The 57,671-nt window shown below is 70.3% G+C and carries 32 protein-coding genes and 1 pseudogene (1 of these 33 only partly in view); 14 read left to right on the plus strand and 19 right to left on the minus strand.

Annotated elements, in window-relative coordinates; translation table 11 throughout:
• Positions 1 to 294: 294 nt before the first annotated feature.
• Both BLU84_RS13930 and BLU84_RS13935 read left to right on the plus strand, forming a co-directional pair.
• Positions 295 to 591: a hypothetical protein gene (locus tag BLU84_RS13930; protein ID WP_074868118.1), complete on the plus strand. Its 297-nt coding sequence runs from the start codon at positions 295 to 297 to the stop codon at positions 589 to 591.
• A gap of 97 nt (positions 592 to 688) precedes the next feature.
• Positions 689 to 1,117 (plus strand): VOC family protein, encoded by a 429-nt coding sequence (locus tag BLU84_RS13935; protein WP_074868121.1) that lies wholly within the window; start codon positions 689 to 691, stop codon positions 1,115 to 1,117.
• A gap of 47 nt (positions 1,118 to 1,164) precedes the next feature.
• On the opposite strand, the pseudogene BLU84_RS13940 reads toward BLU84_RS13935, so the two are convergent.
• A pseudogene (locus BLU84_RS13940) lies at positions 1,165 to 1,725 on the minus strand (SDR family oxidoreductase); the annotation flags it as partial.
• Positions 1,726 to 1,921: 196 nt separating this feature from the next.
• Here BLU84_RS13940 and BLU84_RS13945 point away from each other — a divergent pair.
• Positions 1,922 to 4,105: a catalase gene (locus tag BLU84_RS13945; protein ID WP_083382575.1), complete on the plus strand. Its 2,184-nt coding sequence runs from the start codon at positions 1,922 to 1,924 to the stop codon at positions 4,103 to 4,105.
• A 76-nt stretch (positions 4,106 to 4,181) separates the two neighbouring features.
• On the plus strand, positions 4,182 to 4,451 hold the full coding sequence (locus BLU84_RS13950; RefSeq protein ID WP_139174999.1) for a DNA-formamidopyrimidine glycosylase family protein: 270 nt from the start codon (positions 4,182 to 4,184) through the stop codon (positions 4,449 to 4,451).
• A gap of 168 nt (positions 4,452 to 4,619) precedes the next feature.
• On the opposite strand, the gene BLU84_RS13955 is transcribed toward BLU84_RS13950, so the two are convergent.
• Positions 4,620 to 5,270: a DUF6766 family protein gene (locus BLU84_RS13955; RefSeq protein WP_074868123.1), complete on the minus strand. Its 651-nt coding sequence runs from the start codon at positions 5,268 to 5,270 to the stop codon at positions 4,620 to 4,622.
• Positions 5,271 to 5,430: 160 nt separating this feature from the next.
• Between BLU84_RS13955 and BLU84_RS13960 the strand changes: the two genes are divergently transcribed.
• The 3 genes from BLU84_RS13960 to BLU84_RS13970 all read left to right on the plus strand — a co-directional run bounded on the left by BLU84_RS13960 (position 5,431) and on the right by BLU84_RS13970 (position 6,952).
• Positions 5,431 to 6,048: a ferritin family protein gene (locus BLU84_RS13960; protein WP_074868125.1), complete on the plus strand. Its 618-nt coding sequence runs from the start codon at positions 5,431 to 5,433 to the stop codon at positions 6,046 to 6,048.
• A gap of 282 nt (positions 6,049 to 6,330) precedes the next feature.
• The gene (locus tag BLU84_RS13965; protein ID WP_139175000.1) at positions 6,331 to 6,708 is read left to right on the plus strand and encodes a hypothetical protein; all 378 of its coding nucleotides are present in this window, start codon (positions 6,331 to 6,333) and stop codon (positions 6,706 to 6,708) included.
• A gap of 82 nt (positions 6,709 to 6,790) precedes the next feature.
• The gene (locus BLU84_RS13970) at positions 6,791 to 6,952 is read left to right on the plus strand and encodes a DUF1328 domain-containing protein (protein ID WP_074868132.1); all 162 of its coding nucleotides are present in this window, start codon (positions 6,791 to 6,793) and stop codon (positions 6,950 to 6,952) included.
• Between the two features lie 91 nt (positions 6,953 to 7,043).
• Here BLU84_RS13970 and BLU84_RS13975 read toward each other — a convergent pair whose 3' ends face one another.
• The 3 genes from BLU84_RS13975 to ligD are packed head-to-tail and all read right to left on the minus strand — an operon-like array spanning position 7,044 to position 8,265.
• Positions 7,044 to 7,373, minus strand: a complete 330-nt coding sequence (locus tag BLU84_RS13975) for a hypothetical protein (protein WP_233431141.1) — start codon at positions 7,371 to 7,373, stop codon at positions 7,044 to 7,046.
• Between the two features lie 11 nt (positions 7,374 to 7,384).
• Positions 7,385 to 7,870 carry a pyridoxamine 5'-phosphate oxidase family protein gene (locus tag BLU84_RS13980; protein WP_074868135.1) on the minus strand — a complete coding sequence of 162 codons (486 nt, stop codon included), beginning with the start codon at positions 7,868 to 7,870 and terminating at the stop codon, positions 7,385 to 7,387.
• The gene (gene ligD, locus BLU84_RS28015) at positions 7,867 to 8,265 is read right to left on the minus strand and encodes a non-homologous end-joining DNA ligase LigD (protein WP_324610484.1); all 399 of its coding nucleotides are present in this window, start codon (positions 8,263 to 8,265) and stop codon (positions 7,867 to 7,869) included. Before ligD ends, BLU84_RS13980 begins: the two co-directional genes overlap by 4 nt.
• Before the next feature lie 211 nt (positions 8,266 to 8,476).
• On the opposite strand from ligD, the gene BLU84_RS13985 reads away from it, so the two are divergent.
• Entirely contained in the window at positions 8,477 to 10,468 is a 1,992-nt protein-coding gene (locus BLU84_RS13985) for a sulfatase-like hydrolase/transferase (protein ID WP_083382576.1), read from the plus strand.
• Between the two features lie 115 nt (positions 10,469 to 10,583).
• Here the strand turns inward: BLU84_RS13985 and BLU84_RS13990 are convergent, their stop codons facing one another.
• Positions 10,584 to 12,455, minus strand: a complete 1,872-nt coding sequence (locus BLU84_RS13990) for an ATP-binding cassette domain-containing protein (protein ID WP_074868139.1) — start codon at positions 12,453 to 12,455, stop codon at positions 10,584 to 10,586.
• Positions 12,456 to 12,628: 173 nt separating this feature from the next.
• Between BLU84_RS13990 and BLU84_RS13995 the strand changes: the two genes are divergently transcribed.
• From BLU84_RS13995 to BLU84_RS14020, 6 genes are all read left to right on the plus strand, one after another.
• The gene (locus BLU84_RS13995; RefSeq protein WP_170849171.1) at positions 12,629 to 13,420 is read left to right on the plus strand and encodes a class I SAM-dependent methyltransferase; all 792 of its coding nucleotides are present in this window, start codon (positions 12,629 to 12,631) and stop codon (positions 13,418 to 13,420) included.
• Positions 13,421 to 13,587: 167 nt separating this feature from the next.
• Positions 13,588 to 15,717: a hypothetical protein gene (locus tag BLU84_RS14000; protein ID WP_074868144.1), complete on the plus strand. Its 2,130-nt coding sequence runs from the start codon at positions 13,588 to 13,590 to the stop codon at positions 15,715 to 15,717.
• A 254-nt stretch (positions 15,718 to 15,971) separates the two neighbouring features.
• Entirely contained in the window at positions 15,972 to 18,002 is a 2,031-nt protein-coding gene (locus BLU84_RS14005) for a hypothetical protein (protein ID WP_074868146.1), read from the plus strand.
• Between the two features lie 93 nt (positions 18,003 to 18,095).
• On the plus strand, positions 18,096 to 20,075 hold the full coding sequence (locus BLU84_RS14010; protein ID WP_074868149.1) for a carbamoyltransferase family protein: 1,980 nt from the start codon (positions 18,096 to 18,098) through the stop codon (positions 20,073 to 20,075).
• A 46-nt stretch (positions 20,076 to 20,121) separates the two neighbouring features.
• Positions 20,122 to 21,048 carry a DUF6445 family protein gene (locus BLU84_RS14015; RefSeq protein ID WP_074868152.1) on the plus strand — a complete coding sequence of 309 codons (927 nt, stop codon included), beginning with the start codon at positions 20,122 to 20,124 and terminating at the stop codon, positions 21,046 to 21,048.
• Between the two features lie 55 nt (positions 21,049 to 21,103).
• On the plus strand, positions 21,104 to 22,459 hold the full coding sequence (locus BLU84_RS14020) for an amidohydrolase family protein (protein WP_074868154.1): 1,356 nt from the start codon (positions 21,104 to 21,106) through the stop codon (positions 22,457 to 22,459).
• A 270-nt stretch (positions 22,460 to 22,729) separates the two neighbouring features.
• On the opposite strand, the gene BLU84_RS14025 is transcribed toward BLU84_RS14020, so the two are convergent.
• From BLU84_RS14025 to BLU84_RS26550, 13 genes are all read right to left on the minus strand, one after another.
• Positions 22,730 to 23,224, minus strand: coding sequence for a DinB family protein (locus tag BLU84_RS14025; RefSeq protein WP_074868157.1), 495 nt, complete (start codon positions 23,222 to 23,224; stop codon positions 22,730 to 22,732).
• Positions 23,225 to 23,270: 46 nt separating this feature from the next.
• Positions 23,271 to 24,551 carry a cupin-like domain-containing protein gene (locus tag BLU84_RS14030; protein ID WP_074868160.1) on the minus strand — a complete coding sequence of 427 codons (1,281 nt, stop codon included), beginning with the start codon at positions 24,549 to 24,551 and terminating at the stop codon, positions 23,271 to 23,273.
• A gap of 70 nt (positions 24,552 to 24,621) precedes the next feature.
• A complete protein-coding gene (locus tag BLU84_RS14035; RefSeq protein ID WP_083382580.1) occupies positions 24,622 to 25,809 on the minus strand; it encodes an ABC transporter permease in 1,188 nt (395 codons plus the stop codon).
• Between the two features lie 11 nt (positions 25,810 to 25,820).
• Complete coding sequence (locus BLU84_RS14040; protein ID WP_074868167.1) at positions 25,821 to 26,969, minus strand: ABC transporter permease; 1,149 nt, start codon at positions 26,967 to 26,969, stop codon at positions 25,821 to 25,823.
• A gap of 72 nt (positions 26,970 to 27,041) precedes the next feature.
• Entirely contained in the window at positions 27,042 to 27,995 is a 954-nt protein-coding gene (locus tag BLU84_RS14045; protein WP_074868170.1) for an aldo/keto reductase, read from the minus strand.
• A gap of 9 nt (positions 27,996 to 28,004) precedes the next feature.
• Positions 28,005 to 28,691, minus strand: coding sequence for an ABC transporter ATP-binding protein (locus tag BLU84_RS14050; RefSeq protein WP_074868173.1), 687 nt, complete (start codon positions 28,689 to 28,691; stop codon positions 28,005 to 28,007).
• A gap of 10 nt (positions 28,692 to 28,701) precedes the next feature.
• Positions 28,702 to 29,655: a polysaccharide deacetylase family protein gene (locus BLU84_RS14055; protein WP_074868176.1), complete on the minus strand. Its 954-nt coding sequence runs from the start codon at positions 29,653 to 29,655 to the stop codon at positions 28,702 to 28,704.
• Between the two features lie 19 nt (positions 29,656 to 29,674).
• Positions 29,675 to 30,544, minus strand: a complete 870-nt coding sequence (gene fabD / locus BLU84_RS14060) for an ACP S-malonyltransferase (RefSeq protein ID WP_074868969.1) — start codon at positions 30,542 to 30,544, stop codon at positions 29,675 to 29,677.
• Between the two features lie 54 nt (positions 30,545 to 30,598).
• On the minus strand, positions 30,599 to 31,705 hold the full coding sequence (locus BLU84_RS14065; protein WP_074868180.1) for a glycosyltransferase: 1,107 nt from the start codon (positions 31,703 to 31,705) through the stop codon (positions 30,599 to 30,601).
• Between the two features lie 3 nt (positions 31,706 to 31,708).
• Positions 31,709 to 32,578: an alpha/beta fold hydrolase gene (locus BLU84_RS14070; protein ID WP_074868183.1), complete on the minus strand. Its 870-nt coding sequence runs from the start codon at positions 32,576 to 32,578 to the stop codon at positions 31,709 to 31,711.
• Positions 32,575 to 32,853, minus strand: coding sequence for an MbtH family protein (locus tag BLU84_RS14075; protein ID WP_074868186.1), 279 nt, complete (start codon positions 32,851 to 32,853; stop codon positions 32,575 to 32,577). The genes BLU84_RS14070 and BLU84_RS14075 overlap by 4 nt, the downstream gene beginning before the upstream one ends.
• Positions 32,854 to 33,001: 148 nt before the next feature.
• On the minus strand, positions 33,002 to 43,678 hold the full coding sequence (locus tag BLU84_RS14080; protein ID WP_074868189.1) for an SDR family NAD(P)-dependent oxidoreductase: 10,677 nt from the start codon (positions 43,676 to 43,678) through the stop codon (positions 33,002 to 33,004).
• Positions 43,675 to 57,671, minus strand: partial view of a non-ribosomal peptide synthetase gene (locus BLU84_RS26550; protein WP_074868192.1) — the 3' portion only. Its footprint extends 2,599 nt past the window's final position; 13,997 of the gene's 16,596 nt are visible here — the last part of the coding sequence; its start codon lies off the right edge, out of view — the gene reads right to left on this strand; the stop codon is at positions 43,675 to 43,677. The genes BLU84_RS14080 and BLU84_RS26550 overlap by 4 nt, the downstream gene beginning before the upstream one ends.

Genomic DNA, 57,671 nt, shown 5'->3' on the forward strand with positions numbered 1-57,671 from the left:
CCTCTGGACGGCGAACCCACCACAGGACGCCTCGATTCGGTCCAGCACGCAAATAGAACTGAACCCGATAGTCTAATTTCGCGATGCATTGCGGCTTCACGAAGTTCACGTTTCGCCAACGCAGACTCTCATACGTTCATCTTCCCCAGCCCTCCCTACTCCACTGGACGGAGGCTGCTAACGATGGGAATGCACGCATAGGAGACCGATCGCCACATTGCGCTGGTTGTCGACGCTGAGGCCGAAATCGCGCACTGGCGCTCGCGTTACCGCGACCTGCCTCACTGCCGGCAGATGCGGTGGGACGATGTCAAGCCTGCGCTTCAGCTCGGCATCGACGCTTGTCTTAAAGCGGGCGGGCGCGACATCGTCGAAATGCTGGACGAGTCGGAACTGCGTTATCGGCGCACGGGTAAGGACTCCCGTCTGGACTGGCTCCGCGCGCGCGAGGTCGTGGCGGCTGTCTGGGTTCGGATTTGGAACCAGAACAAGGCCAGCCGCGCGCCCTCGGCCGATGTCGCCGATCTGGCGCGGCCGACCATCGGTATGCGGTTACGTCGAGCTTGTGCACTGCCGGACTCGATGGTTTAGGCGAAAGCTGCAAAAAGCCCCGGGCATTGATCGGTCAGCAAGCGCATCGACGCCGCAAGACGTAAGCTAGAGCGCTCCATATCCAGCGGAGTTCGACATGGCAACGCAGACGATGCATCGTGGCCGCTTGATCGATCACCTGCAGTTGGTGGTGAAAGACCTGGAAGCCAGCCGCCGCTTTTACGGCGCGGTGCTCGAGGTGCTCGGGATACCTGTCGGCGGCAGCGGCGAGGATTACTTCTGGGCCGACGAGTTGTTCGTCTCCAACGCCGACAGCGCCGCGGCGCAGGGCGCCTTGACCGGGCGTCATCATCTGGCCTTCCAGGCGCGCGACCGCAGCGTGGTCGATGCGTTCTACCGCGCCGCGCTCGCCAATGGCGGACGCGACCACGGCGCGCCCGGCGAGCGCCGCTACCATCCGGGTTACTACGCCGCGTTCGTTCTCGACCCGGACGGCAACAACATCGAAGCGGTCTACCACGGCGAGGCCGAGCGCAGCGCGGCTTCCGTCGAGATTTCGTTCTAGCCGCGCAGACCCGCAGCTGCTCCAGGCGGGTATGCGCTTCGCCCGCCTCAGCCGCGGGGCCCGCCCATGACCGGCAGCACGATTCGATTGACGTAGGACGCCGTCACCGGCGATGCCAGGAATACGAAAGCCGGCGAGATCTCCTCGGGTTGCGCGGGCCGTCCCATGTCGCTGTCCTGGCCGAACTTGGCCACCTCCTCGGCAGACCGGTCGGCCGGATTCAGCGGCGTCCACACCGGTCCCGGCGCGACCGCGTTGACGCGGATGCCGCGCGGCAGCAACTGGCTGGCGAGGGACTTGGTGAAAGCATGGGTCGCGCCCTTGGTCGCCGAATAGTCCAACAGCTTCTTGTTGCCGAAGATGCCGGTTTCCGAACCGGTGTTGATGATGGACGCGCCAGACTGCAGATGCGGCAGCGCGGCGCGGGCCATGTGGAAGTAACCCGCCACGTTCGTCTGCAACGTCTCTTGCAGATGCGCATCGGACAGTTCTTCGAGGGTGTCGCTGTGCTCTTGGAACGCGGCGTTGTTGACCAGGACGTCGAGCCGGCCGAAGGCCTCGATCACCTGCGCGACCGCCTCTTCGCAGAAACGAGGATTGCGCACTTCGTTGCACGAACGTGAGTTTTCGCCTAAGCATCGCCGACGCGTCGTTAACCGACCACCCTGCACCGTCTCTAAAGACATCCGATCTCCGCCGCCCTACTCCGCGTCATGCCTGCGGAACGCGCTTACGCGCGCAGCGCGGCCGACGACGGGCCGCCGCTAGAGCCCGTTCATCGCCAGCCGCTACAGGATCGCTCCCATGGCCAGCAAATCCCGTTCCACGCCGCACAACCGCCGCGCCGCCCGCAAGACGGGCAAGCCCTCTAAGGCCGCGCCATCCGTGGCGGCGCCCGGTTCGGCGAATGCGCCGCCTCGCCGCCCGGCCGGGGGCAAACGCGCGGATTCGCGCGGCGGCGGCGATGAACTGCACCAGCACGTCGCAGGCGAACACCAAACCCTGACCAGCAATCAGGGCGTGCCGCTGTCGGACAACCAGAACTCGCTGCGCGCGAGCGAGCGCGGCCCGACTTTGCTGGAAGATTTCATTCTTCGCGAGAAGATCACCCACTTCGACCACGAGCGCATTCCCGAGCGCATCGTGCACGCGCGCGGCTCGGCCGCGCACGGTTATTTCGAGCTGACCCGTTCGCTGAAGAAGCACACCACCGCGCGGATCCTCACCGAAGTCGGCGAGCGCACGCCGGTGTTCGTGCGTTTTTCCACCGTGGCCGGCGGCGCCGGCTCGATCGACACACCGCGCGATGTGCGCGGGTTCGCGGTCAAGTTCTACACCCAGCAAGGCAATTGGGATCTGGTCGGCAACAACATCCCGGTGTTCTTCATCCAGGACGCGATGAAATTCCCCGACCTGGTGCACTCGGTCAAGATGGAGCCTGATCGCGGGTTTCCCCAGGCCGCCAGCGCCCACGACACGTTCTGGGACTTCATTTCGCTGACGCCCGAAGCGATGCACATGATCATGTGGGCGATGTCCGACCGCGCCATTCCGCGGTCGTTGCGCATGATCGAGGGCTTCGGCGTGCACAGCTTCCGCCTGCTGGACGCGAAGGGCCGCTCCACTTTCGTCAAGTTCCACTGGCGGCCCAGGCTTGGCCTGCAGTCCATGCTTTGGGACGAAGCGGTCAAGCTCGCCGGCGCCGATCCGGACTTCCACCGCCGCGACCTGTTCGAAGCGATCGAGCGCGGCGATTACCCGGAATGGGAGCTGGCGGTGCAGTTGTTCGACCAGCAACAGGCCGACGCGCTGCCGTTCGACCACCTGGACCCGACCAAGCTCATCCCCGAGGAAACCATCCCGCTGACCGTGATCGGCCGCATGGTGCTGGACCGCTGGCCCGACAATTTCTTCGCCGAAACCGAGCAGGTGGCGTTCTGCCCTTCGCATGTCGTGCCGGGCATCGATTTCTCCAACGATCCGCTGCTGCAGGGGCGGCTGTTCTCGTATCTGGATACCCAGCTCTCGCGCCTGGGCTCGCCCAACTTCCATCAACTGCCGATCAACGCGCCCAAGTGCCCGTTCGCGAACCTGCAGCGCGACGGCCATATGCAAATGGGCGTGCCCAAGGGCCGGGTGAACTACGAGCCCAGTTCGCTGGATCCGACCTCGCCGCGGGCGACGCCGGCGGGCTTTCGCAGCGCGGCGATCGCCGCCGACGACGGGGTCAAGGGGCGCGTGCGCGCTGCCAGTTTCGCCGATCATTACAGCCAGGCGCGGCTGTTCTTCCGCAGCCAGACCCCGCCCGAGCAGGCGCATCTGGCCTCGGCCCTGGTGTTCGAGCTGTCCAAGGTGCACACGCCGCACGTGCGCGAGGCCATCGTCGGACATCTGCGCCACGTCGATCCCGATCTGGCCCGGCGCGTGGCCGACGGGCTGGGCCTGCAACGGCTGCCGCCCGCGCCGCCGGCCGCGGTGGAACCGGTGGATCTGCCGCTGTCGCCGATGCTGCAATTGATCGGCAAGCGCAAGGACACCCTCGCCGGACGTTGCGTCGGTGCGCTGGTGGACGAAGGCTCGGATGCGGCGGCCATCGCGGCGTTGCGCGAGGCGGTGGAGGCGGCCGGCGCGCAGTTCAAGATCGTCGCGCCCAAGCTGTCCGGGGCCAAGCTCAGCAACGGCCGTTCGCTGCCGGCCGACGGACAGCTTGCGGGAACGCCGTCGCTCGTCTTCGACGCCGTGGCGGTGGTGCTGTCGGAGACGGCCGCGCGACGTCTGGCGAGCGAAGCGGCCGCGCTGGATTTCGTCCGCGACGCGTTCGGCCACCTCAAGGCGCTCGCGGTGGACGCGGGCGGACGTGCGCTGCTGCGCGCCGCGGGCATAGAGGCCGATGCCGGCGTGGTCGCCGCGCAGCGCGCGGCCGCCTTCGTCAAGCTGGCCAAGAACCGGCAGTGGGACCGCGAGCCGACGCTGCGGACCCTGGCCTGAGCCCGCGCGGTACGGGCAGGCTGCGCGGTCGGCATCATGAGTCTTGAACCAACGCCCGCGCACAAGTACTGCGCCTATGCCTGAAGGCCCCACGATCGTCATATTGAAAGAACAAGCCGCGGCGTTCGATGGGCGCGTGGTGGAGCGTGCGGCCGGCAACAGTACGCAGGACATCCAGCGGATGCGGGGCCGCAAGATCCTGGCGCTCCGCTCCTGGGGCAAGCATTTCCTGCTCGAGTTTTCCGGCTTCAGCCTGCGCGTGCATTTCATGCTGTACGGCAGTTGCCGCATCGACGAGCGGCGCGAGGCCGCGCCGCGCTTAAGCCTGCAGATGGCGCCAGGCTGAGTTTTCGCAAGCAGCTCGGTCGCTACGAACGGCGCGCGTTCTTCTGCCCGCTGTGCCAGCGGCTTTACCCGCCTGCGCAGGGCATCGCCGGCTAGCCGATTGCGGGCATGGTCGGGCAGCGACTTTGGGCGCGCACGACGAGGCGGCGCTGACCCCGTGCTTAGCCGCCTAAGCGCCGGTCTGCCGGTGCGGCGCGTGCACCGGTTTGGACTCGGGCGATTTGTCCTGGCGCAGGAAGATCGACAGCACCACGATCGCCAGCACCGCGAGGAATTCGCTCTGCCAGTTCTGCAACGACTCGAACCAGAAAGACGCGCTTTCCAGGTGCCCGACCAGACTTTCCTCAGCCCGCCCCTGGATCTGCCGCTGCTCGTTCTCGTGCCGCCAACTGCCGTAACCGTGCAGCGCGAACGAGGCCAGGAACAGGCCGATGAACGCCAGCGTCAACGAGTTCGCATAGAGCTTGCGCCATACCCCGCCCTTGCGAACCGGCCAGGGAGTGGGGCCCGGATCGATCTTGTCGGGCTCTTCTTCGAATCCGCGCGATTCGGCCGAACCCAGCTGCCGCAGCCACACCGTCAGCAAGACGTACATGCCCATCTGCAGAAACTCGCTTTCCCAGTTCTCGAACGTCGCGGAGATGAAATGCCCGCTGCTGAAGTAGGCCGTCAGATCCAGTGGCGGCCGCCCCGCACGCACGAGTTCTTGGTTCCAGCTCGCCTGCCCGGTCAGTACCTGCCCCAGCAGAAACACAACGAAGATCGCGGTCAGCACCAAGCTCAGTGCGTTGCGTTGCCAGAAAGACGGTTCGCGTCGCATGGGCGATGGGTTCCGGTCGGAGGATCGTTGCCGCAACCATCCGCCGGTCGCTGTTAGCGCGATGTTCACGCCAAAGTTCACCAGTACTGAATTCCATCGGCATTAGGTTGCACTACGCAAGCAACGCACCTTCGCCAGCAATCGCCCCGGAGAAATAACGATGGCCAGCAAGAAAAACGACCGTGCGCAGTTGAACGAGCTGCTCTACCAGGCCTTGGAAACCGAAAGCGGCGGAATCGAGATCTACCAGACGGCGCTGGAATGCGCGGTCAACGACGATTTGCGCGAGGAATGGCAAGGCTATCTCGACGAGACCCGCCGCCATCACCAGATACTGACGACGCTCCTGACCGAGATGGGGCTGGATCCGCAGGCGGGTTCGCCCGGACGCGAGGTAGTCGCGCACATCGGCGCGTCCCTGGTGAAAGCCATGCGCATGGCTCAGCAAGCCGGCGACCCCCAGGCCGCCGAACTGGTCGCGGCCGAGTGCGTCGTGCTGGCCGAGACCAAGGACCACCAGAACTGGGAACTGATCGGCCACGTCGCCAAAAACACCAGCGGCAAGCAGGCGCAAGTGCTGATGGACGCTTACGAACAGGTGGAAAAGGAAGAGGATCACCACCTTTATCACACCAAGGGTTGGGGCCGGGAACTGTGGATCGCCAGTCTCGGCTTCAAGGCGGTGCTGCCGCCGCCGGAAGAGATCAAGCACGTCGAAACCGCGATCGGCGCGTCGCGCGCCGAACAGGCGCGCGAGCAGATGTTGAAGAAGAACTGAGCGACGGCTGCTCCGGCCTCGCATCGCTTCGTTACCGCCGCCGCCCGGAAGCGTCGCTTCCGGGCGGTTCGCGTTTTCGCCGCTCGCAACGCACGCACGGCTGCCGCCTCGATGCGCCGCTAGCGTGAGCGATTTCCTACTTCTGCGCTGAACGGTTAAGCCGCATCGGCGAATAGAAATCTATCTTCCGCGAATGCCGTTTTATTCACGTTGCGGCGACCCTGCGCTGCTTACGGTCGGCGACCTGAGGGACATCCTCTTCAACGCTAAGGAACGCTCACGATGGGTATGCAAGCTTTCGAGACCACGCATGAAATCGCATTGGTAGTGGATGCCGATGCCGAACTGGCGCATTGGCGTTCCGGATTTCGGCAGTTGCCGCATTGCCGGTCGCTGCGATGGGACGAGGTCAAGCCGGCGCTCAAGCTGGGCATCGATGCCTGCCTCAAGGCCAATGGCCGCGACCTGACCGAAATGGTCGAAGAACTGGAAGCCCGTTACCGGCGCACCGGCAACGAATCGCGCCTGGACTGGCGCCAAGCACGCGACCTCGTCGCCATGGTGTGGGTCCGCATCTGGGAGCGAAGCCGGAACCCGACGATCGCGTCGATGGCGCCGATTGCCAGCGGCAGCGCGACCTTGGGACTGCGCGTGCGCTGATCTCGCGCCTGCGCCGATCGCGCCGTCAGGGGCGATCCCGCCGGTGCTCGCCGCCCCCCACCCTGTCCCTTGGAGAACTCTCATGCTGCATTACGCCGTGGTATTCCTGGTTATCGCGCTCATCGCCGGCGTGCTCGGCTTCACCGGCATCGCAGGAGCGGCCAGCCAGATCGCCTGGATCTTGTTCGTGGTGTTCTTGATCCTGGCGGTGATTTCGTTCTTCCGCGGGCGCCGCGTCGGCTGACCCCAGGCAGGACGACCGCGCTGCGGCGCCGACAGCCGGCGCCGCAGCGCATTGCGCTGCGCGCATCGCGAGCATCGCCGCCGGGCGGGTTTCAGCGCTCTTCGGCCTCGCCGGCATCCGCGGTCATTGCCGCGTACCAGGCTGCGTAAGGGCTGCGCCGAACCATGCGCCGGTTGTAGTCGGGCGCCCCGTCGGTCCACCACACCGGGCCACGTTCGCCCAGCGAGCGTTTGGCCAAGTCGACGCGCCGGCGCGCTTCGCGCAGGGCGTCGGCCCGCCCCGCCGCTGCGGCCACCGCGCGCCGCGCCGCCATCAGCTCGTTCACCGCCTGCGACTTCTGCGCTGCCGACAGATGCGGAGACGTCGCTCGCCACAGCCGGCCTTTCACCACGATGTAGCGTCCGTCCGGCGTCGTCAGCACGCGCGCACGTCTCAGCGCTTGAGATCCACTTCGCCGACCTTGTCGGCGTATTCGCGCTTGGGGTCCATGCCCAGCAATAGCTTCATCCCGGCAAGCAGGCTGTTCTCGTTCAACCACACTTCCGCGCTGCGCGCATCGAACCGCAGCAACGCCAGGTTCGGATCGTCCTTGCCGCCTTCGTACCAGGCCGCGATGAACGGGTTCCACAAGCGGTCTATCACCGCAGGGTCCATATCCAGCTGCAACTCGCCTTCGATGCTCGCAAACACAGAGTGATCCTTGGCCGCGAACGCGGCGACGGCGCGGGCGGGCCGCTGCAGGCGGCGGACGAGTTCGTTGTCGCGCGCGGTGAAGAACCACAGCGGCGAGCGGTCGCCCTCGGCCAACGCAGTCATCGGCCGGCAGTGGCCGTTTTCGCCTTCAATACCCAGCATGACCGTGCGATCGTCGTGCAGGTGCTTCCACAGTTTGCGTTCGAGCGTTTGGGAATCTGTCATATCGTTCTCCTGTAGGCGCCTGCAGGCGCTGCAACGCATAGCGCGGCGGCCCGGGCGGGTGGTGGGATCGGTCTGAAGCCGGTGCCTGAAGACGCTGACAGCGATGGCGTTAACGGGGCGCCTGAGCCGCGCGAAGAGCCCGCAAAACTGGCGTTCGGACGCCGGCCAGGCGCCGACCCTGCCGGTCTTCTCCAGCCGCCGCCGCTGCGCCACTTGTTGCAGGTCTTGCCGCACCTCGTCGATGCCTGCCCAGGCGGGCCGTGCAAGCGCTTGATCCGCGCTTGCGCCGAGCGGATGTCGAAGGCGTGGCCGCTCTTGCCCCGTCCGAGTTCCTCCCAGCGCATCGGCATCGCCGCCGGCACGCGTTCGCGTGCGCGCAGCGAGAAGGAGGCCACGCTGGTGGCGCCGCGGCCGTTGCCAGAGCCCAGGGACAACAGCCGGCAAAAAGTCGTGGTGATCGCCCTCGGTGACTACCGTCACAACGGTGTGGCGGCAGCTGGCCGTTCCTGCGTGCGCTCTGCGTTGTGCCCTGAGCCGGATTCAACATTTGCGCCCTGTTACGGCCGCGCCAGCGCGAGGACGCCCACGAATCGAACGCGGATGCCCATGACCAATTCGCCCAACCCGTCGGTCGCTGCAAGCGCAGCGCCCGAATCCGATACGCAAGCCCGCCCGAACATCCTGATCATCCTTGTCGACCAACTGCGCTTTCCGCGTTACGCCTACGGTCCGCAAGCAGGTTTCGCGCCGGACCTCAAGGATATCGTCGGCTTTCAGGGCGAGCCGGATGCGGAAAACACGTATCGCCAGTACTTCCCGGGCTTGTGGTCTCTGCGCAAGCATTCGGTGGTGTTGCGCAACCACACCATTGCGTCCTCCGCCTGCATTCCCAGCCGCACGGCGCTGATGACCGGACAGTACGGGGCCCGCACCGGCGTGACCCAGACCGATGGCTTGTTCAAGAACGGCGACGCACCGTCGTTTCCATGGCTCGCCGCCGACGGAATCCCCACGCTCGGCCATTGGTTCCGCGGCGCCGGCTACAAGACCCACTACTTCGGCAAGTGGCATGTCAGCAATCCGCCGGAGCATTCGCTGCAGCGCTACGGCTTCGACGACTGGGAACTGTCGTGGCCCGAGCCGCACGGCTCAAGCATCAACAACCTCGGCGCGTACCGCGATGTCGGTTTCCGCGATCTGGTCTGCGGCTTCCTGCGCGGGCAAGGGCTGGGGCTGGGCTACAACCGCCGGCTCGCTCAGCACGATCAGAGCCGGCCGCTCACGCCCGATCCGGCTACCGACACCAAGCCCTGGCTTGCGGTGGCTTCGTTCGCTAATCCGCACGATATCGCCACCTATCCCGGCTTGCCGCGCGGGCTCGATCCCGACGCGGCACCGCTCGGCCCCTTGCGGGTGCCTGCGCAAGGCACCCGCAGCAATCCACCGACCGCCGGCAGCCTGCGTCTGGCGCTCAATCCGCAAGGCTTCCCGCAAGACAACGCCGCCGTGCCGCCGAGCTTGGAGGAGACGCTGGCCAACAAGCCTGCCTGCCAATTCGACTACGCCTACAAGATGGGCTTGGCGCTCGCGTCCAAGAGCGGCCTGGCGGCGCAACAACAAGCCGGCCTGGATGCGGTCAATGCTGCGCTGCTGTCGGGCATTCCGTTCCAGCTCACCGCCGATCCGCACGAAGCCGCGCTGCGTTTCATGCAGTACTACGCTTGGCTGCAACATCTGGTCGACGGGCATATCCGCAGCGTGCTGGACGCACTCGACGAATCGGGCCAGCGCGACAACACCATCGTCGCGTTCATGGCCGATCACGGCGAGTACGGCGCCGCTCACCACTACATGATCGAGAAGTGGCATACCGCCTACCAGGAAGTGCTGCACGTGCCGGTGGTGATCCAGTCGGCGCGGCTCAATCCGAACGCCGACATGCGCCAGATCGATGCGCTGACCAGCCATGTCGACATCGTGCCGACCCTGCTCGGCTTGGCCGGCGTCGATGCGGACGAGCTCGCGCGAATCGGCGCGGACCTGCGCACGACCCGGCCGGTGCCGCCGTTTCCCGGCGTCGACCTGAGCCCCGTCATCCGCGGCGAAGCGGCCGAACCGCGCGAGCCGGATGGCCGCGTGCGCGAAGGCGTGCTGTTCGTGACCGACGACGAGATCACCGAGCGCTTGCCGGGCCCGCCCGATCCGCACGAATTGCACGCCGACCGCGAGTACCGGATCTATTTGGACATGGTCGACGTGGTGCGCGACGGCAGCAGCGTACTGCCGCACAACGGCCCCGTTCCGCAATTGACGCCCGGCCCCGTGCGCCAGCCCAATCATGTGCGCTGCGTGCGTTCGGGCGCCTGGAAGCTGGTCCGCTACTGGGATCCTCGCGGCGTGGAGTCCAATCAATGGGAACTCTACGACCTGGATCGCGACGGCTGCGAGGTCGACAACCTGCTGGTCACCGGCGCCCGCTTCCCGACGCCTGTCGCTGACTTGCCTGAGGGCTATACCCAGGCCGGCATCGTGGAAACCGCCGAGCGCCTGCATCGGCTGTTGCAACGATACGAATTGGAGATGCTTTCGAACCCGTAGCCGGCCTGGTGTTCGAAGCCGGCCGTATCCGTCGAGGACAGGGAGTCCTCGACCTCGGCTTCGACCTGGTGGCAGCGGTCCGATCCCCTGCCCTGTGCGGCCCGTCGAAGGCGCGTTAAACCGCGTCTTCGGCCGCCATCTCCACCGCCGTTTCCTCGGCATCGTTCTGGCGCAGGCTGGCGGCGCGCAGGTTCGCGTAGTCGACCGAGGTCTGCGCCAGCACCGCTTCCGAGCCTTGCGCAACCAGCCGCCCGTCGACCATCACCAGCACTTCGTCGAAGTGGCGCAGCAGGTCGAGGCGGTGCACCGAGGCGATCAGGCAGGCGTCGGCGAATTCGGCGAACAAGTTGCGGTACACCGCCGCTTCGGTGCGGGTGTCCAGGTTCGCGGTGGGCTCGTCGAGCAGGATCAGCGAACTGCCGCGCGCGGCGAGGATGCCGCGGGCCAGAGCTACGCGCGCGCGCTGGCCGCCGGACCAGTTGGAGGCGTGCTCGCCGATCGACACCTGCAGCGGATCGCCTTCGGTCGGCAGGAAGTCCATGACCGCGGCCAGTTCCAGCGCGCGGTGATAACCCTCGGGCTCGGGCTGGCCGTGCAGGGATTCGCACATCGCCAGATTCTGTTCCAGCGAGGCCTCGAACAGTTCGGCCTCCTGCGGGATCAGCGTGGTCGATCCGCGTAGGAAGCGCGCGGCCTTCAGCGGCGCCTGGATCTGCGCGCCGGCGGTCGCGCCGTTGGATGCCTGCACCTCGATGCGCTCGGCGACGTAGAGCCCGGCGAGCACCCGCATCAGCGTGCTCTTGCCCGAGCCGCTGCTGCCGATCAGCGCATAGCGTTTGCCGCGCTGCAGGTTCAGGCGGACATGGTCGAGGGTCGGGCCGCTGTCGCGCCCGGCGACGTGGCGGAACACCAGTCCGTCGATCTCGCACTGCTGCCAGCTCTGGGTTTCGACCGGCTCGTGCAGGCTCTCGTCGACCGGATGGTGGCGGATGACGTCGGCGCTTTGGTAGTTGGCGTACTGGGTGGCGAAGGTCTGGAAGTTCGCCGCCACCGCCGCGACCACCGCGCCGGACTGCAGCGCGTATTCCCAGACCATGTAGACGCTGCCGAACATGAGCTTCTGGCCGTCGCCGGGCGCGCGCAGCACCAGCCACGCGTACAGCGCGACCAGACAGCAGCTCAGCAGCCGGCTGGCGACGTCGACCGCGCACCACTTGACTTCGTTGATGACGATCATGCGCCGCAGCGGCTCGAACACGTCTTCGACGCGCTGCTGCAAGGTGCGGATGAACGGGCGCGCCTGACGCAGCGCGAGCACGCTGGTGGCGTTGCCGAGCGCGTCGGCCAAGACCGAGGTGTAGCGCCGTTCGGCGTCGTTGGTGCGGATCGCCAGACGCACGATCGCGCGGTCGAAGCCGACCACCGCGCCGCAGATCGCCAGCAAACCGAACGAGGCCAAACCGCCGACCAGCGGATGGATGGCGATCAGCGCGCCGATCGGCCCGACCAGGCGCACGGCGCTGCGCAGATAGATGAACTGGCTTTCGGCGAAGGTGCCCAGCGACGAGCTGCTCTGGTGCACGCGATGGGCGCTGGCGACGGAATGGTTGCGGTCGTGCCAGGACAGCGGAAACGCGAGCAGCCGTTGGGTCAATGCGGTGGCGACGCGTTGCCGCACGGCCAGCGCGACGTTGCGCTCGAGGATCCGGCCGGGGCCGTGGATCAGCCAGCTGACGATGGTGGCGCCGAGCACCGCCGCCAGCCAGAACGCCGCCTCGCCCGCGCCGTCGTTGCCGCGCGCCTGCAGCACGTTCAAGGACTTGCCGACCAGATAAGGCACCGCCAGCAGCACCACCTGCGCGCCGACCAGCAACAGCATCGAACCCAGCAGCGCGGCGCGATGGCCCTTGGCCTGAAACCACAGTTCCCGATACAGCTGCAGGACCGGGGCGCGGTGGATGCCCGGCTTTGCGTCGTCACTATCCATGCGATTCCGGCAAGGTTGGCAGGACACGGCAGACCACTCTAAAGCACCCGTCGCGAAACACAATCGGCTTGAGCGGGCGCGCCTGGCGTATGCGATGTGAGCGCCTTGTGAGCGCACAATCGGCATGCAATACTCGGCCGTCGATGGACGCGGGTCGAGCGGCGGGGACAAGCATGTCACAACGAGCCATGATCGACGGCTACGACGCCGCCATGCAGGGCGCCGTGATCGAGGCCTATTACGGTTCCAGCGACTTCTACAATTTCGGCTTCTGGTCCGACGCGACCCAGAACCAATCGCAGGCGTCCGAAGACCTGGTCGCGCGCTTGCTGGAGTTCATCCCTCCCGCCGACCGCGGCGGCCGCATCCTCGATGTGGCCTGCGGCCTGGGCGCTTCCAGCCGTCATCTGCTGCGCCATTTCGCCGCCTCGCAGATCGTCGGCATCAACGTCTCCGAACTCCAGCTCGAACGCGCGCGGCACAATGCGCCGGGCTGCGAATTCCGGGTGATGGACGCGACCCGCCTGGATTTCCCGGACGCGTCCTTCGACAACATCCTGTGCGTGGAAGCGGCGTTCCACTTCGATACCCGCGCCGCGTTCCTGCGCGAGGCGCTGCGCGTGCTCAAGCCCGGCGGGCGGCTGGTGCACTCCGACATCCTGATGTCGACGCTGCCGCCGACCACCGAGGTGCGCACCCACATCCCCAACGCCAACGCCATGACCGATCCGGCCGAACTGGAGCGCGCGATCCTCGCCGCCGGTTTCGCCCGCACCGAGGTGGTGGACGCGACCGCGCAGTGCTGGACGCCGTTCCTGCGCTCGGTGCGCCGGTTCAAGGCCGCGCACAAGCGGCCCGGCGTCGCCGCGGCGCGCCGTTCGGCGCCGTTGTTCTTCAATCCCGAATACCTGGCGCGCTTCATCCGCCACTACGTGCTGGCCTGTTCGCAGAAAGCCGCGGATTGAACCGCGCGCCGCAGTTTTCGATGCACCGCAGCAAACCCCGGCGCGCGCATCGCCCGCGCCGGTCGCTCTGACAGAACTCCCCCGCTACGCACCATGGACCCCAGCCGTCGCGCGTCGCGCGCGCCGGATTGGTTCGACCGTCGTACCCAGCATCAGGGAAGGCTCGAATGGATGTCGCTGCGCAACACGGCGTCGAGGCGAAGCCCGGCGCGAACGATGAACTCGATGCGATCCTGGATCGCGACCCGGCCGGCGCGTACCCGCGCATGGACGCTCGCTCGCGCCAGGACTACCGGGCCTGCGCCGAGGACTGGGCCGCGCGCGCGCGGCGCGCGCCTGCGCAGGCCGCGCAGGCGGCGCTAGAGCTGGCCATCGCCGCAAGCCAGCGCCACGGCCGCGACGACCGCCGCGCGCATGTCGGCTATTTCCTGCTCGACCGCGGCGTCGGCGAACTCGCCGCCGCGCTCGGCGCGCCCCTGGACGCACGCGAGCGGATCCGGCTGGCGCCGACCCCGCGCAAGCTGGCGCTGTACTACGCCGCGTTCTTCTCGGTCTGCCTGCTGTACGGCCTGCTCTCGGTGCGCCTGTTCGCGTTCCGGCTGCCGCCGTTCGGCCACGCGCTGATGGTGGCGCTGGCCGCGCTGTACCTGTGCCCGATCCTGCAGAGCTGGATCAACATGGCGATGCCGCGGGTGCTGCGCTCGCGGCGCCTGCCGCGGCTGGATTTCGCCGCCGGCCTGCCCGCCCGCGCGCAGACCCTGGTCGCGGTGCCGTGCCTGCTGACCTCGCGCGAAAGCGCGCACAAACTCGCGCGCGCGCTGGAGACGCTGTACCTGGACAATCGCGACGCCGGCGCCGGTTACGCGCTGCTGTCGGACTTCGTCGACGCCCCCGGCGAGCATGCGCCGGGCGAAGACGCCTTGCTGCAGGAAGCCTGCATGCAGATTTCGGCTTTGAACGAGCGTTACGGCGGCGGCTTCGCCCTGCTCCACCGTCCCCGCCGCTGGAATCCGAACGAAGGCGTATGGATGGGCTGGGAGCGCAAGCGCGGCAAGATCGAAGAGCTCAACGCCTACCTGCTCGGCGGCCCTTCGCCGTTCCGGCTCGAACACGGCGACCTGTCAAAATTGACGGGGACCAAGTACGTGTTCGTGCTCGACGAGGACAATTCCGACCTCACCGCTGGCGCGGTGCAGCAATTGGCCGCGGTGCTGGAGCATCCGCTGCAGCGGCCGGCGTTCGCCGCCGACGGCATCACCGTGGAGGCCGGTTACGTGCTGGTGCAGCCGCGCGCGACCGTGGTGCTGTCCAAGGACTCGCGGCCGAGCCGCCTGGAAATCCTCGTCCAGTCGATGATCCAGATCGAGACCGGCAAGCCGCACGACGACGGCCTGCCGCCGGTGGACGCCAACCTGGAACTGTTCGGACAGGTGCCTTACGTCGGCAAAGGCTTCTACGACGTCGCCCATTTCCACCGGATCATGCACGGCCGGGTTCCCGAAAACAGCACGCTCAACCACGACGTGCTCGAAGGCGGCACCGTGCGCGCGGCGGTGGTCGGCGACATCGTGCTGCGCGACACCTTCACCCCGAGTTTCTATTCCGCGGTCAACCGCATCCATCGCTGGATGCGCGGCGACTGGCAGCTGCTGCCGTGGCTGCTGCCGCACGTGCGCAACGCCGCTGGCGAGCGGATCGTCAACGCGCTGTCGCCGTTCGCGCGCTGGCAGATCTTCTACAACGCGGTGCGCATGCTGTTTCCCAGCGCGTCGCTGCTGTGTTTCGCGCTCGGCTGGGCGAGCTCGCCGACGCCGGGCGGATGGACGCTGTACCTGCTCGCGGTGGCCTGGGTGCCGGCGCTGGTGGAGCTGGCGCCGAAACTGCTGCGCAACCTGCGCGCGTCCAGGCTGCGCGCCACCGCCAGCGGCGCCTGGTCCTGGCTGTGCCTGCGCTCGGCGAGTTTCCTGTTCGGCGTCGATCAGGCCCACAACAGCCTGGACGCGGCGCTGCGCTGCAGCTATCGGATGCTGGTGTCGCACCGGCGCATGCTGGAATGGACCGCCTCCAGCGTCGTGTCCGCGCGCGATCCGGGCCTGGCCCAGTACCTGCGCATGATGTGGAGCTCGCCGGCCGTCGCCATCGCCGTGACGGGCGTGGTCGCCTGGGTCAATCCGCCGGCGCTGAGCAGCGCGCTGCCGTTTGCGACGATGTGGTTCTTTGCCCCGTTCATCGCTTGGTGGTGGAGCCAGAAGCCCGACCGACAGGTCTATCCGGCGATTCAGTCCGCGCCGCCGTAAGTGCGACTGCGAGCGCCGCCGCGCCCGATTCATGGAGATCTGCCAGGTTGACGCTGTGTGTGGATTTATGGAGTATTCGGTGAAGAAGTATCCAGCGTCTCAAGTGCACTAATGTGTCTCGCGCGAAACCCTCGCCGAGCAGGCATCTGGGGAGATCGTGGGTGGACTTGGACGTTGTGGCAGGGCGCGCTGCCGGGCTCGAGGACGGTGTCGACGCGATTCTTCGCGACGACCCGATCGGCGCCTACCCGCACATGGACGCGCTCTCCCGTGAAGACTACCGGGCCCGGGTCGAGACGTGGGCGGCGCGCGCACGGCGCGATCGCGCACAGACCGCGCGCATCGCGCTGGAACTCGCGCAGCAGGCCGGCCAGCGTCATGGCCTTGCCGACCGCCGCGCCCACATCGGCTATTACCTCACCGATGCCGGCCTGGCCGAATTCGCCGCCCGGCTCGGCGCGCGGCTGAACTGGCGCGAGCGGCTGCGGCTGCGATCCACCTCGAGCTTGGTGCTGGCCTATTGCGCGGTCGTGTATTCGCTTTGCGCGGCGTTCGGGATCGTCTCGGTGCGGATGTTCGAGATCGCCCTGCCCTGGTACGGCCAGGCGCTGCTGGCCGCGGCGACCGCGCTGTACGCCAACTACATCGTGCAGAGCTGGATCAACCTGCATCTGCCGCAGTTGCTGCTGCCGCGGCGGATGCCGCGCATGGATTTCAGCGCCGGCATTCCGGACTCGGCCAAGACCCTGGTCGCGGTGCCTTGCCTGCTGACCTCGGTCGAGGGCGCGGACAAGCTGGCGCGCACGCTGGAGCGGCTGTATCTGGCCAACCGCGATGCCGGCGTGGGTTATGCCTTGCTGTCGGATTTCGTCGACGCCGCGAGCCAGCACCGCGACGACGACGAGGCGCTGCTGCAGGCGGCCTGCGCGCAGATCTCGATACTGAATGCGCGTTACGGCGGCGGCTTCGTCTTGCTGCACCGGCCGCGGCGCTGGAACGCCAGCGAGAATCTGTGGATCGGCTGGGAGCGCAAGCGCGGCAAGGTGGAGGAGCTCAACGCCTACCTGCTCGGCGGCCCTTCGCCGTTTCAGACCGCGCACGGCGATCTGGCCAAGGTCGCCGGAACCCGTTACGTGGTCGTGCTCGACGAGGACAACGACGAACTCACCGCCGGCGCGGTGGCGGAACTGGCCGCGGCCATCGCCCATCCGCTCAACCGCGCCACGACCGGCGCCGACGGCCGCCAGGTCGAAGCCGGTTACGTGGTGCTGCAGCCGCGCGCGACGATCGCATTATCCCAGGACGCCGCGCCCAGCCGCCTGGAGCTGATGATCCACGCGATGGTCGAGATCGAAACCAGCAAGGATTTCCGCGCCGACAAGCCCGCGGTGCATATCGACCAGGACCTGTTCGGCCAGGCCGCGTACGGCGGCAAGGGCATTTACGAGGTGGCCATGTTCCACCGCCTGACCCAGGGCCGCATCCCCGAGAACACCATCCTCAGCCACGACGTGCTCGAGGGCGGCATGGTCCGCGCCGGCGTGGTCAGCGACGTGGTGCTGCGCGAGAACTTCGTGCCGACCTTCTACGCCGCCATGCGCCGCAGCCATCGCTGGATGCGCGGCGACTGGCAGCTGCTGCCGTGGCTGCTGCCGACGGTGCGCACCGCCGCGGGCGTGCGCGAGCGCAACACCTTGTCGCTGTTCGGGCGCTGGAAGATCTTCCACAACGCGATGCGGATGATCCTGCCGATCGCCTCGTTGCTGTGCTTCGTGCTCGGTTGGGCCGCGTCGGCCGAGCCCGGGCTGTGGACGCTGAACCTGCTGGCGATCGCCTGGGTGCCGGCGGCGATCGGGCTGGCGATCGGCCTGGTGCGCAATCTGTTGGCCGGCAGCCTGCGTTCGGTCGTGCGCGGCTTGTGGTCGTGGCTTTCGCTGCGCTCGGCGAGCTTCATCTTCGGGGTCGATCAGGCCCAGACCGCGTTCGACGCCGCCGCGCGCGCGAGCTTCCGCATGTGGATCTCGCGGCGCAAGCTGCTGGAGTGGACCGCATCGAGCGTGATGGCCACCCGGCGCGACCCGAGCCTGGGCCAGTATCTGCGGATGATGTGGTTTTCGCCGGCGTTCGCCGTCGCCGTGGTGTGGATGATCGCCCGGGTCAATCCGCCGGCGCTGTCCAGCGCGGTACCGTTCGCCACCTTGTGGAGCTCGGCGCCGGTGGTGGCGTGGTGGTGGAGCCAGAAACCGCAGGCGCGCGGCCGCGCCGCCCCGCCCTCGCCGGCCTGACGGCGATACCGCCGGGGCCGCGCATGCCACCGCCGCAACGTATTGCAATTCCCAGCTTCGGTCGCGTCTCAAGCAAGGAAACGGAATCGGCACATGTTGATACTTGGTTTTTACGGCGGCCCCAGCACCGAGTTCGAAACCGATTCGCCGACCCAGACCCACGACGGCGCCGCGGTGCTGCTCAAGGACGGCGAAGTGGTTGCGGCGATCGAGGAGGAACGGCTCAACCGGATCAAGCATTCCTATGCCGCGCCGTTGCGCGCCGCGCGTTTCGTGATGGAACAGGCCGGGGTCGGGCTGGCCGACATCGATCGCATCGCCGTTCCCTTCCAGGCCGGCTCGGCCGACCGCCTGCTGCGCCGGCTGTATCTGGCCGATCCGTCGGCGACCCATCCGCTCGACGTCGCCGACGCGCTGCGCGCGCAGTGGCGGCGCTACCTCGGCGCGGACGTGCCGCGCGAGAAGATCCGTTTCGTCCCCCACCACATCGCCCACGCCACCGCGACCTTCGAGATGTCGGGCTTCGACCAGGCCCTGGTCATGACCATCGACGGCCAGGGCGACAGCGAGTCCGGCCTGACCCTGAAAGGCAGCGCCGCCGGCCTGGAACTGCTGCAGCAGGTTCCGATCCCCGAATCGCTGGGGCACTTCTACATGCAGGCGATCGGCTTTCTCGGTTACCGCCTGTTCGACGAATACAAGGTCATGGGGCTGGCGCCTTACGGCGACCCGGAACGTTTCCGCGCGCCGTTCGAGGCGATGTGCGAACTGCTGCCGCAAGGCCGCTGGCGCCTGCACATGGATCTGCTCGACGGCATGTACGCGCAGCTGATGCCGCGGCGCAAAGGCGATCCGATCGAGCAGATCCACAAGGACTTCGCCGCCGCGCTGCAGCAGACCCTGGAACGCGCGGTGTTCCATGCGTTGGCCCATTTCCGCGAAACCACGGGGCTGAGCAAGCTGTGCCTCGGCGGCGGGGTCGCCCACAACTGCACCATGAACGGCAACATCCTGCGTTCGGGCCTGTTCGAGCAGGTGTTCGTGCACCCGGCCGCGCACGACGGCGGCAACGCGCTCGGCGCCGCGCTGAGCGTGCACCGCGACGAGGCCCGGCACCAGCCGCGGCGGTTGCGCAACGTCTATTGGGGCAGCCCGATCGGCGAGCCGGCGTCGGTGGAGAGCCGGTTGCGCGCGTGGTCGGACTTCGTCGACATCGCGTACAGCGCCGAGGTGGAGGAAACCGCGGCCGAACTGATCGCCGCCGGCAAGGTGATCGGCTGGGTCCAGGGCCGCTCGGAGTTCGGTCCGCGCGCGCTCGGCAACCGCAGCATCCTCGCCGATCCGCGTCCGGCCGAGTACAAGGGATTGATCAACCGGATGGTCAAGACCCGCGAGTCGTTCCGGCCGTTCGCGCCGGCGGTGCTCGAGGAGCAGGCCGCGGAGTATTTCGAACTGCCCGCCGGCGCCACCCAATTCCCGTTCATGACCTTCGTGCTCAACGTGCAGCCGGACAAGCGCGACCTGCTCGGCGCGGTCACCCACGTCGACGGCACTGCGCGGGTGCAGACCGTTTCGCGCAGCGAGAGCCCGCGCTTTTGGCGGGTGATCGACGCGTTCGGCCGCCGCACCGGCGTGCCGGTGCTGCTCAACACCTCGTTCAACAACCACGTCGAGCCGATCGTCGATTCGATCGAGGACGCGCTCGCCTGCTTCCTGACCACCGGGCTGCAGGCGCTGGTGGTCGGCGATTTCGTGTTGACCAAGAAGGACGGCGCGCCGCGCGCGGCGCTGGTGCCGCAGCTGCCCAACCATGTGCGCCTGCACGAGCGCCGCCAGCGCGAGGCCGACGGCGAAGTGCGCGACCTGTTCGAACTGCGCCGCGCGGTATGGAACGGCGAAGCCCGCAAGCCCCTGCCCGGCCCGATCTTCGGCCTGCTCAAGCGCGCCGGCGAGGCGCCGATCGCCGAACTCGCGCGCCAGGCCGGCCTGCCGCTGGAGGAGGTGATGCCGGCGATGGAAGAACTCTGGGCGGAACGCTGCCTGGTCATGCGGCCGCAGGCCGCGCAACGATGAAACGTACTCAGCCGATGAATCCCATTGAGCCGACCCTGGAGAGGGCATGTCCTTGATCGCGTCCACGCCGCAACCGACCCTCGCCGACGACGTCGCGCTGAACCCGCACGCGCGCTACGCCTGGCACGAACTCGAAGGCCCGGGCGGGCTGCCGATGCTGGTGATCGACGACGCGCTCGAGGATCCGCACCGCGCGCGCGCCGCCGCGTGGAATTCGCGCTTCCACCTGCCCGGCCCCAACGAGTACTACCCCGGCTGGCAGGCGACCGCGCAGATGTCGGGCGAAAAGCGCCTGATCCAGGATCTGGCCAAGCTGTTCCTCGACCGGCTGTGGTCGCGCGGCTGGCCGCCGCCGCTGCGGGTGACCGACCTCAAGCCGCATTCGACCTTCTCGGTGTTCGGCATGGACCACGAGGTGGCGCGCCGCAACGGCTACATCGACCAGCACGTGGACACGTTCTCGTGGATCGCGGTGGTCACCTATCTGTTCGAGCACGACGAGCGCTCCGGCGTCGACCGCGGCACCGCGTTCTGGAAGCACCGGCCGACCGACCTGAAGACGTTCTTCCTCGGCGACCTGCTGCAGGCCGCGCAGATCGAGCACCTGTTCGGGCTCAACTTCATCGACCCGTTCCGCAAGGCCAGCCTGCGCCTGCGCGCGGCCAGCATGGCCGAAGCGCAGAAGCAGATCCTGGAGAACCCGTCCTCGACCCGGCGCCTGTTCTCGCTGGAAGAAGACCATCAGTGGAGCCTGCTCAAGTTCGTGCCGGCGCGTTTCAATCGCATGGTCGCCTACCCGACGTGGCAGTTCCATTCCATCGTCGACACCTCGCCGCCGCAGGCGCTGTCGACCCGCAACGCCCGGCTGACCTACAACACCTTCATCCCCTACCCCGTGCCCGCGGACCTGGGGCCGCAACCGAAGTACCAGGGCGGCGGCTACGCCGCGATCGACGGCATGCGCGTGGAATGAACCGCGCGGCCGCGCCGCCCCGCGACCCAATGCAGTTTTCAGGAGAATGACCGCAATGAAGCCATACACCTTGATTTCCGTCGACGGCCACGCCGGCCTGCCGACCGCGCAGTACCGCGATTACCTGGAGCGCAAATACCACGCCGCGTTCGACGACGAGATCGAACAGTTGGCCGCGTTGCGCAAGGGCTTTCTAAACGCGGGCAAGAACGCGACCAAGACGCCGCTGATGTACGAGGCGCACATGCATCGCTATTCCGATCCGGACAATCACGAGATGCAGGAACGCATCCGTGGCGCCTGGGACCTGGACGTGCGGCTCAGGGAGCTCGACGCCGAAGGGGTGATCGGCGAGGTGCTGTTCCCCGACGGCCAGGGCTTCAACTCGTTCCCGTTCGGCGGCTTCTTCGGCGAGCATCCGGTGCCGATCCGCGATCCGGAGCTGCGCGCGGCCGGCGCGCGCGCGCACAACCGCTGGCTGGCCGAGTTCTGCGGCGCCAGCGGCGGGCGCCTGCAGGGCGTGGCGATGATCATGCCGTTCGACATCTGGCAGGCGGTGGCCGACGTGCGCTGGGCCTACTCGGCTGGCCTGCGCGGCATCGTCCTGCCGCCGCCGGACGAGACCTACCCGCCCTACCACGAGGCCGTGTTCGATCCGCTGTGGGCGGTCTGCGCCGAGCTGGGCATGGCGGTGCACTCGCACGGCGGCGATCCGCCGAAGATCTACGGCCAGAGCATCGCCTCGCAGACCCTGGCGATTCTCGAGCTGGGCTTCTTCCGCCGCCGCGTGCTCGCCCAGATGATGCTCGGCGGTGTGTTCGTGCGCCATCCGAACCTGCGCTTCGTCTACACCGAAGTCGGCATCGACTGGTTGCCCAACTTCATCGACCTGCTCGAGCACGTCTATCACAACGACTGGCTGCGCATGGGCCAGCCGCCCAAACGCTGGCTGTCGCTGTCGCCGAAGGACGCCTGGGCGCGCAACTGCGCCGCCGCGGCCACCGCCGCGACCTTCGACGAGATCCAGCAGGCGCGCCGGCTCGGCTTCGAGACGGTGATGTGGGGCGCCGACTATCCGCACGTGGAAGGCGGCTGGCCGCACTCGTGGCAGGAGATCCGCCAAGCCTTCGCGACCGTGGACGATCAGGAGCGGCGGCAGATGGTCGGCGAGAACGCCGCGCGTTTCTACCGCTTCGACCCGCAGCTGATCGAGTCGCTGGTGGCGCGGATCGGCCCGCCGGCCGGCACTTTCATCAGCGACGAGGTGCCCGAGCGGCCGGAGTTCAGCGTGCACGACTTCACCAACGGCTGGGTCAACAGCTACGGCGGCTTCGCCCGCAACATGCGCTGGTCGCTGGACAACACCGAGGGTTATCCGGACTCGCGGCCGAGCGCCAAGCCGAACGCCTGAGCGCATCGGGCACGCGGTCTTCAACTCGAGCGATATGCGACCGGCCGCTTCGTGCGGCCGCGTCGTTTCCGGCGGGCGCCGGCGCGACTCGACCGCGTTTGCGCAAGCGGCGGCATCCTGCGTCAGGCGCGCATGCTTATCGCCGCCCTATCGAGGTCGGCACGGGATCTTGCGTCTCGCCGCGTCCGGCCCGCCGGACAAGAATCTGAGGGCGGCAAGCCTCCAGCGGGGCCTGCGCTGCGCGCAGCGCCCCGCTGCGACCGCGCCGCCTTACAGCGCGTCTTCCAGATTGATGCCCGGCGCGCCGTAAATGGTCGGCGGCTGTCCGCCGGCGACCATCATCAGGATGCTCAGCTGGCCGCGATGGTGCGCCTCGTGGCGCAGCATCAGGTTCAGCAGCTCCATGCGCGTCCACGGATTGCCGTAGAAATCGATGGCTTCGTCGATCCAGGCCTCGTCCTTGGACGCCACCGCCTGCACCAGCGCCGCGTGCGAGCGGCGGAATGCGGCAGTCATGCCTTCCACCGTGTCCGGCCAGGCGTCGGGAGGCACCGGGTTGTCGCCGTCGGGGCTGGCGCCCATCACCTCGGCGCAGAACCAGCGTTCGCTGATGCAGATGTGCCAGACCAGGCCGGCCAGGGTCCAGCCCTTGTCGGGCACCACGGTCTGTTCGTTATGGCCTTCCGGCACCGTCGCGAACACTTCCAGGGTGGTTTCGTTCTCGCGTTCCCAGGTCTTCAGCACGCTCTGGATATCGGCTCGCATGTCGGCTCGCATGGATGTTTGGAAGGTTGGTTGGATGGGGGCGCGGTCAGCGCAAGGCGCCGCCGGGCGATCGCATGTAGACCATGAACTGCACCGCTTCGGTCTTGCTCAGCGCGTCCAGGTCGGATTTGCCGAGCCGGTTCCACAGCAGATGCTCGAGCAGTTCGTCGGAATAGCCCAGGCGCGTGGCGGTGTTGCGGATGGTCTGCTTCTGCACCGGGCTGATCGGCCCGGTCGGGCGCGATTTGGCGGTCAGCTCGGGGTCGAGGTAGCGCGCGGTCTGGCCGATGTCGGCGATGATCTTGTCCAGCTCCTGCTCGTCGAGCTGGGGCGGACAGAAGCGCGCGGGCTCGGTCTGCGGCAAGGCCTGTTCGCAGGCGCGGCGCAGCGCGGCGCGCATGCCGCTGACCTTCTCGCGCAGGCTCGCCGCCGGGCGCAGATATTCGGCCTCGATCTGCGGCATCGCTTCGGCCAGGGCCGGGTTGTCGCCGTCGCTGGCCAGGTGCGAGCCCAGGTTCTGCACGTAGGAGTCGCGGTGGATGTTGTCCACGCACAGGAACCGGCCGTAGCGGTTGCGCTTGAAGCGCAGGTTGAACGACATCGCATCGTCGACGTAGCCCAGGTAATGCCAGATCAGCGCCGGCATGTAGATCGTCTCGCCGGGCTCCAGCACCGCGTGGTAGCCGCCGACTTCGGCGATGAAGTCCAGTTGCTCGGCGGTCGACATGCGCTCCAGGTACACGCCCGACGACCACGGCGCGCCCGAGGTGGTGCGCAGGTCGACGCAGGCCTCGGGCTGGAACAGCAGCACCTGCTTGCGCCCGAACATCTGGTGCAGCAGCACCTGGCGGTGGTCGCCGTCGAAATGCAGATGGGCGCGGTTGCCGGCGTTGGCCACGAAGATGTTCGAGCACAGGTCGTGGTCGCCGTACTTGCGCGGCATGTCCAGCACTTCGGGCCGGTCCAGGTCGTCGGCGAGGCAGAACTCGGGCAGGCGGAACATCTGCATGATGTTGGCCGGGATTTCGTACTCGGTGCACAGCAGCGCCGTGTCCGGATGGGCGCGCACGTGCGCCCAGTACTCGTCGAAGGTCATGGTCGTCTCGACCGCGCTCTCCGGCGCGCTGGCGGCGACGGCGTACTCGGTCTGCACGTGCATCGGCACGTTGCCGAACGCGGCGCTGGCGTCTTCGATCGTGCGGATCGCATCGATCGGCTGGCCCGCGAACAGGTCGGTGATGATGACCGGCGTGCGCGTGCGCACGTAGTCGCGCAGGAACCGCTCAGGGTCGGGCCTGGAGATTCTTGCGATTTCCTTCGCTGCCATGTTCGTCCCTCGCTCCTTGGTTCTGGATGGAAAAATTGCGATCTGCGGCGCCGTCGCGACCGGCCCGCGGTCAGATCGCGCGCAAGTCGTCGACCACCTGGCTGCGCACCGCGCGCAGCGCCGGAATCAGCCCGCCGAGCACGCCGATCGCCAGCGCCGCGGCCATGCCCTGCAGCACCACCGGCGGGGTCATCGACACATCGAACACCAGCTGGCGCAGATCCGCGCCGACCGCGGTGCTGACCGTGCGGCCGCCGGCGACCAGCGCCGCCAGCGCCGCGCCGAGCGCGCCGCCGAGCAGCGCCAGCAGCATCGATTCGAACACGATCGAACACACCACCACCAGCGGCGGGAAACCCAGCGCGCGCAAGGTGGCGATCTCGCGGCGGCGGTCGTCGATGCTGGAATACATCGCGTTGATCGCGACGAACATCGCGCCCAGGGCCATGATCCCGCCCATCACATAGGCCATGAAGCCGAGCAGGCCGTTGAGGCTCTGCGATTCGCGCTGCAGGAACTCCGGCTCGCTGAACACGTCCATGGCGATGCTGGGATTGGCCGCGATGGCCTGCTTGAAGCCGGTCACGGCCGCGGCATCGGGCAGCACCGCGGTGACGTTCTGGAACATCGGCCGGCGGCTGACGTCCATGACCACGGTGGCGTCGGCCATCAATTCGGATTCGCGCATGCTGCCCTGGGCGGCGAACACGCCGACGATCTTCCACTGGGCGCCGTAGGCGGCGACCTGGCCGCCGAGGCCGAGGCCGCGGAACTGCTCCAGCGCCTGGCGCCCCACCACCACCTCGAACTTGCCGGGTTCGAACATGCGTCCGGCGACCAGGTGGATCTCCGGGCGCACCGCGAGGATCTCCGGGCCGACGCCGCGGATGGTGCCGTTGACCTCCAGGCCGCCGGCCTTCTCCACCAGGGTGATCGGGCCGACCGCTTCGGCGGTGATCAGCAAGGTGCCATCGGCGGCCTTGCGCACCTGGGTCGAGTTGCGGATCGCGCGCAGGTCGTCGAGCGAGATCGCGCTGGCGATCTCCACGGTCGAGCCGGCGCGCAGCACCAGGGCGCGGTCGGGCCGGCCGGCGTCGCGCATGGCCCCGTCGAGGCCGGCGTTCATCGCCAGCACGCCGCAGAACACCGCCACCGCGCCGGCGATGCTGACGATCATCACCAGTGCGTTGAGGCGCCGGCGCGGCAGCCCCTGCAGGTTCATCAGCGCGGTCGAGGCGATCAGTCTGAGCATGGACATGGCCCGGTCTCCTAGCGTCCGGACAGCGCGGCGGCGAGGCTCAGGCGCATCGCCCGCACGATCGGCAGCAGCGCGCTGACCGCGGCGACGCCCAGCGCGATCGCCAGCCCGCCGACGAACACGCCCGGCTGCATGCGCATCGCGCCGAACAGTTCGGCCACGCTCGGGAACGCCAGCGCGGCCAGGGCCAGGCCGCTCGCCGCGGCGAGCAGGCTCAGCAGCACGGCCTCGCCGAGGATCAGGCCGGCGATGCGCAGCGGAGTGAAGCCCAGGGTCATCAGCACCGCCAGTTCGGCGAAACGCTGGCGCACCGACTGCATCATGGTGCTGGCGCTGACCACCAACAGGGTGAACAGCACCGCGCCGATGATGAAATTGCCGACCAGGCGCAGATCGTTGATTTGCCGCCACTGCACCGCGGCATAGGCGTTCTCGCTGCGGGTGCGGGTCTGCAGCGGCGAGTTCTCGGCGAGTTCGTCGATCTGCCGGGCGATCGCGCCGCTGCGCGACTGGTCCTTGACCCGCACGATCATCAGGTGCACCTGGCCGGCGCCGAACGCGCGCGCTTCGTCGAACTGGTCCAGATTGACGAAGAACAGATCGTTGAGCGCCGGCGAGGCCTCCGCCGGCTCGTAGATGCCGACGATGTCGAAGTTCCAGATGTCGCTGCCGTCCTTGCGCGGCCAAATCGCCGACTTGATCGGCACGCGGTCGCCGATCTTCCAGCCGAAGCGCCGCGCCAGGCTCTTGCTGATCACCGCGCCGGACTTGACCACCTCCATCGCCTGCAGCTGTTCGCGCGGCAGGCGCAGCTCGGGATACATGCGGAACATGCGCTTCACGTCGGCGGCGACGATCGGCAACTGCACGGTCGGGCGTTGGTAATAGCCGACGAAATACGCCCAGTAGGCGATGTCCTCGACCCCGGGGATCTTCTCCACCTGCTGGGCGAACGGCAGGATCAGCGGGTGGTACATGCTGATCCGGTTCATCACGTACAGGCGGTCCAGATGGAAGCGCTCGCTGACGTGGTCCAGGCCCTGGTTGATGCCGTTGAGCAGGCCGAACAGCAGGAACGCCACGGTCATCGAGGCGTAGGTCAGCGCGGTGCGCACGGGCTTGCGCCACAGGCCTTTCCAGATCAGCAGCAAGTGATTCATGGGTCGCGCATCTGCTCCGTGGGTGCCGTCGTGAAGCGGCCGTCGCGGCGGCCGCCCTGCCCTGCCTGCGTGTCAGCCGCTACTTCGCAACGCCCGCGCCAGCGGCTCCAGCAGCGCCGGGTACGGCAGGCGCGGGGCGCCGGCCTGGTCCAGCGCCGCCATCTGCGCCGGGTCCAGCTGCAGATCGGCGACGCCGAGGTTTTCCTCGGCCTGGGCCAGGGTCGAGGCGCCCATCGCCGCCGCGGCCACGCCGGGGCGGTTGAGCACCCAGCGCAGCGCCACCTGCGATCGCGGCCGCTGCAACTGCGCGGCGATCTGCGTCAGCGCCGCATCGATGCGCGCATGGGTCGCGGCGGTGTCGGCCGAAACCGCGTCGCCATCGCCGGCCTTGGCGCCGGTCAGCGCGCCGCGCGCCAGCGGGCTCCAGGCGATCAGGCCCAGGCCCTTGTGCTCGCACATCGGCAGCAGCTCGGCCTCGATCTCGCGTTCGCGCAGGTTGTACAGCGCCTGCGCGCAGCAGTAGCGGGCGAAGCCGCGGTCGAGCGCGGTCCACAGCGCTTCGTTGAGCCGCCACGCGCAATGGTTCGAGGCGCCGATGTACAGCACCTTGCCCTGGCGCACGAGTTGGTCGAACGCGCCCAGGGTCTCCTCCAGCGGAGTGAGGAAATCGTCGGAATGGGCCAGGTACAGGTCGATGTAGTCGGTGCCGAGCCGGCGCAGCGAGGCCTCGCAGGCCTGCACGATGTGCTTGCGCGACAGCCCGGCGTCGTTGGGCTCGGGGCCGGTCGGGCGGAACACCTTGGTCGACAGCACCAGCGACTGGCGCCGCCCGCGCATCAGTTCGGCGAGCAGGGTTTCGCTGTGCGCGCAAACATCCGCGGTGTCGACGAAGTTGACGCCGGCGTCGAGGCAGCGGCTCCAGATCCGGCGCGCTTCGTCGGCCGGCGTGTTGCCGCCGAATTCGGTCGCGCCCAGGCACAGCTGAGAGACTTTGAGGCCGGTGTTGCCGAGAAAGGAATAGCGCACGGGCGGGCCTCAGTGAACCTGCGAGGCGTCGACCACGCGCCCCTTGTCCAGATGCAGCCGGCGCGTCGCGCGCGCGGCTGCGGCCGGGTCGTGGGTGACCATCACGATGGTCTTGCCGTGATCGCGGTTGAACGCGCCGAGCAGGTCCAGCACCTCGTCGGCGCTGGCGCGGTCGAGATCGCCGGTGGGCTCGTCGCAGACCAATAGCGGCGCGTCGGTGACGATGGCGCGGGCGATCGCCACGCGCTGCTGCTGGCCGCCGGAGAGCTGGGCCGGCTTGTGGTCGTTGCGGTGCGACAGGCCGACCACGTCCAGCGCGATCTGCACCTGGCGCTGGCGCCGCGCGCGGTCGAGCCCGCTCAGCAGCAGCGGCACCTCGACGTTCTGCGCCGCGGTCAGGGTCGGCATCAGGTGATAGAGCTGGAACACGAAGCCGATGTGGCGGCCGCGCCAGCGCGCCAGGTCGGCCGCGCCCATCGTCGCCAGGCGCGCATCGGCCACGGTCAGCTCGCCCGAGCTCGGCCGGTCGAGGCCGGCGATCAGGTTCAGCAGGGTCGACTTGCCGGAGCCCGACGGGCCCATCAGGGCGACGAACTCGCCTTCGGCCACGTCCAGATCGACCCCGTGCAGGACCTCGACGCTGCTCGCGCCGAGGCCGTAGGACTTGCGCAGGTCGCGCGCCGACACCAGGCTCATGCGTGCGCCCTCATGCGAAGCTGCGGTCGTAATGGTGCGGCTGGGCTTGCGCTGCGAACGCATCGCGCAGGCGCGCGCCGAGGTCGTCGCCGGCGTGCACCGCCAGCCGCGGCAGCACCAGCCGGTGGCTCAACGGCGAGGCCGGCTGGTTGCCGGTGGTGACCGCCGCGGCGAAGCCGGCGCGCTCGGCGACCTGCACCGCGTCCTCGTCGAAGGCGCCGTACGGATAGCAGAAGCTCAGCACCTCGCGGCCGAGCAGGGTTTCCAGCTTGCGCCGGCATTCGAGCATCTCGTGTTCCTTGACCGCGCGCGGATGGGCCGGCAGCAGCAAGTGGTTTTCGCTGTGCGCGCCCAGTTCCATGCCGGGCATGGCGTCGAGCCGGCGCAATTCCTCGGCCGTCATCGCCCGCACCTGCCCGGCCTCGCCGGCCGCGGCCAGCCCGCTCCAGCGCAGCAGCTCGGCGATGCGCTCGCGCCGCTGCTGCGCGCTCAGCGGATAGAACCCGCGCCGCACCGCGTCGAAGGCCGCGCGCCTGCGTTCGGGCGTGTCCAGCGGCATCGGCGCGGCGCCCTCGCCCAGGGCGACGTCGAGCGTCGCCGGCAAGGCCTCATGGTCGGCCACGCGTTGCAGGCTTTCCCACCAGAACTCGCCCGGCCCGTCCAGGGTCGAGGTGACGATGAAGAAAGTCGCCGGATAATCGAATTCGCGCAGGATCGGCGCGGCGTCGGTCAGCGCGTCGAGATAACCGTCGTCGAGCGTGATCGCCACGCTGCGTTCGGGCGCGTCGCCGCGCGCCAGCGCCTGCGCCAGCTCCAGCAGCGGCATCACCCGGCAGCCTTGCGCGCGCAGCGCGGCCATCTGTTCGCGGAACTCGGCCGGCGACACGCACAGGTCGGTGCCGGCGTCGGCGATGCGGTGGTACATCAGGATGACGGCATTGCCGGCGGCGGAATCGCTGCGCATCGGTTCTAAGTCCATGGAGTCAGTGCGCCGTCGCGGGCGCCGCCGCGGCCGCGCGGATCTGCGCGACCAGTCGGGTCAGCACGTTGCCCGGTCCGGCTTCGAGGAAGGTGTCCGCGCCCGCGTCGAGCAGGCTGCGCACGCATTTCACCCACAGCACCGGGCGCACGATCTGGCGCACCAGCAGCGAGGCGATCACCGCGGCGGGCGCCTGCGCGGGGTAGAAGGTGCCGGTGACGTTGGAAATCACCGGGCGCTGCAGGCGGCCGAATTCGACGCCGTCGAGGAACTGCGCATAGTCCAGCGCGGCGTCGTGCATCAGCCGCGAATGGAACGCCCCGCCGACCGCGAGCCGCACGCAGGTGGCGCCGGCGGCCTCGAACAGTTGGGTCGCGCGGTCGATCTCCTGCGGCGGCCCGGACAGCACGGTCTGGGTCGGCGCGTTGTAGTTGCCGATGTCGACCGCGTCCAGGCCGTGCGCGAGCAGGGTCTCGGCGATGCGTCCGGATTCGAGCCCGAGCACGGCGGTCATCGCCCCGCCGCGCGCCTGCGCCATCAGTTCGCCGCGCTTTTGCACCAGGCGCAATCCCGTCAGCAGATCGAACGCGCCGGCGGCGTGCAGGGCGTTGTATTCGCCCAGGCTGTGGCCGGCGTAGCAGTCCGGCGCCGCGCCCTCGCGCTGCGCGCGCAGGCCGTGCAGCGCGTTGACCATGTACAGGCACGGCTGGGTGTAGCGGGTATCGGCGAGCCGGGCCGCGTCGTGCAGGCACAGCTGGCGCAGCGAATAGCCGAGCAACGCGTCGACCTGGGCTTCGATCGCCGCGTAATCGGCCAGATCGAACAGCTCGCCGCCCATCCCGGCTTTCTGCGCGCCCTGCCCCGGAAAGATCATCGCCAGCACCGGACTCTCCCTGCTTTCATCGGTGTGCTCTCATCGGTCGCGGCCTCAGGCTCGGGCGAAACGCCAGCTGGCCCAGGCGATCGTGCGCAGCCGCGGCCACAGCGGCATCGGCCGCTGCCACAGTTCGCGGACCAGATCGCGATAGACCCGCGGGCGTTTGCCGAACGCGCGCGGATTGCCGCGGAAACCGGCCAGGTCAAGCGGTACGTTTGGGAAATCGCCGGCGCCGGCGACCGCCAGCCGGTCGGGCTTGGGTTCGAACAATCGCAGCACCTGATCGTTGCCGAAGTGGTTGCTGACCACGAAGGCCTCGACCGCGTCGCTGAGGTCGACGAAGCGCACCGCCTCATTCGCGTGCGCGTCGTCGCCGGCGTCCAGGCAGGCCTGGGCGCGGCGCTGGAAATCGTCGATGCGTCCGGCGATGAACTCGGTGGCCTGCACCGCGCGGGCGTCGTCGAGCGACCAGCGCTCTTGCAGCAACTGCATCAGCGCCGCGCCGCGCTCGGGCAGGAACCACAGGTCGGCGACTTGGTGGTGGATCGCCAGCACCGTGAGCCGGTGCTGCGGCCAGCGGCACAGCAGCGACAGACCGGTCGAGAGCACCCAGCCGCCGCGATGCCAGGCGCAGCGATAGCCCAGCGGCGCGCGCCGGCTGCGCACCAGTTCCCATTGCTGGCTCTTGCGGCTGGCCAGGGTCGCGATCGGCGCGAGTTCGGCCGAGCGCGCGGCGACGGTGCGCTGCATCTGTTCGACGAAATCCGCCGGCAGCGCATCGTCGTCGTCGAGCAGCGTGGTCAGCAGCCGGGTGGTTCCGGCCGGCGCGTAGGGTTGCAGCCACTCGGTCGAGGTCAGATCGCGGGCGGGGTCGTATTCGTACAGGTGGGTGCGCGCGCGGCCCGCGACCAGCGCCTGCAGGCGCTCGCGCCAGACCGGCGGCAGCTCGCGGTCGATGACGATGAACCAGTCGAAATTCTGTTCGCTCTGCCCCAGCAGCGACGGCAGGCAGGTCAGCTCGAACAGCGAGAAGCGGAACGCCAGGCGCTCGGGCTGCAGCGGATCGCGGCGCAGCAGCGAGACCAGGACGCCGTCGAGGCCGGCGGCCGTGGTGGTATGGCGATAGCTGAAACGGGTGATGACGGCATGCCAGAGCATCGTTCAGGACACCGGGTCGGCGTGGAGGGTGGGTACGGGCCGTGCGGCGAGCCATTGCGCCGCGTACTGGCGCAGCAGCTCGCCGAAGCGCGCGGGGTTGTCGAGCATGACCGCGTGCCCGGCGCGCGCCACCGTTTCGATCGCCGCCTGCGGTACGCGCGCGGCGAACTCGTCGCACCAGCGCTTGTTGCACAACGCCGACACCGCGCCGCGGATCAGCAGCAGCGGCGCCGGGTGGCGGCCCAAGGCCTGCCACAGTTCATCTTCGATCGACGGCGCCTGCACCTGATAGCCGAGCGCGCGGTCGGACTTGAGCCGGTACTCGTCGGCGCCGAGCGGTTGCAGCGAATCGACGGCCATCGCTTCCAGCAAAGACGCCGAGGCCAGCGGCATCGACGTACGCAGGCGCTGCAGGTACTCGTCCGGCGAGCGGTAACGGAATTTCAGGCGCAGGAATTCCTCGCGGATGTGCGCCGAGGCCTGCGGACTCAGGCCCGGCCCGCCGTCGACCAGCACCAACGCCCGCGGCGGCCGCGGCAGGCGTTTCGCGGCCAGCGCCGCGACCGAGGCGCCGAGCGAGTGGCCGACCAGGACATAGTCGCGCAGGTCGAGCGCGCGCGCGGCGACGACCACGTCGTCGACGTGGTCGTGGATCGAATAACGCCGCTGCGGATCGTGGCTGGAGTCGCCGTGGCCGCGCAGGTCCAGCGCGGCCAGGCTGTACTCGGGCAATGCCGCTGCCAGCGCGCGCCAGACGAAACCGCCGTGGCTGAAGCCGTGCACGAGCAGGAACTGCGGCGAACGCCCGCCCCACAGGCGCGCGTGCAACGCCAGTCCGTCGGCGACGTCGATGCGCACCGACGCGTCGCTCATCCGCCGTTCCGGGCGCGGTCGGCGGCTTCCTGCAGGCGCAGCCGGACGCTGCGCGGGGTGAGGTCCTTCCAGACCTCGTCCACGTAGTCCAGGCAGGCCTGCTTGGCGGCCGGGCCGTAGGTCGTGCGCCAGCCTGCGGGGATCGCGATCGACGCGGACCACAGCGAGTACTGCTCCTCGTCGTTGATCAGGACGATGAAGTCCTGCGACGCATCGGCGGCGGCGCCGGACGCGGATTCGGACGCGGATTCGGGCGGGGTTTGTGAGCCGGACATCGTTACCTCGAACTCTCGGCGGGACGCGTCCCGCGCTTGCAGGGGCAGGCACGACTGTTGCGTACCCATAGTAGTGGCCGCCGCGCGACGGCGTCCATCGGCGCGCGCGCATGCGCAGCGCAGTCGGCGATGCGCATGCGCGCGAGGCTCACAGCGTGTAGCTCATCGGCTGCTCGCGGCGTTTCGGCGGCGTCGCCGGCGCCGGCGCAGCGACGCCCTGCTCCGCCGCGGCGCCGTCGTCTTCGCCGTGGGTCTGGGCGATGTACTGCATCAGTTCGTCCAGGGTCGGATAGTCGAACGGGCTGGTCGTGGTGAGCTCGAGCTGCAGCGACTGGTTCAAGCGTTCGACCCATTGCACCGCCAGCATCGAATCCAGGCCGTAGTCGGTGAAGGGCGTGGCGGGGTCGAACTCGGCGGCGTCGATCTGCAGCACCGCCAGCAACTCCTGCAGCACGCGTGCGCGCAGGCCGCCGGTGCGCGCGGGTGCCGCAACGGCGGCCGATGGTGCGGCCGCCGCCGGCGCAGCGCTCGCAGTCGCTGCCGCGGCGATTGCCGGAGCCGCCGTCGTAACCGCGCTCGGTTGCGGCGCCGACTGGGCCACCGTCGTCCACGGCTGCGGCTGCGCCCAAGCCGGCAGCTGCGCTTGCGTGCGCAGCGGCGGTTGCGGTTGCGGATCGGCGGGCGCGACCGGCGCGGCTTCGCCGCCGCCGGCGCTGGCCAGCAGATGCGCGACCAGGGCGTCGATGGTCGGATGGTCGAACAGGCTGGTGGTGGTCAGTTCGACCACCAACCGCCGGTTCAAGGCTTCCACGATCTGCACCGCCAGCATCGAGTCGATGCCGTAGTCGACGAAGTCCACATCGCCGCGGATGTCGCCCGCGTCGATGCCGGCGATCTCGACCAGGGCCTGGGCGATCGCCTGGGCGATGCCCGCGCTGGCCGCGGCCGGCGCGCGCGTCGGCGCCGGTGCGGCGGGCGCCGGTGCGGCGGGTGTCGCAATCGCCGCCGCCGGCGCGGGCGCCTGCACGGGGCGCGCTTCGACTACGGGCGCAGAGGCCGCGGTGCGCGGCCGCATCGACAGCAGGTGGGCCACGACCGCGTCGACGCTGGGATGGTCGAACAAACTGGTGGTGGTCAGTTCGGCGCCGGCGTTGACGTTCAACAACTCCACCGCCTGCACCGCCAGCATCGAATCCAGGCCGTAGTCGGTCAGCGGCGCGTCGTCGTACAAGGCCTGGGCGTCGATCTCGAGCACGCGCACCAGGGTGTCGCGAACGATGCGGCGAATCGCCGCGTCCACGTCGGCCTGCGCCGACGCCGGCTGCGGTGCGGGCTGCGCCACAGGTTGCGGCACGGGTTGCGGCGCAGGCTCGGCCTGCGGCGCGGGCGCGATGGCCGGCGCGGCGGCGGACGCCGTCGCCGGCTGCCGCACCCAACCGTCGCTCATCGCCACCACGATCTGCTGGCCCAGTTCGCGCGCGCTTTGCGCCGGCAGGCCGATCGCCTCGAAGCCCTGCTCGGCCAGCACCGCGCGCCACGATTCCGGCGACAGCGCCGGCGAGCCCGGGATGCGCAGGTGCGCGTCCTGGTACAGCCACCAGCCCTTGAGCAGGCCGAAGGTCACGTGCGCGAACAGGCTGGTCGCGCAGACCTCGTTCAACAGCAGCACGCCGTTGCGCTTGAGCGCGGCCTTGGCGTTACGCAGGGTGCGGGCGATGTCGCCGGTGGCGTGCAGCACGTTGGCGGCGACCACCAGGTCGAAACCGCCGACCTCGATGCCCTGCGCCGCGGCGGCGCGTTCGACGTCGAAGCTGCCGTACGTCATGTACGGCGCGCGCTGGGCGTACTCGTCCTGGGCGGCGACGGCGAAGGAACGCGAGATATCGGTGAAGCGATACTCGGCGATCGACGCCGCGTAAGGCTGCAGCGCCTGCACCAGCGGCGTGGTGGTGCCGCCGGTGCCGGCGCCGATCTCCAGGATGCGCAGACGCACGTCGGGATCGATCCGGCGCCGGCGCTCGATGTAACGCACCAGCGTCGAGCACAGCACCTTGTTGAAGTAGTCCGGCACCGGGCTGTCGCGGTAGATGCCTTCGACCAGATGCGGCGAGGACTTCGGGAACAGCACGTCGGTGGCGGCGCGCTGGCCGCTCAGCACCGGGCGCAGTTCGCGCAGGGTCGCCTCGGCCAGACGCACCGGCGCGGCCAGCTCGGCGCTGTCGAGCCATTGCGCGGCGTTGCGCTCCCATTCCTGCCACGGCGAAGCCGCCGGCATCGGCCCGACGACCTGCCAAGCACCGTCGCGTTCGACCGCCATGCCGCGCTCGGCCAACAGGTTCAAGGTATGCCGCAGCCATGCGCGGTACTGCGGCGCCACGGCTTGCTCGCGCGCCGCCGGGTCGGCGGCGGCGAACACGCCGAGCGCGTCGAGCTCGTGGCGCAGCAGCTCCAGCAGCAAGGTCTCGAAGCGTTCCGGCAGGCCCTGCCCGGCCAGCGTGGCCGGGTCGATGTCGACCGCCGCGTCCAGCGGCACCACCGGCAAGGTCGCGCCGACCCGCCACACGCGGTCGTCGGAGAACTGCACGCCGGTCAGCGCGTCCGCGCGTTGGGTCTTGAGGAAGGCCAGCTGGCGTTGCGGGCCGGCCAGCAGACGCTCCAGCGCGGCCATGCCTTCGGCCGGCTCGACCGAGCCCATGCCGGCCTGGGCGATCCAGTTGCGGTAGCCGCTGGAGATCGCGGCGAAACCCACGCTCCCCCAATAGCCCCAGTTGACCACCCGCACCGGGCAGCGCCATTCGCGCGCCAACTGCGCGGCGAACGCGTCCTCGACCGTGCAACCGGCGGCGTAGTTGGCTTGCCGCGGGGTCTTTTCCAGCGCCTGGATCGAAGAGAAGAACAGCACGAAGTCGAGCGGCAGGTGGGCGAAGGCCTGGGCCATGCGCACCGACACTTCGATCTTGGCCGCCAGGCCGCGCCAGAAGCGCTGCTCGTCCATGCGTTCGAGCGGATCGCCGGCCATCAGCAGCGCGGCGTGGACCACGCCGTGGATGGCGCCGTAGCGGCGTTCGATTTCGGCGCAGGCGCGCTCCAGCGACGGCTGGTCGGTGGCGTCGGCGGAGATGTAGTGCGGCGCCGGACCGAGCTGGCCCAGCCGGGCGATCTTTTCCTCCACCACTTCGTCGCGCTTGCGCAAACCGATCCACACCACCTGCGCGGCGTAACGGCGGATCAGGTATTCGCTGAACGCCTCGCCGATGCCGCCGGCGCCGCCGACCACGACGTAGACGCCGTTGTGGCGGAACGCGGTCTGCTCGGGTTCGGGCAAGGCGCAGGCGATCCAGCGCTGGCGGTGCCAGCGGCCGTGGCGGTGCGCCCAGGCGTTGCCGTCGCGATCGGCCGGCAGCGCCAGCAGCTCGTCCAGCGGCCACGGCGCATCGGCTTGCAGATCGAGCAGACGCACCTGCCAGGCCGGGTATTCCTTGGCCAGGGTGCCGACCAGTCCGTGCACGCCGGCGTGGGTCGGGTCGATCGATTCGTCTTCCAGCACCGGCTGGGTGCCGGCGGTGATCACGCTCAGGCCCAGCGGCTTGGCCGCGTAACCGAGCTTGAGCAGCGCCTTGACCAGACGGAAGCCGGCCATCACCCCTCGTTGCTGATCGACCACGATGCTGTCGCTGTCGACCGAGCGCGCCTGCGCCGGCGGCACCAGCCAGAACACATGCTCGATGTTGCCGGCGCCGCGCAGCTCGTCGGCGGCGCGGTCGGCGGTGTCGGCGATCGCCGCCGGCAGCTGGCGCGCGCGCGGGAAGCGCTTGCGCAATTGCGCGAACTGGGCCTCGTCGCCGCCGATCACCACCACCGCGACCCGGGCCTGCGGCCACGCTTCCGATTCCGGCGGCACGCTGGCTTCCCACGCCGGCGCCAGGGTCAGGGCGCCGACCCGGTCGTTGCCGGCGAAGGCTTCGCTCTGGCGCGGCTGCGCCGCGGCCGTCGGGGGCTGCGACGTCGGCGCCGGCTGAGCTTGCGTCTGCTGAGTCTGCGCAGGCTGCGCCGGCGCGGGCCTGGCGGCCGCGGGCGCCGACGCGCGCGCGGCCGGCGCCCCGGCTTCGCGCGAGGTCACGCCGCGCAGCGCGGCGACTACACGCCCGGTCGGTTCGCACAAGTCGATGTCGAGCTTGTTGCTGGCCTGACGGCGGTCGCGGCGGATCCACACCCACATCTGCTCGCTGCACGGTCCGTACAGTTCGATCTGGTCGAGCGCGAACAGCATCAGCGAACGCGGCGCGGCGCCGTCGGAGGGCTGTTCCTCGCGGCCGTCGCCGATTTCGAAGCCGATCGAGGCCTGCAGCGCGCTGTCGAGCAGGCTCGGATGCAGGTGGAAGCCGTCCTGCGCCGAGGCCACGGCCGGCAGGCGGATCCTCGCCAGCAACTGGTCGGCGCCGACGAAGGCCTGCTCGATGCCGCGGTAGCTCTCGCCGTAAGCCAGCCCCATGAGGTCGAATACGCGGTAATAGTCGCTGCCGGCGACGGTGCGCAGATCGCAGCGCATGCGCACGGTGCCGACGTCGACGAACGGCGCGCGCGCGACCGCGCCCAGGGCGATGCGGCCCTGGCAGTGCGGCACGTCGCTGCCCGCGCCGGTCAGGCGGAACGCGAACTCGGTGTCGGCGCTCTGCGCCGCGGCCTGGACCGGTTCCAGCGCGATGCGCAGGTCGACCGGCTCGGACACAGCCAGCGGCCGCAGCCAAACCACATTGCGCAACTGCCGCACGCGCTGGCCGGGCCGCGCCAGTTCGGCGGCGGCGCGGGCCATTTCCAGGCAGGCCGCGCCCGGCAGCATTGGCGCGCCCTGGACCACATGGTCGCGCAGGAACGGTTCGCGCCCGCTCCAGCGGGTGGCGTAACGCGGGCCGTCGGCGCCGGGATCGGCGGCGTGCACGAAGGGATGCAGCGCGGCGCTGGAAACGCTCGGCGCGGCGGCGTTGACCGTCGCCACCGCATCGACGCGCGCGGCGGGCGCCGCGACCGGCGCGCTGGCGCTCGTTGCGAGGCTTGCAGTCGCTGCGGCGCCTGCGGCTGCCGCAGCGTTGTTGCCCTGCGCCTGAGCGAGTTCGGGCACCCAATGGCGCTTGCGCGAGAACCGGTACAGCGGCAACGGAACCCGCCGCTGCGCGGCGAACGCCGGGCTCAGGTCGAGCGCCAGCCCCTGCACGTGCAGCGCGGCCAGTTCGCCGAGCGCACGCGCGCGCTCGCCATCGTCGCGCGCCTGCGCCAGCGCCTGCAGACGGCCCTGCCCTTGCGCCAGCAGATCGGCGCGGGCGTTGCCGGCGGCGGCCTGCCCCGCGAGCACGCGCGAGCCGGTTCCGGCCAGCCAGCGGCGCAGTTCGGCGGCGGCATCGGCGGCGTCGGCGGCGACCAGGGCGAGACGATGGCGGTGATGGCGGCGTCCGCGCGCCAGGGTGTAGCCGGCCGCGGCCAGTTCCAGCGCCGGGTTGCGCTCCAGGTGTTCGGCCAGGGCCGAGACCTGAGCCGGCAGGTCGTCCTCGCGATAGCCCGACAGCACCAGCAGGGTCGGCTGCGCCGGATTCGCTGCGGCCGCCGCGGGCGGCGCTTCTTCGATCACGACGTGGGCGTTGGTCCCGCTGAGCCCGAACGAGCTCACCGCGGCCAGACGCCCGCCCGCGGCCGGGGCGTCCCAGTGCTTGAGGCGGGTGTTGACCGTCAGCGGGCTGTCGGCGAAGGCGATGTGCGGATTGGGCTGGTCGAAGTGCAGCGACGGCGGGATCTGCCGGTGCTGCAGCGACAGCAGCACCTTGATCAGCCCGGCCACGCCGGCGGCGGCGCCGGTGTGGCCGATGTTGGTTTTGATCGAACCGATCGCGCAGAAGCCCTTGCGGTCGGTGTAGTGGCGCAGCGAGCGGGTCAGCGCCGAGGCCTCGATCGGATCGCCGAGGATGGTGCCGGTGCCGTGCGCCTCGATCATCTGCAGGCGCGAGGCGTCGATGCCGAAGCTGTCGTAGACGTGGCGCTGCAGGCGCTCCTGGGCGGCGGCGCTGGGCGCGGTGATGCCGTTGCTGGCGCCGTCCTGGTTGATCGCGCTGCCGCGGATCACGCCGTAGATGTGGTCGCCGGCGTCGAGCGCGTCCTGCAGGCGCTTGAGCACGACCACGCCGACGCCTTCGGACGGCACGAAGCCGTCGGCGCCGGCGCCGAACGCGCGGCACTGGCCGGTCGGCGAGAGCATGCCGGCGCGGCTGGAGGAGATCAGGAATCCGGGCGTGCACTGGATCCACACGCCGCCGGCCAGGGCCAGATCGGTCTCGCCGGTCCACAGCCCCTGGCAGGCCAGATGCACCGCGACCAACGAGCTCGAACAGGCGGTGTCGAGGGTGATCGCCGGGCCTTGCAGGTCCAGGTAATAGGCGATGCGCGCCGACAGCACCGAGGCGGCGTTGCCCCACATCGCGTGCGGCGGCAGCGAGGGCTGGCCGTGCAACAGCTCGCCGTAGTCGCCGCCGTTGAAGCCCATGTACACGCCGCAACGCGCGCCGGCGATGCTTTCGCCGGCATAGCCGGCGTCTTCCAGCGCATGCCACGAGGATTCCAGCAGCAAGCGGTGCTGCGGATCCATGAAGTTGGCTTCGGTGCCGGAGATGTTGAAGAACAGCGGATCGAACTGGTCGATGTCGCTGAGAAAGCCGCCGCGCGGGCAGACCTGGGTGCCGTCGGGCAGCGCCGAGGCGTCGACCTTCCAGCGCGAGATCGGCTCGGTGACTTCATCGCCCGCGGCCAGATGCGCCCACAAGGCCTGCAGATCGGGCGATTGCGGGAAGCGGCCGCTCATGCCGACGATGGCGATCGGGCCCGGCGCGGCCGGGCCGGCCTGCGCGCGCGCGGGTTCGGGCTGGACGCTGCGTCCGGCCGCGCCGCTGTCGCGGTCCGGCGTTGCCGCGGCTGTCGCTGCGGCCGCGGTCGGCGCCTGCGCGGCGCGCGCGGCGTTGCGCAGCTTGTCGCCGTCGTGCTCCTGCAGCACGTGGCGCACCAGCTTGTTGACCGAACTGTGGTCGAACAGGCTGGTGCCGGCCAGTTCGATGCCGAGCGCGTCGTTGAGCGCGCGCACGATCTTGACGCTGCTGATCGAGTCGACGCCGTAGCCGGCGAACGCGCCGTCGGGGTCGATGCGCTCCGGCGCCAGCTTCAGGGTTGCGGCCAACTGCGCGAGCAGCGCGTCCTTCACATAGGCTTCGAGGTCGATGACGGCCACCGTTCGGTCGGATGCGGGTTCGATTTCGGATTCGGATTGCGGTGCGGGTTCGGAAACGGTCTGCGTCTGCGTTGCCGGCGGCGCTGCGGCCGACGGCGCGGACGGCGCCCGCGCTTCGGCGGCGGGCTCGGGCACGCGCAGGCTTTGACCATTGAGGCGGTGCAACGCCGCCAGCTGCGGCAACGCGGCGTGCGCGAACGCTTCCAGCGCGGCCATCGCCTCGACCGGCTGCAGCGCGCCGATGCCGGCCTGGGCGAAGCGCTCGCGCACCCGCGGCGGCAGGGTCGCGGTCGCGCCGATGTCGCCCCAGAAACCCCAGTTGAGGGTCTTGACGCGGCGGCCGTAGCGCGTGGCCAGATGCCGCGCCAGCGCGTCCTGATACAGGCTGCCGGCGCTGTAGTTGCTCTGGCCGGCGTCGCGCGAATAGCTCACCAGCGAGGAGAACAGCAGCAGGCTGTCGAGCCCGTCGTCGGCGAAGGCGCGCAGCAGATTCACCGCGATGCGCGCCTTGGTCGCGAAGGCCTGCTCGAAGCTCGCCGCGTCCATCGCCGCCAGGGCCTGGTCGTGCAGTTCGATCGCGGAGTGGATCACCCCGTGGATGCGGCCGTGCGCGCGCAACACCTCGGCGCGCACCCGCGCCAGCGCGGCCGGATCGGTCGCGTCGGCTTGCAGATAGGTCGGCGCGGGCCCGAGCGCGGCGAGCCGGGCCAGTTTCGCCGCGATCTGCGCGTCGGCCGGACGCCGTCCGACCCAGACCACGCGCGCCCGATAGCGGCGCAGCAGATGCTCGGTGAAGACCTCGCCGACGCCGCCGGCGCCGCCGACGATCAGATACACGCCGTCCTCGCGGAAGCCGCCGTCGGTGCGCGCGGGCAGCGGCACCGGACGCAGGCGCTCGCGCGACCACTGGCCGGCGCGGTGGATCCAGGCGCGGCCCTGGCCGTCGGCGGGAACCGCGGCGATCTGCGCGACCGGCAGCGGATCGGCCGCGGCGGCGTCGCCCAGATCGATCAGGCGCAGGCTCCAGCCCGCGTGTTCCTTGACCGCGCTGGCGATCAATCCCTGCAGCGCGGCCTGGGTCGGATCGCCGTCGCCGTCGCGCACGATCAGCGTCCATTCCAGCGCCGCTTCGCCATAGCCCTGTGCGAGCAGGGCCTTGATCGCGTGGAAGCAGGCCAGCACTTCGGCGCTGCTGGCGCGATAGTCGAGCAGCGCATCGACGCTGGCGGCGCCGTCGCCGGTGGCGAACCAGACCAGATGGTCGATGCGGCCGAGCGCGCCGGCCGAGGCGGCCCAGGCGTCGATCGTCTGCGCCGTCGGCGCCGCGAGCGCGCCGGCGTTGGGCCACAGCCGGGCGAACTGCGCGGCCTGCTGCGCGTCGGCGCCGACCAGGACGACGCGCGCGCCGGCGTCGATCGCGCCCGGCGTCGGCGCCGGCACCGGCTCGCTGTCGGCGATCAGCAGTTCCAGCGCCGCCAGTTCCGCGGGCACGTTGAGTTCGGGCTCGGCCGGCGGCGGCGGCGGCGCGGCGTCGGCGCTGTGGGCCAGGTCGCTGGCGAGGTCTTCGCGACGCGTGGCGCGGTTGTTGGCGAACACATACTCGGCGCCATCGACCCAGCAACGGTCCTTGGCGAAGCGATAGGTCGGCAGGTGCGCCGGGCGCACCGCCGCGGCGCGCGGCAGTTCGCGCCAGTCCGGATCGAATCCGCCGACCCAGCGCGCGGCGAGTTCGCGCAAACCCTGCGCATCGCTGCGCAGCGGCGCGGGCGCGTCCGCTGCGGCGCGCAGGGCCTCGCGCATCTGCGCGGTGACCCGTCCGGCGAACAGCGCCGGCGCGGCGCGGCCGGCGAGAAAATCCTCCAGCCGGGCCAGCGCTTTGGTGCGGCTGGCGGCGACGAAGGCCAGGCGATGCTCGAATCCGGCGCGCCCGTGCTGCAGGGTGAAGGCGACATCGGCCAGGGGAATGTGCGGATTGCGCGGCAGCCACTGGGCCAGCGCGTGGCACTGCTCGCGCAGTTCGTCGGTGCCGCGCGCGGACAGCACGAATAACTGGGCGTCGCCGGCGGCGTCCGCCGCAATCTCGGTCTGCGGCTCGCTCCACTCCTCCAGCACCAGATGCGCGTTGGTGCCGCTGTAGCCGAACGAACTCACCGCGGCGCGGCGCGCCGAAGCGCTGCGCCATTCGCGCAGTTCGGCGTTGATCACGAACGGCGAGCCGCGCAGCTCGATGTGCGGATTGGGCCGGGTGTAATGCAGGGTCGGCGCCAGTTGGCGCTGGCGCAGGGCCAACACCGTCTTGTGCACGCCGGCGACGCCGGCCGCGGCGGAGGCGTGGCCGATATTGCTCTTGACCGAGCCCAGCGCGCACGAATACGCGGCCGCGCCGGCTTCGCCGAACACCGTCGCCAGCGCTTCGAATTCGATCGGGTCGCCCAGGCGGGTGCCGGTGCCGTGCGCTTCGACATAGCTGATCGAGCCCGGATCGATGCGGTGGCGCCGATAGACTTCGCGCAGCAGCTCGACCTGGCTCTTGCCGCTGGGCGCGGTGATGCCGTTGGTGCGTCCGTCCTGGTTGATGCCCGAACCGAGCACGACCGCGTGGATGCGGTCGCCGGCGGCGATCGCGTCGCTCAGGCGCTTGAGCACCAGCGTGCCCACGCCTTCGCCGGGGACGAAGCCGTCGGCGGAATCGTCGAACGCGCTGCAGCGCCCGGCTGCGGACAGCATCCCGGCGGCGCACATGCTGACGTGGGTTTCCGGCGTGAGATACAAGGTCACGCCGCCGGCCAGGGCCATGTCGATCTCGCCGGCCAGCAAGGCCTGACAGGCCAGATGGGTGGCGACCAGCGACGACGAGCAGGCGGTGTCCACCGCCAGCGCCGGGCCCTTCAGATTGAGGTGATAGGCGATGCGCGCCGCGGCGATCGAAGAGGAATTGCCGGTGACCTCGCCGATGCCGGCGCCGGCCAGTTTGCACAGGCCGACGTATTCGTTGCCCATGATGCCGAGGTAGACGCCGCAGCGCGCGCCATCCAGCGCGGCCGGCGCGTAGCCGGCGTCCTCGAACGCGCGGTAGCTCTCCTGCAGGAACAATCGGTGCTGCGGGTCCATCGCGGTGGCTTCGGCGGGCGAAATGCCGAAGAACAGCGGATCGAAATACTCGACTTCGTCGATCGAGCCCAGGGCCGTGCAATAGATCTTGCCGGGCTGCTGCGGCCGCGGGTCGTAGAACTGTTCGGCGTCCCAGCGCGAGGCCGGGACCGTGCGCACGCCCGAGCGGCCGGCGGCGAGCAGTTCCCAGAACTCGTCCAGCGATTGCGCGCCCGGATAGCGGCCGGACATGCCGACGATGGCGATGCGCTCGTCCGCGGCGGCGGGCGCCGCGGTTGCGGCCGTGGCCGACGATGGGACGGCTTGCGGCGCAATGGCTTGAGGCGCGGCGGCCTGCGGCGCAACGGCAGGTGCGGCGGCGGTCGGCGCGGTCGCGGCGAGCATGCGCTTGGCCTGCTCGGGCGTGATCTGCCGGGTCTGCAGCGCGCGCAGGATGTCTTCTCGATTCATGGTGTCCGTCCGCTCGTTTCTTCGGTTTCCAGCGTCGCCAGCCATTGCTGCGCTTCGGCCGGATCCGCCCGGCCCTCGTAGATCGCCTGCAGCCAGCGGTCGACCGGATCGGGCTCGCCGGCGGGCGACGGCGGAGCGGCGGCGGCCGGCATTTGCGCCAGCACGTAGCCGGCCAGGTCGCGGATCGTCGGATACTCGTAGGTCTTGGTCGCGCCCAGCGATACGCCGAGGCGCTGCTGGATCATCGGCAACCATTCCACGCCCATCACCGAATCCATGCCCAGGTCGACGAAGGGCGTGTTGACCCCGACGTCGCCGGGTTTCATGTACAGCACTTCGGCCAGGGTCTCGCGCAGCACGTCCTCGACCTCACGCAGTCGCGCCGGTGCGGAGGATTCGCTCGCCGGCGTGGTCGCAGCGGCGATGGCCGCGGTTGCGCTGGCGGTGTCGGATTCGGCGACGCGCGCTTGCGGCGAAGCTGCGGCGGCGGCCGGCGCGGTCGGCGCGGTCGGCGCCAGTGCAGCCGCGGGCATCTGCGCCGCCACGTACGCGGCCAGTTCGCGGATCGTCGGGTGTTCGTAGATCTTGGTCGCGCCCAGCGACACGCCCAGGCGCTGCTGGATCATCGGCAACCACTCCACGCCCATCACCGAATCCATGCCCAGGTCGGCGAAGGTGGTGTGGGCGCCGACGTCGGCCGGTTTCATGTACAGCACTTCGGCCAGGGTCTCGCGCAACACGTCCTCGACCTGGCGCAGCTGCGCCGGCGTGCCGGCAGCCGCTGCGGCTGGTGCCGTTGCGGCCACGACGACAGTCGGCGGCTGCACCGCCGCGACGGTTTCGCCGCGCGCAGGCGCGGTCGCCGCTGCAGCCGCGGTGTTGGCGACTGTGGCCGCCTGCGTGCGCGGCCGCAGCGCGTCCGGCGCCCAATAGCGCTCGCGCGCGAACGGATAGGTCGGCAGGCGCAGACGCGCCGGCCGTTGCAGGTACAGGCGCGTCCACGGCCACTCGACGCCGGCGACCCAGGCCGCCAGCACATGCGCCTGTTCGCCGCGTTCGAGCAGCGCCAGCAGGTCGTCGGCGGGCGCCTGCGCCCGCTCCGGATCGGCCACGCCGCGATGGCAGCGGCTGCGGTCGCCGGCGAGGAAGCCCTCCAGCTTGCCGCGCAGTTCGGCGATGGAGCCCGCGCTCAGCCCGAGCCGGTGGGCGTGGTGCTCGCGTCCGGTCTGCAAGGTGCAGGCGATCGCGTCCAGATCGGCGTCGCCGAAACCCTGGGCCGACAGGCTCGCCAGCAGGCGTCGCGCGGCTTCGTCCAGGCGTTCGGACTCGCCCGCGCTCAATACGATCAGCGCTGGACGCGGCGGCCGCGGCGCGGACGCGCGCGCCGGCGCCAGGAACTCCTCGACCAGCAGATGCGCGTTGGAACCGCCCGCGCCGAACGAGGACAGCGCGGCGACGCGCGGCGCCGGGCTCGCGTCCGCGCGGCTCGGCGCCGGCCACGGTTCCAGCGTGCGCTGCACCGCGAACGGGGTCTGCGCGAAGTCGATGTTGGGGTTGAGCGTCTGCGCGTGCAGCGTCGGCACCAGGGTCGCATGCTCGAGCTGCAGCAGGATCTTGGTCAGCCCGGCGATGCCGGCCGCGCTTTCGCAATGGCCGATATTGGATTTGACCGAGCCGATCCGGATCGAAGCGGCGGCAGGCGCGGCGTCGCCGCCGTGCTCGCGCAAGGCGCGGGTCAGGCCGGCGATCTCGATCGGATCGCCGAGCGCGGTGCCGGTGCCGTGCGCTTCGACGTAGCCGATCGCGCCGGCGTCCACGCCGCTGCGTTGCAGGGTGCGCCGGATCAGGCGCGCCTGCGCGGCGGCGTTGGGCACCGCGAAGCCGTTGGAGCGGCCGCCGTGATTGAGCCCGCTGCCCTTGATCACGCCGTAGATGCGGTCGCCGTCGGCGAGCGCCTGCGCCAGCGGTTTCAGCAGCACCGCGCCGACGCCTTCGCCGGGCACGTAGCCGTCGCCGCCTTCGCCGAACGCCGCGCAGCGGCCCTGGCTGGAGGCGAAGCGGGCCTGCGACAGGCCCAGGTACTTGTTCGGATGCAGCGACACGTTGACGCCGCCAGCCAGCGCCACCGCGCACTCGCCATCGCGCAGGCTGCGGCAGGCCAGATGGATCGCGCTCAGCGAGGACGAGCACATGCTGTCGATCGCCAGCGACGGCCCCTGGAAATTGCCGAAATAACTGACCCGGTTGGCGATCGAGCCGATGCCCGAGCCCAACGCCAGCGGCTCGCCCGACATCTGCGCCTGCGCGCCGTACAACTGGTACTCGGCGTGCATCACCCCGACGAACACGCCGACGCCGCCGCCGGCTTCGGCGCCGCGGTTGAGCGCCTCGCGGGTATAGCCCGCGTCTTCCAGGGTTTCGTGCGCGCACATCAGGAACAGGCGTTCCTGCGGGTCCATCATCGGCGCTTCGCGCGGCGAGATGTTGAAGAAACGCGGATCGAAATCGGCGACGCCGTCGAGGAAGCCGCCCCACTTGCTGTAGCTCTTGCCGTGCGCGGCCGGGTCCGGATCGTAGAAGCCGTCCAGGCTCCAGCGCTCGGCCGGAATCTCGCCGACGCAGTCCACGCCGGCCTTGAGGTTGTCCCAGAACGCGGCCAAGGTCGGCGAGCGCGGGTAACGTCCGGCGAGGCCGACGATCGCGATGCCCTCGTCCGCGCGCTGCGGCGAAGACTGCGGGACCGGCGCAAGCGGCGCCGGCGCGATTGCAGTTACGGCTGCGGCGTCCGTGGCGGCGCCGTCGTCCGATTGCGTGGCGGCCGCTGTGACCGGTGCGCGCCGGGTCGCCAGATGCGCGGCCAGTTCGGCGACGGTGGCGTACTCGAAGAACAGCGTCTTCGACAGCGGCCCGTAGGTTTTCTCCAGCGCCGCGGTCAGCCGCACCGCGATCACCGAGTCGATGCCGAAGCCGTCGAAGCCGTCGCCGGCGCGAATGCGCGCGGGCGGGATCATCAACTGTTCGGACAGGAACGCGCTGAGCGCGGCGATTGCCGCGGCGGTGTCGTCGGCGCAGGCCGCGGCCGGCTCGGCTTCGCCGCGGTGCGGCTCGGAACGCTCCGCCGCTTGCGCGCGCTGCTGCGCGGCGCGCGGCGCGTCGTGGCGCGCGCCACGGCCCGGGCCGTCGCCGCCATCATCGCCGTCGTGGCCCAGCGCGGCGCGGATCAGCGCCGGGTCGCCGTGGGCGACCGCCAGCTGCGGGTACGGCGAGGCCAAGGCCCGCTTCAGCGCGGCCGCTCCGCTGTCGGCGTCGAGCGCGGCGAATCCGCGCTGGCGCATCGCGGCCACGGTCTGCGCCGGCAACTGCATGCCGCCGTCGCTGTCCCAGTACGGCCAGTCGATCGCCAGGCTGCGGCCGCTGCGTTCGCCCAGCGCCTGCAGCTCGTGGCGGTACTGCGCGTACTGCCCGAGGAAGGCGTTGGCGGTGGCGTAGGCGGCCTGGGCCGGCGCGCCGGTGCGCGCGGTCAGCGAGGAGAACAACACGAAGCAATCCAGCGGCAGATGGCGCGTGGCCAGGTCCAGATAGCGCGCGCCGGCGACCTTCGCCGCCAGCGCTTCGTCCAGTTCGCGCGCCGACAGCGCCGACAGCGGGCGCTGATGGGCGCTGCCGGCGCAGTGCAGCACGCCGTGCAGCGCGCCGTAATGGGCCAGGATCTCGGCGACCAGCTCTTCGACCTGGGCGCGCTGGGACACGTCCACGCAGCGGTACGCGACCTGCGCGCCGAGCGCGGACAGGCGGCGCAGACGCTCCAGGCCGGCGGCGTCGAGATCGCTGCGGCCGGCGATCACGATCGTCGAACCGGCGCAGCTGCGGGCGATGTCGGCGACCAGAGCGGCGCCGATGCCGCCCAGGCCGCCGGCGATCAGATACACGCCGCCGTCGCGCCAGGACGCGGCGGCGTCGCCGAGTTCGACCTCGGCCAGCGCGATGGCGTCCACGCGGCGTGCCGAGACGTGCGCGCCCTCGCCCGCTTCGACCGCGAGCAGCTGCGTGCGCAAGCCGGCGAATTCGGACTGGGCCTGACGCAGCATCGCCGCCAGCGCCGCGTGCAGGCGGCCGGCGCCGCGCTGCGGCACCGCCAACTGCAGCAGCGCCGGGGCGCCGGCATCGGCGAGTTCGCGCAGCGCGGCGAGCACGTGTCCGGCATAGGACGCGAAACGCTCGGCCGGGTCGGCCGAGGCGGCGTCGAGGATCCGGCATTCGGCCGCGCCGGCCACGGTCGCCAGCGCCGCGGCAGGCACGTCGCAGGCCAGCAGCAGGCGCCGTTCGCCGTTCGCAGCGGTGGCGATGGATGCATCGCCGGCCGCGTTCGAGGGTACGAAGAACAAAGTGCGCGGCGCGGACGGCGCCGCGCTCGCGTGCCGGTAAGGCCGTCCGCTCAGGCCTTGCAGCCGCACGCACACGCGGCCGTCGTCGTCGCACAAGTCGATGTCGGTGCGCGCGATGCCGTTGGTCGACGAACTGCGGCGCACCACCGCCCAGCCCTGCTGTGGACACGCGCGCAGCAGCTGCAAGCGGTCGAGCGCGAACGGCACCGAGGCGGTCTGTTCGCCCGCGTCGCCGTCGGCGGCGCCGAAGCCGGCGGCCTGCACGGCCGAATCCAGCAGGCCCGGCGGCAAGGCGCAGCCGTTGGCCGCGGCGCCGGCGGGCGCGCGCAGGCGCGCCAGCACGAAGCGGCCCTGCGCGTCTTCGCCGCAGCGCACTTCGACCAGGCCGCGGTGCGACGGGCCGTAAACCACGCCCATCGCCGCCAGTTCGCGATAGCAGGTCTCGCCGGCGATCGTCGCGCCAGCGGTCGCCGCCTGCAGGGCGGCCAGATCCAGGTCGGGCGTCGCCGCGGCCTGCGGCTGCAGGCGCACGCGGGCGCGCGCGCACGGCGCCGTTGCGCGGCCGCCTTCGTCGCGCCCTTCGCGCACGAACTCGCACTGCAGCTCGTCGCCTTGTGCGCGCACTTCGATATGCAACTGCAGCGCGGCCGGACCGGCCATGACCGGCTTGAGCCAGACCACCTCGTCGATCTGCACCGCCGCGCCGGGTTCGGCCTGCGCGGCCAGCACGGCCGCGGCGCGCGCCATTTCCAGGTAGGCCACCGCCGGCAGGATGCGCTGGCCGGCGACCGTGTGATCGGCGAACACCGGCTCCTCGCCGCTGAAGCTGGCGCTGAAACGCAGTCCGTCGAGATTGGAGGTATTGCGGTGCACCAGCGGGTGCAGCCGCGATTCGGCCGGCGCCGTCGCCGCGGCCGGCTTGGCCGTCGCCGTCGGCAGCGAGGCGATCCAGTAGCGTTCCGGCGCGAACGGATAGGTCGGCAGCGACACCCGGCGCGGCTGCGCCTGCGCCGGGTACAGCTGCTGCCAGTCGATCTGTGCGGCGCCTTCGACCCAGGCCTCGGCCAGACGGTCGAGCTTGCCGCGCGCCAGCCAGGCCTCGATCAGCGCCTGCGCGTCCTCGTCCTCGCGCAGCCACGACAAGGTCTTGCGGCCGCGCTGGGCCTGGCCGAGATAGAAACGCTCCAGGCCCTTGCGCTGCTGCAGGAAGCCTTCGAGCTTGTCCTCCAGTTCGGCCATCGACGCGGTTACGAACGCCAGCCGCTGCTCCATCGCCTCGCGCCCGACCTGCAAGGTGTAGGCGATGTCGGCCAACGCCGGCGCGCCGGGCGCGCGGCAGGCGCGCAGCAACTGCTGCGCGCATTCGCGCAGGCGCGCCTCGTCCTTGGCCGACAGCGTCACCAGCACCGGGCCGGCGTCGCTTGCGGGCGCGGGCGCAGGCGCCGCGTACTCTTCCAGGATCAGGTGCGCGTTGGCGCCGCCGGCGCCGAACGACGACACGCTGGCGATGCGCCGGCCCGACGTCGCCAGCCACGGCGCCAGCTCGCGCTGCAGCCGGAACGGCCCGGATTCGAACGCGATGTGCGGGTTCGGCCGCTGCGCGTGCAGCGACGGCGCGAGCTGGCGGTGGCGCAGCTGCAGCAGCACCTTGGTCACCCCGGCCACGCCGGCGGCCGCTTCGAGGTGGCCGATGTTGCTCTTGACCGAGCCGATCGCGCAGAAGCCGCGCTCGGCGGTGGTGTCGCGGAACGCCTGGGTCAGCGCTTCGATCTCGATCGGATCGCCGAGCTCGGTGCCGGTGCCGTGGGCCTCGACGAAGGAGATCTCGCGCGCGCCGATTCCGGCCTTGGCGATCGCGCCGCGGACCAGTTCGCGCTGCGCGGCCGGGTTCGGCGCGGTGTAGCCCTTGGCCTTGCCGCCGTGGTTGATGCTGCTGGCGCGGATGACCGCATGGATGTGGTCGCCGTCGGCGAGCGCGCGCGACAGCCGCTTGAGGATCAGCACGCCCACGCCTTCGCCGGGCACGAAGCCGTCGCCGCCTTCGCCGAAGCTGCGGCAGCGGCCGTCGGTGGCGAGGAAGCGGCCTTCGCAGGACGCGACGTAACGCGAGGGATGCAGGTTGAGATTGACCCCGCCGGCGGCGGCGACTTCGCATTCGCCGCGCAGCAGGTGTTCGCAGGCCTCGTGGATCGCGGTCAGCGAAGACGAGCACATGGTGTCGATCGGCATGCTCGGCCCTTGCAGGTCGAGCAGGTAGGACACGCGATTGGCGACCGAGCCGAACGAGGTCTGCGGGTGGATCGCATCGCCGGTGGCGTCCTGGCCGCTGGCGCAGCGTTCGAAGCCGGACTGGGAAATGCCGGCGAACACGCCGACCCGGCGGCCGTGGCGGCGGGCCAGCGCGGCGCGGGTGTAGCCGGCTTCCTCGAAGGCGCGCCAGGTTTCCTGCAGGAACAGGCGCTCGTGCGGATCGATCGCCATCGCCTCGCGCGGCGCGATGCCGAAGAACAGCGGATCGAAATCGGCGAAGCCGTCGATGAACCCGCCCCACTTGCAATAGCTCTTGCCCTCGGCGATGGCCTTGGCCGGGTCGGCTTCGTAGAAGCCGTCCAGCGACCAGCGCTCGGCCGGAATTTCGCTGACGCAGTCTTCGCCGCGGCTGATGCGTTCCCAGAACTGGTCCAGGTCCGCGGCCTGCGGATAACGGCCGGACACGCCGATGATGGCGACGGCGCGGTCGTCGTCGACTGCGGCCGTGGGCGCGTCCGCGGCGACGGCGGGCTGCGGCGACGGTTGCGCTGGCGTCGATGCGGGCGTGGCGGCGGGCGCCGGCGCGGCGGTTTCGCGCACGCTCGGCGCCGGCGCGGCGTAGGCGGCCGGACGCGGCGCGGGCGCCGGCGACGGCAGCAACGCGCGTGCGGCGTCGGGCTGGGTGGCGAGGAAATGTTCGGCGATGGCGACGATGCTGCGGTGCTCGAACAGCACCGTGCTGCTGACTTCGGCGAAGCTTTCGCGCAGTTCGTTGGCGATGCGGATGGCGAGGATGGAATCCACGCCGTAGTTTTCCAGCGGCTCGTCCACGTCGACTTCGTCGGCCGGCTGTTCCAGGGTGCGCGCCACCACGGCGCGGGCCAGCGCGATCGTCGCCGCGCGCACGTCGCGCGCAGCGGCGGCGGCCGGTGCGGCCGCGGCGACCGGCGCTGCCGCCGGTGTGGGGTCGGCGCTCGCCGGTGCGGCCGCTGCCGCGCCCGCGGCGACGGACGCCGGGGCGGGCTCCAGCGCGGTCAGATGCGCGGCCAGCGCGCGCACGCTGGGATGCTCGAACACGATCGTGCTGGACACGTCCGGGAAGCGCGCGCGCAGGGCGTTGGCCAGGCGGATGGCCAGGATCGAATCGATGCCGTAGCTCTCGAACGGCTCGTCGGTGTCGACGTCCTCCACCGGCAGTTCCAGCACTTCGGCGACCTCGCGGCGGACGAAGCGCAGGGTCTGCTCGCGCAGGGCCGGATCGGCCGCTGCCGGGGCCGGCGAAACGGCAGGTTCCGCTGCAACAGGCTCTGCGGCAACATGCGCCGCCGCGGCCGGTTGGCTCGCGGCCGCGGGCGCAGCGAGGCCGGACTGGCCAGAGCCGGACGCGCCGGCCTGGGGTTCGCGTGCAGGCACCGCCGTGCTCTTGTGTCGAAACACTCCATCGCTCTCCGCAAGGATGATCTGCTGTCCGAACCGATGCGCGTCCCCGAGCGGGAAACGGATCGCGCGGAACCCTTCTTCCAGCAATACCCGGCGCCAGCTGGCCGGCGCCAGCCCGGGCGAGCCGGGTTCGCGCAGCCAGCCGTCGCGGTGCGCCCACCAGCCCGGCAACAGGCCGAAGGTCAGGTGGGCGAACAGTTCGTGGCCGCGCATTTCGTTGACCACCAGCAGGCCGCCGCGGCGCAGCGCGCCCTTGGCGTGGCGCACGCTGCGGTGGATGTCGACGGTGGCGTGCAGCACGTTGGTCGCCACCACGATGTCGTAGCCGCCGCAGTCGATGCCCTGCGCCGCCAGGGGCCGGTCGATGTCGAGCAACTGGCAATGCAGGTACGGCGCCGACGCCCGGTACTCGCGCTCGGCGTGGCCGAGGAACGCGCGCGAGACGTCGGTGTAGCGGTACTCGGCGACCGCGGCCGCATGCGGCTTGAGCGCCTCGAACACGCGCGCGCTGGTGGCGCCGGTGCCGGCGCCGATTTCCAGCAGCCGCAGCGGCGCATCGGGTTCGGCGCGCAGGCGCTGTTCGGCGTAGCCGGCGACCAGGGTCGCCGCGACCCGGTTGAAATAATCGATGTACGGGTTCTGCTTGTAGACCTGTTCCACCCGTTGCACCGAAGCGTCGGCGAACATGATTTCGGTCGCTTCGCGGCGGCCGGCGAGGATCTCCGGCAAGGCGCGCAGCAGCGGCCCGACCAGGGCGGCGTGGGCGCGTTCGCTTTCGCTCTGCAGCGGGCCGGCGAAGTAACGCTCAGCCACCTCCCAGTCGTGCCCGGACAACGGACGCGACAGCGCATGCACGCCGTCCGCGCGCTCGTGCGCCAGACCGGCGCGGACCAGAAACGCCAGCGCTTCGCGCAGCCACGGCGCGTACAGCGCCGGCTTGCCCAGGCGTTGGTGCAGCGCGTCCCAGCGCAGTTCGCTCGCGCCCGCGGCCGCGCCGGCGAAGCGCGCGATCTGGTGCAGCATCCCGCTGGCGAGCGCCGCGTCGAGCGGATCCGCTCCGGCGTGCGCGCCCTGCTCCGCCGGTTCCTGCGGCTGCGGGACCTGGGCGAGGTCGGGCGGTGCGAAGCGCAGGCCGGCCGCGACGCCGGCCAGTTCGACGGTTTCCTCGTCGAGGATCGGCAAGGCCGCGCCGCCGTGGGCGGCGGCGCGCTTGAGCAAGGCGAGCTGTTCGAACGGCCCGGCCAGCGCGGTCTCGATGAACGGCATCGCTTCGGCCGGCTCGATCGAGCCCTCGCCGATGTGCTCCATGCGGCGCCGGTGCGCGGCCGAGGCGACGATGCCGACGCTGCCCCAATAGCCCCAGTTGATGGTGCGCGCGGCCGCGTGGCCCTTGCGCCGCATCCAGGTCGCCAGGGCGTCGACGTAGGCGCTGCCAGCGGCGTAGCTGCTCTGCCCGGGCGAGGGGTTGAAGCTCTGCAGGGCCGAGAAGAACAGCACGAAGTCGGCCGGCCGGTAGCGCGCGAGCGCGCCGGCCAGGGCCGCGCCGGTGGCGAGCTTGGACGACAGCGCCTGGGCGAAGGCGCCCTCTTCCACCGCCATCACCCCGCGGTCGTGCAGGTTCAGCGCCGAATGCACGAAGCCGTGGATGATGCCGTGCTCGGCTTCGACCTGTTTCAGCGCCGCTTCCAGCTCGCTGCGCTTGCGCGCGTCCACGCGCAGATAGCGCAGGCTGCCGCCGAGGCCGGACAGGCGCTCGATGGCGGCGGCGATCTCGCCCTCGGGCGCGCGCCGGCCGAGCCAGACGACGTTGGCGCGGTAGCGGCGCAGTACGTATTCGCTCCAGGCCTGGCCGAGCCCGCCGGCGCCGCCGAGCACCACGTAGACGCCGCCGGCGACCATGCGGGTGCGGGAGGCTTCGGGCAAGCGCACCGGCACCAGCCGGCGCAGATAGCGGCTGCCGTCGCGCAAGGCGACCGAGCTGTTTTCCGGATCCGCCGGCGCGTCGAGCAGCGCCGGCCAGGGCGCCGCCTGCGGCGCGTCGAGATCGTAGGCGTGCACCGACCAGTGCGGGTATTCCTTGGCCACCGAGCCGATGAAACCGTGCGTCGCGGCCTGGGCCGGATCGCCGGCTTCGTCGTTGCGCACCGCCAAGGCCTGCGCGGTGATCGCGATCAGGCGCAGCGCGCGCGGCTCGTAGCCTTCGCGCAGCAGCGCCTTGGTCAGGCGCAGGCAGCGCAGGACCCGGGCGTCGGGCTCCTCGCCGGCGGCGGCGCCGTGCGCGGCCCAGATCACGTGGGTGGGGCGCAACGCGCGGATCGCGACGATCGCTTCGACCTGCGAATGGTGCGCTTCCAGTTCGCGCAGCGTATCGCCGGCGCAGGCGGCGAGCAGCGCGGCGCGCAACGCCGCATCGGCGCCGATCAGCAACACCCGGCGCGGTACTGCGCCGGCGTCGGGCGGCGCGAGCGGGCCGAGGTCGTCCCACACCGGCACCAGCGGCACCGTGCCCAGCGGCAGCGACGCGGCGGCGTGCGCAGGCGCAGCGACGGCGCGATCGTCGGCCGCGACCGGCGCGGCGACGGGCGCCGCCGCGGCGTTCGCAATGTTGTCGGCAGCCGGCTCCGCAGCCATCGCGGCGCCCGGCTCGGACACCACCCGCGCGCTCAAGCCGGCGATGTCGACCGCGACCCGGCCGTGCTCGTCGAGGATGCGCACATCGAGCTTGCTGACCGCGTCGGAACTGCCGGCGGCGATGCGCACCAAGGCCCAGGCGCGCTCGCCCGGCGCATGCGCGATGCGCACCCGGTCGATGCTGAAAGGCAGGGTCTGCTCGAGTTCGCCGTCGTCCAGCCCGCCCTCGCCCAGGCCCAGGCCGAGCGAGGCCTGCAGCGCCGAGTCGAGCAAGCCGGGGTGCAGCACGAAGCGCGCATCGCGCTCGGCGTTCGCCGGCAACTGCAGGCGTCCCAAGGCGAAGCGGCTGCCGTCGGCGGCGAGGCCCAGGCGGGTTTCGACCAGCGCGCGCAGCGACGGCCCGTAGCGGCAGCCGAGCCGGTCGAACAGCGCATAGCACTGCTCGCCGGTGGCCGCCGCGCCCACGCATTGCGCGCGCAAGGCGTCGAGGTCGAGGCGTTCGTCGGCGTCGGCGGCGATGTGCGAGGCGGTGCCTTCGCAGTGCACGCACTGGCTGCCGTCGTCGCGCTCGCTGTAGACCTGGAACCGGTAGCGGCCGTCCGTGCGCTCTTCGATGCGCACGTGCACGGCGATCGGCTGCGCGCCGGCGACCAGCGGCCGCAGCCAGGCGACATCGTGCAGCGCCAGCGCCAGCGCCGTCGAGCGCGTCGCCTGCGCCAGCGCAGCGCGGGCCATTTCCAGAAAGGCCACGCCGGGCAGCAGGCGGGTTCCGCGCACGTCGTGATCGGCGAACACGAATTCGTCGCCGCGCAAGATCGAGGTGTAGCGGTGCTCGTGCAGGCCGGAGGTGTTGTGGTGCAGCAGTGGATGCAAGGTGGCGGCTGGCGCAGGTGCGGCCGTGGCCGCAGGCTGCGCTGCGGGCAGCGGCCGGTTATGCCGTTTCGGCGCGAACGGATAGGTCGGCAACGAGATCCGGCGCGCGTCTTGGTCGCGGTTCAGCGCGCTCCAGTCGAGCTCGACGCCGGCCATCCAGGCCGCGCCGATCTTGCTCCACTGGCCGCGCTCGGCCCAATGCGGCAACAGCTGCGCCAGTTCGTCGGCGTCGTAGCCGGGCGCGGCCGGCGCTGCGGCGACGGCATCGTTGGCGACGAAGGCGCGCAGCCCTGCACGCAGTTCCTCCAGGCTCGCCACTTCCAGCGCGATTCGGCTTGCGAGCGGCTCGCGTCCGAGCTGCAGAGTGCGGGCGATGTCGCCGAGGTCGAGGCCGTCGTCGCGCTGCACGAACGCCAGCAGGTCGGCGGCGTACTGGCGCAGGCGCTCGGGATTGCGCGCCGACAGCGGCACCAGGCAGCGCTGTGCCGCACGCGGCGCGCGCGGCGCAGCGCGGAACTGTTCCAGCAGCGCGTGCGCATTGGTGCCGCCGATGCCGAACGAGCTGACCCCGGCGCGGTGCGGCGCGTCTTGCGTCGGCAGCGGCCGCGCGGCGTCGACCACGTAGAACGGCGAGTTGGCGAAATCGATGGCGGGATTGGGCCGGGAGTAATTCAGCGACGGCGGAATCTCGCCGTGATGCAGGCTCAGCGCGACCTTGATGCAGCCGGCCAGCCCGGCCGCGGTGTCGAGGTGGCCGATGTTGCTCTTGACCGAACCGATGCCGCAGAACTGCCGGCGCTGGGTGTGGCGCGCGAACGCCTGGCCCAGCGCGGCCAGTTCCAGCGGGTCGCCGAGCCGGGTGGCGGTGCCGTGGGCTTCGATGTAACCGATGCTCTCGACATCCACGCCGGTCGTCGCCAGCACTTGGCCGACGACCTGGGCCTGGCCGCTGGCGCCGGGCGCGTAATAGCCGGCCTTGTCGGCGCCGTCGTTGTTGACCGCGGCGCCGCGCAGCAATGCGTAGATCGGGTCGCCGTCGGCGATGGCGTCGCGCGCGCGCTTGAGCAGCAGCACCGCCACGCCCTCGCCGCCGAGCATGCCGTCGGCGGCCGCGTCGAACGGGCGCAGGTGGCCGTCGCTGGAGAAATTCATGCCGCGTTCGGCGACGTAGCCCAGCGGTTCGCTCGCCGACAACGCCGCCGCGCCGACCAGGGCGTGGCGCGAGTCGCCGGCGATCAGGCTGCGCCAGGCGGTGTGCAGCGCCACCAGCGAGGACGAGCAGTTGGTGTGCACGAACAGGCTGGGACCGCGCAGGCCGAGCCGGTGCGAGATCAGGGTCGGGATCGAGCCGGGTTGGCTCCAGGCCGAGGCGACGTATTGCTTGGAGCTTTCGGTCAGCGTCCACGCCGTCGGCGCGGCGTCGGCGTGGTAGCCGGCGTTGGCGGCGGTCATGAACACGCCGGCGTCGGCGATCTCGGCGTTGCGGTAGCCCGCGTCCTCGACCGCTTTCCAGGCGTGCTGCAGCAACAGCCGCAGCTGCGGATCCATCGCTTGCGCGTCCTGCGCCGAGACCTGGAAGAACTCGTGGTCGAAGCAGTCCTTGTCGGTAATCGCCGCGCGCGCGGCGACCAGGCCGGGCTTGGCCAGCAGCGCTTCGGGCACGCCGGCGGCGCGCAGCGTTTGCGGATCGAGGAACTCGATGCTTTCGACCCCGTCGCGCAGGTTGTCCCAGAACTGGCGGTGATCGCGCGCGCCGGGCAGATGGCAGGACAGGCCGATGATCGCCGCGCAGTCGTCGATATAGGACGGCAGCGCGTCGGGCTGCGCGCGCGCCGGCGCGGACGCGGCACGCGCCGGCACGGGATGGACGTCGGCGCGCGCGGCGCCGGCGGCGATGTGCGCGGCGATGCGGCGCACGCTGCCCAGATCCAGCAGGTCGGTAGCTTCGAAGGCGATGCCGTAGGCCTCGCCGATGCGCCGGGCCACGCCCACCGCCAGGATCGAATCGCCGCCGATCTCGAAGAAGCCCTGCTCCGGCGGCACCTCGCGCAGGCGCAGGACCTCGCCGACGATCGCCGCCACTGCCGCTTCGATATTGCGCTCGCGTAGCATCGCGGGCTGCTCCTTGGGATGGGGGGCGGACAGGGTCGCGACCAGCGCGTGCCGGTCCACTTTGCCGTTGCGGTTGGTCGGCAGCTGGGCCAGGAACTCGATGCGCGTGGGCAGCATGTAGTCCGGCAGGCGCGCGGCGAGATGGCGGCGCAGCGCCTGCGCGTCCGCCGCGCATCCATCGGCGGCGACCACGAACGCGGCCAGTTGATTGCGCTCGGGCAGCAGCGCCACCGCGCACTGGGCCACGTCGCGATGCGCTTGCGCGGCCGCTTCGACTTCGCCCAACTCGACCCGCGAACCGC

It is taken from the genome of Lysobacter enzymogenes (genome assembly GCF_900106525.1).
GTDB lineage: Bacteria > Pseudomonadota > Gammaproteobacteria > Xanthomonadales > Xanthomonadaceae > Lysobacter > Lysobacter enzymogenes.

What these genes read in the sequence shown, in the direction of transcription:
- BLU84_RS13930 (WP_074868118.1), top strand. Translation starts at nt 295, where the DNA reads ATGCGGTGGGACGATGTCAAGCCTGCGCTTCAGCTCGGCATCGACGCT.
- BLU84_RS13935 (WP_074868121.1), top strand. Translation starts at nt 689, where the DNA reads ATGGCAACGCAGACGATGCATCGTGGCCGCTTGATCGATCACCTGCAG.
- BLU84_RS13945 (WP_083382575.1), top strand. Translation starts at nt 1,922, where the DNA reads ATGGCCAGCAAATCCCGTTCCACGCCGCACAACCGCCGCGCCGCCCGC.
- BLU84_RS13950 (WP_139174999.1), top strand. Translation starts at nt 4,182, where the DNA reads ATGCCTGAAGGCCCCACGATCGTCATATTGAAAGAACAAGCCGCGGCG.
- BLU84_RS13955 (WP_074868123.1), bottom strand. Translation starts at nt 5,270, where the DNA reads ATGCGACGCGAACCGTCTTTCTGGCAACGCAACGCACTGAGCTTGGTG.
- BLU84_RS13960 (WP_074868125.1), top strand. Translation starts at nt 5,431, where the DNA reads ATGGCCAGCAAGAAAAACGACCGTGCGCAGTTGAACGAGCTGCTCTAC.
- BLU84_RS13965 (WP_139175000.1), top strand. Translation starts at nt 6,331, where the DNA reads ATGGGTATGCAAGCTTTCGAGACCACGCATGAAATCGCATTGGTAGTG.
- BLU84_RS13970 (WP_074868132.1), top strand. Translation starts at nt 6,791, where the DNA reads ATGCTGCATTACGCCGTGGTATTCCTGGTTATCGCGCTCATCGCCGGC.
- BLU84_RS13980 (WP_074868135.1), bottom strand. Translation starts at nt 7,870, where the DNA reads ATGACAGATTCCCAAACGCTCGAACGCAAACTGTGGAAGCACCTGCAC.
- BLU84_RS13985 (WP_083382576.1), top strand. Translation starts at nt 8,477, where the DNA reads ATGACCAATTCGCCCAACCCGTCGGTCGCTGCAAGCGCAGCGCCCGAA.
- BLU84_RS13990 (WP_074868139.1), bottom strand. Translation starts at nt 12,455, where the DNA reads ATGGATAGTGACGACGCAAAGCCGGGCATCCACCGCGCCCCGGTCCTG.
- BLU84_RS13995 (WP_170849171.1), top strand. Translation starts at nt 12,629, where the DNA reads ATGTCACAACGAGCCATGATCGACGGCTACGACGCCGCCATGCAGGGC.
- BLU84_RS14000 (WP_074868144.1), top strand. Translation starts at nt 13,588, where the DNA reads ATGGATGTCGCTGCGCAACACGGCGTCGAGGCGAAGCCCGGCGCGAAC.
- BLU84_RS14005 (WP_074868146.1), top strand. Translation starts at nt 15,972, where the DNA reads ATGGACGCGCTCTCCCGTGAAGACTACCGGGCCCGGGTCGAGACGTGG.
- BLU84_RS14010 (WP_074868149.1), top strand. Translation starts at nt 18,096, where the DNA reads ATGTTGATACTTGGTTTTTACGGCGGCCCCAGCACCGAGTTCGAAACC.
- BLU84_RS14015 (WP_074868152.1), top strand. Translation starts at nt 20,122, where the DNA reads ATGTCCTTGATCGCGTCCACGCCGCAACCGACCCTCGCCGACGACGTC.
- BLU84_RS14020 (WP_074868154.1), top strand. Translation starts at nt 21,104, where the DNA reads ATGAAGCCATACACCTTGATTTCCGTCGACGGCCACGCCGGCCTGCCG.
- BLU84_RS14025 (WP_074868157.1), bottom strand. Translation starts at nt 23,224, where the DNA reads ATGCGAGCCGATATCCAGAGCGTGCTGAAGACCTGGGAACGCGAGAAC.
- BLU84_RS14030 (WP_074868160.1), bottom strand. Translation starts at nt 24,551, where the DNA reads ATGGCAGCGAAGGAAATCGCAAGAATCTCCAGGCCCGACCCTGAGCGG.
- BLU84_RS14035 (WP_083382580.1), bottom strand. Translation starts at nt 25,809, where the DNA reads ATGTCCATGCTCAGACTGATCGCCTCGACCGCGCTGATGAACCTGCAG.
- BLU84_RS14040 (WP_074868167.1), bottom strand. Translation starts at nt 26,969, where the DNA reads ATGAATCACTTGCTGCTGATCTGGAAAGGCCTGTGGCGCAAGCCCGTG.
- BLU84_RS14050 (WP_074868173.1), bottom strand. Translation starts at nt 28,691, where the DNA reads ATGAGCCTGGTGTCGGCGCGCGACCTGCGCAAGTCCTACGGCCTCGGC.
- BLU84_RS14055 (WP_074868176.1), bottom strand. Translation starts at nt 29,655, where the DNA reads ATGCGCAGCGATTCCGCCGCCGGCAATGCCGTCATCCTGATGTACCAC.
- fabD (WP_074868969.1), bottom strand. Translation starts at nt 30,544, where the DNA reads ATGATCTTTCCGGGGCAGGGCGCGCAGAAAGCCGGGATGGGCGGCGAG.
- BLU84_RS14065 (WP_074868180.1), bottom strand. Translation starts at nt 31,705, where the DNA reads ATGCTCTGGCATGCCGTCATCACCCGTTTCAGCTATCGCCATACCACC.
- BLU84_RS14070 (WP_074868183.1), bottom strand. Translation starts at nt 32,578, where the DNA reads ATGAGCGACGCGTCGGTGCGCATCGACGTCGCCGACGGACTGGCGTTG.
- BLU84_RS14075 (WP_074868186.1), bottom strand. Translation starts at nt 32,853, where the DNA reads ATGTCCGGCTCACAAACCCCGCCCGAATCCGCGTCCGAATCCGCGTCC.
- BLU84_RS14080 (WP_074868189.1), bottom strand. Translation starts at nt 43,678, where the DNA reads ATGAATCGAGAAGACATCCTGCGCGCGCTGCAGACCCGGCAGATCACG.